Origin of the sequence: Sphingomonas quercus (assembly GCF_018863195.1) — a bacterium.
In the GTDB taxonomy this organism is placed as follows: domain Bacteria; phylum Pseudomonadota; class Alphaproteobacteria; order Sphingomonadales; family Sphingomonadaceae; genus Solisphingomonas; species Solisphingomonas quercus.
Window position 1 is genome coordinate 169548 of record NZ_JAHKRT010000007.1, and the last position, 56961, is coordinate 226508.

General features: G+C 67.9%; 52 protein-coding genes, 3 tRNA genes and 1 pseudogene (2 of these 56 running past the window's edge). 31 read left to right on the plus strand and 25 right to left on the minus strand.

Annotated features, from left to right (window positions below; all coding sequences use genetic code 11):
• The 5 genes from KOF26_RS13830 to aroQ form a co-directional block, all read right to left on the minus strand.
• Positions 1-305, minus strand: partial view of a hypothetical protein gene (locus KOF26_RS13830; RefSeq protein ID WP_216326104.1) — the 5' end (the start) only. 475 nt of this gene lie to the left of the window's left edge; 305 of the gene's 780 nt are visible here — the first part of the coding sequence; its start codon is at positions 303-305; the stop codon falls past the left edge of the window.
• Positions 306-388: 83 nt separating this feature from the next.
• Positions 389-727 carry an arsenate reductase (glutaredoxin) gene (gene arsC / locus KOF26_RS13835; RefSeq protein WP_216326107.1) on the minus strand — a complete coding sequence of 113 codons (339 nt, stop codon included), beginning with the start codon at positions 725-727 and terminating at the stop codon, positions 389-391.
• Positions 724-2079, minus strand: a complete 1356-nt coding sequence (accC, locus tag KOF26_RS13840) for an acetyl-CoA carboxylase biotin carboxylase subunit (protein WP_216326110.1) — start codon at positions 2077-2079, stop codon at positions 724-726. Before accC ends, arsC begins: the two co-directional genes overlap by 4 nt.
• 9 nt (positions 2080-2088) lie before the next feature.
• The gene (gene accB / locus KOF26_RS13845; protein WP_216326112.1) at positions 2089-2568 is read right to left on the minus strand and encodes an acetyl-CoA carboxylase biotin carboxyl carrier protein; all 480 of its coding nucleotides are present in this window, start codon (positions 2566-2568) and stop codon (positions 2089-2091) included.
• Positions 2569-2606: 38 nt separating this feature from the next.
• Entirely contained in the window at positions 2607-3041 is a 435-nt protein-coding gene (gene aroQ / locus KOF26_RS13850; RefSeq protein ID WP_216326115.1) for a type II 3-dehydroquinate dehydratase, read from the minus strand.
• Positions 3042-3096: 55 nt separating this feature from the next.
• Here aroQ and thiS point away from each other — a divergent pair, with 55 nt between their 5' ends.
• The 15 genes from thiS to KOF26_RS13925 all read left to right on the plus strand — a co-directional run bounded on the left by thiS (position 3097) and on the right by KOF26_RS13925 (position 14776).
• A complete protein-coding gene (thiS, locus tag KOF26_RS13855; RefSeq protein WP_216326118.1) occupies positions 3097-4101 on the plus strand; it encodes a sulfur carrier protein ThiS in 1005 nt (334 codons plus the stop codon).
• 90 nt (positions 4102-4191) lie between these two features.
• Entirely contained in the window at positions 4192-4383 is a 192-nt protein-coding gene (locus KOF26_RS13860; protein ID WP_216326122.1) for a CsbD family protein, read from the plus strand.
• Positions 4384-4530: 147 nt separating this feature from the next.
• On the plus strand, positions 4531-5238 hold the full coding sequence (locus tag KOF26_RS13865) for a CoA transferase subunit A (RefSeq protein WP_216326125.1): 708 nt from the start codon (positions 4531-4533) through the stop codon (positions 5236-5238).
• Positions 5238-5879 carry a 3-oxoacid CoA-transferase subunit B gene (locus tag KOF26_RS13870; RefSeq protein WP_216326128.1) on the plus strand — a complete coding sequence of 214 codons (642 nt, stop codon included), beginning with the start codon at positions 5238-5240 and terminating at the stop codon, positions 5877-5879. The genes KOF26_RS13865 and KOF26_RS13870 overlap by 1 nt, the downstream gene beginning before the upstream one ends.
• A gap of 283 nt (positions 5880-6162) precedes the next feature.
• On the plus strand, positions 6163-7437 hold the full coding sequence (locus tag KOF26_RS13875; RefSeq protein WP_216326131.1) for a serine hydrolase domain-containing protein: 1275 nt from the start codon (positions 6163-6165) through the stop codon (positions 7435-7437).
• 57 nt (positions 7438-7494) lie between these two features.
• Positions 7495-8925, plus strand: a complete 1431-nt coding sequence (leuC, locus tag KOF26_RS13880; RefSeq protein WP_216326134.1) for a 3-isopropylmalate dehydratase large subunit — start codon at positions 7495-7497, stop codon at positions 8923-8925.
• Positions 8925-9536 carry a 3-isopropylmalate dehydratase small subunit gene (gene leuD, locus KOF26_RS13885; RefSeq protein WP_216326137.1) on the plus strand — a complete coding sequence of 204 codons (612 nt, stop codon included), beginning with the start codon at positions 8925-8927 and terminating at the stop codon, positions 9534-9536. The genes leuC and leuD overlap by 1 nt, the downstream gene beginning before the upstream one ends.
• A gap of 72 nt (positions 9537-9608) precedes the next feature.
• A complete protein-coding gene (locus KOF26_RS13890) occupies positions 9609-9932 on the plus strand; it encodes a DUF1476 domain-containing protein (RefSeq protein WP_216326140.1) in 324 nt (107 codons plus the stop codon).
• Between the two features lie 5 nt (positions 9933-9937).
• Entirely contained in the window at positions 9938-10171 is a 234-nt protein-coding gene (locus KOF26_RS13895; RefSeq protein ID WP_216326143.1) for a BolA/IbaG family iron-sulfur metabolism protein, read from the plus strand.
• A gap of 12 nt (positions 10172-10183) precedes the next feature.
• Complete coding sequence (grxD, locus tag KOF26_RS13900) at positions 10184-10516, plus strand: Grx4 family monothiol glutaredoxin (RefSeq protein WP_216326146.1); 333 nt, start codon at positions 10184-10186, stop codon at positions 10514-10516.
• A gap of 65 nt (positions 10517-10581) precedes the next feature.
• Positions 10582-11448, plus strand: coding sequence for an MBL fold metallo-hydrolase (locus tag KOF26_RS13905; RefSeq protein ID WP_363182260.1), 867 nt, complete (start codon positions 10582-10584; stop codon positions 11446-11448).
• A complete protein-coding gene (locus tag KOF26_RS13910) occupies positions 11445-12125 on the plus strand; it encodes a DUF4230 domain-containing protein (protein ID WP_216326152.1) in 681 nt (226 codons plus the stop codon). Before KOF26_RS13905 ends, KOF26_RS13910 begins: the two co-directional genes overlap by 4 nt.
• 93 nt (positions 12126-12218) lie before the next feature.
• Positions 12219-13217 carry a quinolinate synthase NadA gene (gene nadA, locus KOF26_RS13915; RefSeq protein WP_216326155.1) on the plus strand — a complete coding sequence of 333 codons (999 nt, stop codon included), beginning with the start codon at positions 12219-12221 and terminating at the stop codon, positions 13215-13217.
• Positions 13214-14050 carry a carboxylating nicotinate-nucleotide diphosphorylase gene (nadC, locus tag KOF26_RS13920; protein ID WP_216326157.1) on the plus strand — a complete coding sequence of 279 codons (837 nt, stop codon included), beginning with the start codon at positions 13214-13216 and terminating at the stop codon, positions 14048-14050. The genes nadA and nadC overlap by 4 nt, the downstream gene beginning before the upstream one ends.
• A gap of 12 nt (positions 14051-14062) precedes the next feature.
• On the plus strand, positions 14063-14776 hold the full coding sequence (locus tag KOF26_RS13925) for a ribonuclease T2 family protein (protein WP_216326160.1): 714 nt from the start codon (positions 14063-14065) through the stop codon (positions 14774-14776).
• Here KOF26_RS13925 and KOF26_RS13930 read toward each other — a convergent pair.
• The 9 genes from KOF26_RS13930 to aroA form a co-directional block, all read right to left on the minus strand.
• Entirely contained in the window at positions 14751-15140 is a 390-nt protein-coding gene (locus KOF26_RS13930; RefSeq protein ID WP_216326163.1) for a DUF4112 domain-containing protein, read from the minus strand. The genes KOF26_RS13925 and KOF26_RS13930 overlap by 26 nt on opposite strands.
• Before the next feature lie 5 nt (positions 15141-15145).
• Positions 15146-16600, minus strand: a complete 1455-nt coding sequence (locus KOF26_RS13935) for an ABC transporter substrate-binding protein (RefSeq protein ID WP_253201441.1) — start codon at positions 16598-16600, stop codon at positions 15146-15148.
• A 70-nt stretch (positions 16601-16670) separates the two neighbouring features.
• Positions 16671-16754, minus strand: a tRNA-Leu gene (locus KOF26_RS13940).
• 60 nt (positions 16755-16814) lie between these two features.
• Positions 16815-17093, minus strand: coding sequence for an integration host factor subunit beta (locus KOF26_RS13945; protein ID WP_216326166.1), 279 nt, complete (start codon positions 17091-17093; stop codon positions 16815-16817).
• Between the two features lie 248 nt (positions 17094-17341).
• Positions 17342-19048 carry a 30S ribosomal protein S1 gene (gene rpsA, locus KOF26_RS13950; RefSeq protein WP_216326169.1) on the minus strand — a complete coding sequence of 569 codons (1707 nt, stop codon included), beginning with the start codon at positions 19046-19048 and terminating at the stop codon, positions 17342-17344.
• A gap of 263 nt (positions 19049-19311) precedes the next feature.
• On the minus strand, positions 19312-19950 hold the full coding sequence (locus tag KOF26_RS17205) for a PEPxxWA-CTERM sorting domain-containing protein (RefSeq protein WP_253201442.1): 639 nt from the start codon (positions 19948-19950) through the stop codon (positions 19312-19314).
• A 173-nt stretch (positions 19951-20123) separates the two neighbouring features.
• Complete coding sequence (gene cmk / locus KOF26_RS13960; RefSeq protein WP_216326172.1) at positions 20124-20753, minus strand: (d)CMP kinase; 630 nt, start codon at positions 20751-20753, stop codon at positions 20124-20126.
• Positions 20750-21748 (minus strand): alpha/beta fold hydrolase, encoded by a 999-nt coding sequence (locus KOF26_RS13965; RefSeq protein ID WP_216326175.1) that lies wholly within the window; start codon positions 21746-21748, stop codon positions 20750-20752. Before KOF26_RS13965 ends, cmk begins: the two co-directional genes overlap by 4 nt.
• Positions 21748-23085: a 3-phosphoshikimate 1-carboxyvinyltransferase gene (gene aroA / locus KOF26_RS13970; protein ID WP_216326177.1), complete on the minus strand. Its 1338-nt coding sequence runs from the start codon at positions 23083-23085 to the stop codon at positions 21748-21750. The genes KOF26_RS13965 and aroA overlap by 1 nt, the downstream gene beginning before the upstream one ends.
• A 103-nt stretch (positions 23086-23188) precedes the next feature.
• Here aroA and KOF26_RS13975 point away from each other — a divergent pair, with 103 nt between their 5' ends.
• The 4 genes from KOF26_RS13975 (at position 23189) to dgcA (ending at position 27197) form a co-directional block, all read left to right on the plus strand.
• Positions 23189-23500, plus strand: coding sequence for a TIGR02300 family protein (locus KOF26_RS13975; RefSeq protein WP_216326178.1), 312 nt, complete (start codon positions 23189-23191; stop codon positions 23498-23500).
• An 81-nt stretch (positions 23501-23581) separates the two neighbouring features.
• A tRNA-Ala gene (locus tag KOF26_RS13980) sits at positions 23582-23657 on the plus strand.
• Positions 23658-23789: 132 nt separating this feature from the next.
• Positions 23790-26207 carry an outer membrane protein assembly factor BamB family protein gene (locus tag KOF26_RS13985; protein ID WP_216326182.1) on the plus strand — a complete coding sequence of 806 codons (2418 nt, stop codon included), beginning with the start codon at positions 23790-23792 and terminating at the stop codon, positions 26205-26207.
• A gap of 9 nt (positions 26208-26216) precedes the next feature.
• A complete protein-coding gene (dgcA, locus tag KOF26_RS13990) occupies positions 26217-27197 on the plus strand; it encodes an N-acetyl-D-Glu racemase DgcA (protein ID WP_216326183.1) in 981 nt (326 codons plus the stop codon).
• Here dgcA and KOF26_RS13995 read toward each other — a convergent pair.
• Both KOF26_RS13995 and KOF26_RS14000 read right to left on the minus strand, forming a co-directional pair.
• Positions 27194-29065: a HAMP domain-containing methyl-accepting chemotaxis protein gene (locus KOF26_RS13995; RefSeq protein WP_363182257.1), complete on the minus strand. Its 1872-nt coding sequence runs from the start codon at positions 29063-29065 to the stop codon at positions 27194-27196. The genes dgcA and KOF26_RS13995 overlap by 4 nt on opposite strands.
• A 4-nt stretch (positions 29066-29069) precedes the next feature.
• Entirely contained in the window at positions 29070-30839 is a 1770-nt protein-coding gene (locus KOF26_RS14000; protein ID WP_216326187.1) for a methyl-accepting chemotaxis protein, read from the minus strand.
• A gap of 333 nt (positions 30840-31172) precedes the next feature.
• Here KOF26_RS14000 and KOF26_RS14005 point away from each other — a divergent pair, with 333 nt between their 5' ends.
• Complete coding sequence (locus KOF26_RS14005) at positions 31173-34112, plus strand: M14 family zinc carboxypeptidase (protein WP_216326189.1); 2940 nt, start codon at positions 31173-31175, stop codon at positions 34110-34112.
• A 66-nt stretch (positions 34113-34178) separates the two neighbouring features.
• Here KOF26_RS14005 and KOF26_RS14010 read toward each other — a convergent pair whose 3' ends face one another.
• From KOF26_RS14010 to KOF26_RS14020, 3 genes are all read right to left on the minus strand, one after another.
• Complete coding sequence (locus tag KOF26_RS14010) at positions 34179-35099, minus strand: winged helix DNA-binding protein (RefSeq protein ID WP_216326192.1); 921 nt, start codon at positions 35097-35099, stop codon at positions 34179-34181.
• A gap of 419 nt (positions 35100-35518) precedes the next feature.
• The gene (locus tag KOF26_RS14015; RefSeq protein WP_216326195.1) at positions 35519-35938 is read right to left on the minus strand and encodes a hypothetical protein; all 420 of its coding nucleotides are present in this window, start codon (positions 35936-35938) and stop codon (positions 35519-35521) included.
• A gap of 316 nt (positions 35939-36254) precedes the next feature.
• A tRNA-Val gene (locus KOF26_RS14020) sits at positions 36255-36330 on the minus strand.
• 161 nt (positions 36331-36491) lie between these two features.
• Between KOF26_RS14020 and KOF26_RS14025 the strand changes: the two genes are divergently transcribed.
• The 4 genes and pseudogenes from KOF26_RS14025 to KOF26_RS17435 form a co-directional block, all read left to right on the plus strand.
• A complete protein-coding gene (locus KOF26_RS14025; protein WP_216326197.1) occupies positions 36492-37070 on the plus strand; it encodes an SRPBCC family protein in 579 nt (192 codons plus the stop codon).
• Positions 37070-38254, plus strand: coding sequence for a zinc-dependent alcohol dehydrogenase (locus KOF26_RS14030; RefSeq protein ID WP_216326200.1), 1185 nt, complete (start codon positions 37070-37072; stop codon positions 38252-38254). The genes KOF26_RS14025 and KOF26_RS14030 overlap by 1 nt, the downstream gene beginning before the upstream one ends.
• 13 nt (positions 38255-38267) lie before the next feature.
• Complete coding sequence (locus KOF26_RS14035; RefSeq protein ID WP_216326202.1) at positions 38268-39047, plus strand: SDR family NAD(P)-dependent oxidoreductase; 780 nt, start codon at positions 38268-38270, stop codon at positions 39045-39047.
• Positions 39048-39097: 50 nt separating this feature from the next.
• Positions 39098-39247 (plus strand): annotated as a pseudogene (locus KOF26_RS17435) (PAS domain-containing protein); the annotation flags it as partial.
• 54 nt (positions 39248-39301) lie between these two features.
• Here the strand turns inward: KOF26_RS17435 and KOF26_RS14045 are convergent.
• Positions 39302-39715 carry a low affinity iron permease family protein gene (locus KOF26_RS14045; protein WP_216326204.1) on the minus strand — a complete coding sequence of 138 codons (414 nt, stop codon included), beginning with the start codon at positions 39713-39715 and terminating at the stop codon, positions 39302-39304.
• A 125-nt stretch (positions 39716-39840) separates the two neighbouring features.
• On the opposite strand from KOF26_RS14045, the gene KOF26_RS14050 reads away from it, so the two are divergent.
• The 7 genes from KOF26_RS14050 to KOF26_RS14080 all read left to right on the plus strand — a co-directional run bounded on the left by KOF26_RS14050 (position 39841) and on the right by KOF26_RS14080 (position 47038).
• A complete protein-coding gene (locus KOF26_RS14050; protein ID WP_216326206.1) occupies positions 39841-40584 on the plus strand; it encodes a TspO-related membrane protein in 744 nt (247 codons plus the stop codon).
• A gap of 73 nt (positions 40585-40657) precedes the next feature.
• On the plus strand, positions 40658-42040 hold the full coding sequence (locus KOF26_RS14055) for an alkaline phosphatase family protein (protein ID WP_216326209.1): 1383 nt from the start codon (positions 40658-40660) through the stop codon (positions 42038-42040).
• 10 nt (positions 42041-42050) lie between these two features.
• Positions 42051-43265 (plus strand): 3-dehydroquinate synthase, encoded by a 1215-nt coding sequence (locus tag KOF26_RS14060; RefSeq protein WP_216326212.1) that lies wholly within the window; start codon positions 42051-42053, stop codon positions 43263-43265.
• Positions 43262-44464, plus strand: a complete 1203-nt coding sequence (gene eboE, locus KOF26_RS14065) for a metabolite traffic protein EboE (protein WP_216326215.1) — start codon at positions 43262-43264, stop codon at positions 44462-44464. Before KOF26_RS14060 ends, eboE begins: the two co-directional genes overlap by 4 nt.
• Positions 44455-45315 (plus strand): UbiA family prenyltransferase, encoded by an 861-nt coding sequence (locus tag KOF26_RS14070; protein WP_216326218.1) that lies wholly within the window; start codon positions 44455-44457, stop codon positions 45313-45315. The genes eboE and KOF26_RS14070 overlap by 10 nt, the downstream gene beginning before the upstream one ends.
• 1 nt (position 45316) lies before the next feature.
• Positions 45317-45994, plus strand: a complete 678-nt coding sequence (locus tag KOF26_RS14075; protein ID WP_216326223.1) for an EboA domain-containing protein — start codon at positions 45317-45319, stop codon at positions 45992-45994.
• A gap of 9 nt (positions 45995-46003) precedes the next feature.
• Positions 46004-47038 (plus strand): TatD family hydrolase, encoded by a 1035-nt coding sequence (locus KOF26_RS14080; RefSeq protein WP_216326228.1) that lies wholly within the window; start codon positions 46004-46006, stop codon positions 47036-47038.
• Between the two features lie 10 nt (positions 47039-47048).
• On the opposite strand, the gene KOF26_RS14085 is transcribed toward KOF26_RS14080, so the two are convergent.
• The 5 genes in view from KOF26_RS14085 to KOF26_RS14105 are tightly spaced (at most 19 nt apart) and all read right to left on the minus strand, a layout consistent with a single transcriptional unit that may run on beyond the window.
• The gene (locus KOF26_RS14085; protein ID WP_216326231.1) at positions 47049-47348 is read right to left on the minus strand and encodes a hypothetical protein; all 300 of its coding nucleotides are present in this window, start codon (positions 47346-47348) and stop codon (positions 47049-47051) included.
• Between the two features lie 11 nt (positions 47349-47359).
• Positions 47360-50596: a DUF6519 domain-containing protein gene (locus KOF26_RS14090; protein ID WP_216326234.1), complete on the minus strand. Its 3237-nt coding sequence runs from the start codon at positions 50594-50596 to the stop codon at positions 47360-47362.
• A gap of 19 nt (positions 50597-50615) precedes the next feature.
• Positions 50616-52886 carry a hypothetical protein gene (locus KOF26_RS14095; RefSeq protein ID WP_216326237.1) on the minus strand — a complete coding sequence of 757 codons (2271 nt, stop codon included), beginning with the start codon at positions 52884-52886 and terminating at the stop codon, positions 50616-50618.
• Complete coding sequence (locus KOF26_RS14100; RefSeq protein ID WP_216326241.1) at positions 52886-56368, minus strand: DUF8189 domain-containing protein; 3483 nt, start codon at positions 56366-56368, stop codon at positions 52886-52888. Before KOF26_RS14100 ends, KOF26_RS14095 begins: the two co-directional genes overlap by 1 nt.
• Positions 56369-56370: 2 nt before the next feature.
• On the minus strand, positions 56371-56961 hold the end of the coding sequence (locus KOF26_RS14105; protein ID WP_216326243.1) for a putative baseplate assembly protein. It continues 1965 nt past the right edge of the window; 591 of the gene's 2556 nt are visible here — the last part of the coding sequence; its start codon lies beyond the right edge, outside the window; the stop codon is at positions 56371-56373.

Sequence of the window (56961 nt, forward strand, 5' to 3'; positions counted from 1 at the left end):
CCGGCCCGCGCCGCCGCGTCGCTCAGCGCGCGGTCGGGCAGGGCCCTGAGCATCTTTTCCAGACCGCCGGTGGTTTGCGCGGCGGCGATGTCGATGCCGGTCAGCCGGGCCAACGCCTTCTGCGCCTCGGGCGAAAGATTGACGATCGCTGCCGGGCCGAAGCCGTTGGCGCCCGCGCTCGCCCCGGCATTGGCGCCATAGCCGTAGCTCGTCGTGCCGGACTGGGCGCTGGCGGGAGGAACAGGCTGGACGGTGCCCGAGGCCGCGCCCGTGCCGCCTGTCGGCGTGATCGCTGGAATCGCCATGAAACCCGTCCTTGCTGAGCCCTCCATCCCCCACGGGAAAGACGACAGCCATAGACGGGCGCGGGTTTACGATTTGCTAATCCCTAAAGGATCGCACCGATTCGCTCCGGCGGGCGGCCCAGCGCCACGCCTTTTTCGGTCTCGACCAGCGGACGCTCGATGAGGATCGGGTTGGCCGCCATCGCCGCCAGCACGGCCGCGTCGTCGGCGCCGGCCAGCGCCTTCGCGCCGTCCTCGCCTTTGCGCAGCCCGTCGCGCGGGCTCATGCCGGCGCGGGCATAGAGCCGCTCCAGCTCGGCCGCGCTCGGCGGGGTCTTGAGATAATCGACGATTTCGATTTCGACTCCGGGCGCCGCCTCAAGCAGCGCCAGCGCCTCGCGCGACTTGGAGCAGCGCGGATTGTGAAAGATGCGCGCCTTCACGATTTCGGCTCCTGCCGCGCGAGCCACGCCTCCAGCCACTTGATGGTATAGTCTCCGGCCTGGAATTCCGGATCGTCGAGCAGCGCCTGGTGGAGTGGGATGGTCGTCTTCACCCCGTCGATCACGAACTCCTCCAGTGCCCGGCGCAGCCGGCGCAGCGCACCCTCGCGGCTGTGGCCCCACACGATCAGCTTCGCGATCATCGAGTCGTAGTAAGGCGGGATGCGGTAGCCGGCATAGAGCCCGGAATCGACGCGCACGTTCATCCCTCCCGGCGCGTGATACTGCTTCACCAGCCCGGGCGACGGCGCGAAGCTGCGCGGATCCTCGGCGTTGATGCGCACCTCGATGGCATGGCCGCGGAACTCGACATCCTCCTGGCGCAGGGTCAGCGGATGGCCCTCGGCGATGCGGATCTGCTCGCGCACAAGATCGAGCCCGGTGATCGCTTCGGTCACCGGATGCTCCACTTGCAGGCGGGTGTTCATCTCGATGAAGTAGAAGCGCCCGTCCTCGTAAAGGAACTCGATGGTGCCCGCGCCGCGATAGCCCATCTCGGCCATCGCCCTGGCGACGACGCCGCCCATTTCGGCGCGCTGCTCCGCCGAGATCACCGGCGAGGGGGCCTCCTCGAGCACCTTCTGGTGGCGGCGCTGCAGTGAGCAATCGCGCTCGCCGAGATGGATGGCGTGGCCCTGGCCGTCACCGAAGATCTGGAATTCGATATGGCGCGGATCGCCGAGATATTTCTCCATGTAGACGGTGGCGTCGCCGAACGCCGCCTTCGCCTCGGAGCCGGCCTGTGCCATCAGCGACTCGAGCTCGCTCTCCTCGGGCACCACTTTCATGCCGCGCCCGCCGCCGCCAGAGGCGGCCTTGATCAGCACCGGATAGCCGATCTCCGCAGCGACGCGCTTGGCCTCGCCGAGATCGGTAAGCGGCCCGTCCGAGCCCGGCACCAGCGGCAGGCCGAGGCGGGCGGCGGTGGCCTTCGCCTCGATCTTGTCGCCCATGGTGCGGATATGCTCGGGCTTGGGGCCGATCCAGATCAGGCCGTGGCTCTCCACGATCTCGGCAAAGCGGGCATTCTCGGAGAGGAAGCCATAGCCGGGGTGGATGGCATCGGCGCCGCTGATCTCCGCGGCGGCGATGATATTGGGCACGTTGAGATAGGATTCGCCCGCCGGCGGCGGCCCGATGCACACCGCCTGATCCGCGAGGCGGACATGCATCGCGTCCGAATCCGCGGTGGAATGCACCGCCACCGTCTGCAGCCCCATCTCATGGGCGGCACGATGGATGCGAAGCGCGATCTCGCCGCGATTGGCGATGAGGATCTTCTGGATGGCCATGGCCCGGCCTTACTCGACGATCACGAGCGGCTGGTCGAACTCGACGGGCTGGCCATTGTCGACGAGTATCTGGCGCACCGTGCCGGCATGGGTGGCGACGATCGGGTTCATCACCTTCATCGCCTCGACGATGAGCAGGGTCTGGCCGGCCGACACCTGCGCGCCCGCGGTGACGAAGGGCGCGGCCTCGGGATTGGGCGACAGATAGACGGTACCGACCATCGGCGAGCGAACCGTGCCGGGATGATCAGCCGGCGCGGTGGCCGTCGTCGGGGCAGCGGCGGGGGCCGCAGCGGCGACCGGGGCGGGCGCGGCCGCCATCGGGGCGGGGGCCGCGATCACCGGGGCCGCCGGCTCGCGCGCGACGCGGATGCGCCGCTCGCCGTCCTGCACCTCGATCTCGGTAAGCCGGGTCTCGTCGAGCAGCTCGGCGAGCTGCCGGACCAGAGTGGGATCAATCTGCATGATGGAGCTTTCCTGCTCGGCCATTCACTGACCCTTTTTTCCGTTCATGCGCGCGGGCTTTGTCAGAGCTTGGCCGCCGCGTCCAGCGCGAGCGCATAGGACAGCGCGCCAAAACCCGCGATAGTTCCCTTCGCCGCCTGCCCGACGAGGCTGACATGGCGGAAGGATTCGCGCTTGTGCGGGTTCGACAGATGCACCTCGATCACCGGCACGGCGATCGCCTTGATCGCGTCGTGGATTGCGACGGAGGTATGGGTGAAGGCGGCGGCGTTGAGGATCACCGCCCTGGCGCCCACCGCGTTCGCCTCCTGCAGCCAGTCGACGATATGCCCTTCATGGTTGGACTGGCGCATGTCGATGGCGATGCCCAGCGCCTGCGCCTGATCCTCCAGCCGGCTGGCGATGTCGTCCAGCGTGTCGTGGCCGTAGATGTCCGGCTCGCGCAGGCCGAGCATGTTGATGTTCGGGCCGTTGAGGACGAAGACGGTGTCGGTCACATGGGCTCTCCATCGCGTGTTGCGGGCGGGTGCGCCCCCTCCCTATATGCGAGCCATGCACACAGACGGAACCATCTCCATCCGCGTCAATGGCGAACACCGGCGCGTCACCGACGGGCTCAGCCTTGCCGAGCTTGCCTCCGAACTCGGCTTCGTGCCCGAAAAGATCGCGGTCGAGCGCAATCTGGCGGTGGTCCCGCGCTCGACGCTGGCCGAGGTGAAGGTCGAGGATGGCGACGAGCTGGAGATTGTCCACTTCGTCGGCGGCGGCGATCACGCCGGCCCGGTCGACGAGGATCGCTGGACGGTGGCGGGACGCAGCTTCCGCTCGCGCCTGATCGTCGGCACCGGCAAGTACCGGACGCTGGAGGAGAATGCCGCGGCGGTGGTCGCCGCCGGCGCCGAGATCGTCACCGTCGCGGTGCGCCGGGTCAACATCTCCGACCCCAAGGCGCCGATGCTGACCGATTATATCGATCCGAAGCTTTACACCTATCTGCCCAACACCGCCGGCTGCTTCACCGCCGACGAGGCGATCCGCACGTTGCGGCTCGCCCGCGAGGCCGGCGGCTGGGACCTCGTCAAGCTGGAGGTGCTGGGCGAGGCGCGTACCCTTTATCCCGACATGGTCGAGACGCTGCGCGCCACCGAGATACTGGCGAAGGAGGGCTTCCTTCCGATGGTCTATTGCGTGGACGATCCGATCGCCGCCAAACGGCTGGAGGATGCCGGCGCGGTGGCGGTGATGCCGCTCGGCGCGCCGATCGGCTCCGGGCTTGGCATCCAGAATCAGGTGACGATTCGCCTTATCAAGGAAGGCGCTGGCGTGCCGGTGATCGTCGATGCCGGCGTCGGCACCGCCTCCGATGCCGCGGTGGCGATGGAGCTGGGCTGCGACGGCGTGCTGATGAACACCGCCATCGCCGAGGCGCGCGAGCCGATGCTGATGGCTGCCGCGATGAAGGCGGCGGTCGAGGCCGGCCGGCTCGCCTACCGCGCCGGCCGCATGGGCAAGCGCCGCTACGCCGACCCCTCCAGCCCGCTCGCCGGTCTGATCTGAACCCTTCCCGGGCGGGCCTCCGGGGGGTGACAGGAACCTCCCGCCCTCTCGCGCGCTTCATGACGCGAGAGACAGCGAATGGAGGCTTCTATGGGTGAGTTGAAGGATCGGGTCGAAGGCGCCGCCAATGAGGCGATCGGCAAGGCCAAGCGCGCCATCGGCGACGCCACCGATCGGCCGGACATTCGTGCCGAGGGTGACGCACAGGAGGCCAGGGGCGACGTCCAGTCCGCCATCGGCCGCGCCAAGGGCGGCGTGAAGAACGCCGTCGACAGGATCTGAATTCGACCGTTGCCGCGAGAGCGGACGCGACCAGGGCGTCGCCCCACATGGGGCGGCGCCCTTTTCATGTTGCGCTGCATCGCATTGCGCTCGCCCGGGGCCGGGCCTAAGACCGCGGCAACGGCGCGGGGGAGCAGGAAAGGCGAGATGGGAAAAGTCTATCCGAACGCAACGGCGGCGCTTGAAGGCCTGCTGCATGACGGCATGATGATCTGCGCGGGCGGCTTTGGCCTGTGCGGCATTCCGGAGCGATTGATCGACGCTGTGCAGGCGTCCGGCGTGAAGGGGCTGGTGATCGCCTCGAACAATGCCGGCATCGACAATGTCGGTCTCGGCAAGCTGCTCCGCACCCGCCAGGTCGCCAAGATGATCTCCTCCTATGTCGGTGAGAACAAGGAGTTCGAGCGGCAATATCTGGCCGGGGAGCTGGCCGTGGAATTCTGCCCGCAGGGCACGCTGGCCGAGCGCATCCGCGCCGGGGGCGCGGGCATTCCGGGCTTCTACACCAAGACCGGCGTCGGCACGATCGTCGCCGACGGCAAGGAGACCAGGGAGTTCGACGGGGAGACCTACGTCCTCGAACGCGGCATCCGCGCCGACCTGTCGATCATCAAGGGCTGGAAGGCGGACGAGGCGGGCAACCTCATCTTCCGCAAGACGGCGCGCAACTTCAATCAGCCGATGGCCACCGCCAGCCACATGACGGTGGCCGAGGTGGAGGAGATCGTGCCGGTGGGCTCGCTCGATCCGGACGCGATCCACGTGCCCGGCATTTTCATCAAGCGGCTCGTCCTCGGCGCGCCCTATGAGAAGCAGATCGAATTCCGAACCACCCGCGCGAGGGAGGCCGCCTGATGTCCTGGACCCGCGACGACATGGCGGCGCGCGCCGCCCGTGAACTGCGTGACGGCTTCTACGTCAACCTCGGCATCGGCATCCCGACCCTGGTGGCGAACCATATCCCGGCCGGCCTCGAGGTGACGCTCCAGTCCGAGAACGGCATGCTCGGCATCGGGCCCTTTCCCTATGAGGACGAGGTCGACCCGGATCTGATCAACGCCGGCAAGCAGACGATCAGCGAACTGCCGTCATCCAGCTATTTCTCCTCGGCGGACAGCTTCGCGATGATCCGCGGCGGCCATATCGACCTGACCGTGCTTGGCGCGATGGAAGTGTCGGAAGGCGGCGACATCGCCAACTGGATGATCCCCGGCAAGATGGTGAAGGGCATGGGCGGGGCGATGGACCTCGTCGCCGGCGTCAAGAAGATCATCGTCGTCATGGAGCATAATGCCAAGTCGGGCGATGCCAAGTTCATCCCGGAATGCACGCTGCCGCTCACCGGCAAGAACGTCGTCGACATGATCATCACCGACATCGCCGTATTCCAGCGCCCCGACCATCAGAGCCCGTTCGCGCTGATCGAGCTGGCGCCGGGCGTCACGGCGGAGGAGGTCAAGGCCCGCACCACGGCGCATTATATCGAGCGGGTGTAGCAGTTCGCGGGGCGTCTCTCGCGCGCCGGCGTGCCGCATTCGTCGTTTGGCATCCGCCGCGCGACGGGCTCCGGAGAGTCAGTTGCGCGGACCGACGCACGTTCAGGCTGACGGAATCCTCTTCCCGAGGCTTTGTTATCCACAACAAACCTCTTCGGTTCATCCCGGCTCGGCGGCGCTCTGCCGCCGGGACGGCTTGTGGTAGAGAGGGGCAGGGCTAGAAGATTGCCCTTCCGCGCAGATCATTTGCGCCCCCTGCTTCCCGAGGCCCATGAAACAGGTCGTGATCCGTCCCCCGAAGCGCCCGCGCCGCGCGCGTCCCGGCTTCGTGGCGATCCTCGTCGCGGCTGGTGTGATCGCCCTGCTGGCGGCCGCCATGTCGATGGACCTGTTCACCCGCCGCATCGGCCCGACGAAGCTCGCCCCGGCGCTGACGGCCGATGCCAGCGGCGCCATCGTCGAGGCGCCGCCGGTGGGCAGCCGCATCGATTACCGGCGGCTGGATCAGCGGCTGACCCGGCTCGCCGGGATGAAGGGCGTGGTCGGCTTCGCCGTCGCCGTGGTCGAGCAGGGGCGCATCCGCTTCCTCAAGGGCTATGGCGTGCGCGCGCCGGGCTCCACCGATCCGGTCGATCTCAAGACCCGCTTCGCCTGGGCCTCGCTGTCCAAGACGGTGGCGGCGACGCTGATGGAGCGGCTGGCGCAGGAAGGCCGCGTGCGGCTCGATCGGCCGGTCGCCGATTACGGCACGTCGCTGCGCCTGCCCAATGGCGGCGAGCAGGTGGTGACGGTGGAGGACGTGCTGTCGCACCGCACCGGGCTGGTGAAGAACGCCTGGGACGACCGGCTGGAAGATGGCCAGGATCCGGCGGTGATCCGGGGCGACTATGCCAAGCTTTCCAATCTCTGCCGTCCGGGCACCTGCTTCGCCTACCAGAATATCGCCTATGACACCGCGCACGAGATCGTCGAGAAGGTGACCGGCACACCCTATGCGCAGGCGGTTCGTCAGCTGATCTTCGGCCCGCTCGGCATGACCGGCGCCTCGATCGGGCAGGAGGGGCTGGAGGCGGATGATGATTGGGCGCGCCCGTCCAACGGCCTGCGCGCCTATCCGGTGCAGCAAAATTATTATCATGTGCCGGCCGCCGGCGGGGTCAATTCGACGATCGTCGATCTTGGCATCTGGCTGCGCGCGCAGATGGGCGGCGTGCCCGCCATCCTGCCGCCGGCGCTGCTCGACGATCTCCACCGCGCCCGCGTCGATACCTGGTCGGAGCATCGCACCGAATATGACGTGCCGATGCGCGATACCAGCTACGCGCTCGGCTTCCGCAACGCCTGGTATGACGGACGGCGGCTGATCGGCCATCGCGGCGCCGTGCGTGGCTATCGCTCGCTCATCTCCTTTGATCCGGAGGCGGGGGTCGGCGTCGCCGTGCTGTGGAATTCGGAAAGCACGCGGCCCGTCGGCATCCCGATGGAAATCTGGGACATGCTCGCCGGGCGACCGGCAAAGGACTGGCTGAGGCTCGACGATCGCAAGAAAGCATCCTGAAACCGTCTTCCTGCGATCTTTCCTTTCGCCGCAATTGCGTTTAGAGCAGCTTCCATCATGACCAAGCCCCGCACGCTCTACGAGAAAATCTGGGACGCCCATGTCGTCGAACGACGCCCCGATGGCACCTGCCTGATCTATATCGACCGCCATCTCGTCCATGAGGTGACGAGCCCGCAGGCGTTCGAGGGGCTTCGCGCGACGGGCCGTGGCGTGCGGCGGCCCGATCTCACCCTCGCGGTGCCCGATCACAATCTGCCGACGACGCCGCGCCGCAACCCGGACGGCTCGCGCATCCCGATCGCAGACGCGGAATCGGCCAACCAGCTCGCCACGCTGGAGCGCAACGCGCCGGCCTTCGGCATACGCTATATCGGCGATGCCGATCCGGAGCAGGGCATCGTCCATGTCGTCGGGCCGGAACAGGGCTTCTCGCTGCCGGGCACGACCATCGTCTGCGGAGACAGCCATACCTCGGCGCATGGCGGGATCGGCGCGCTGGCCTTCGGTATCGGCACGTCCGAGGTCGAGCATGTGCTGGCGACCCAGACATTGCTGCTCCAGCAGTCGAGGACGATGGAGGTCCGCGTCGATGGCGCGCTCGGCTTCGGGGTCAGCCCGAAGGACGTGGTGCTGGCGATCATCGGACGCATCGGGGCAGCGGGCGGCACCGGCCACGTCATCGAATATACCGGCTCCGTATTCCGCGAGATGTCGGTGGAAGGGCGGATCACCGTCTGCAACATGTCGATCGAAGGCGGCGCCCGCGCCGGCCTGGTCGCGCCGGACGACACCGTGTTCGACTATCTCAAGGGTCGTCCGATGGCCCCTGCGGGCGCGGACTGGGAGGCCGCCGTCGCCTGGTGGCGCACGCTGCCGAGCGACCCGGGAGCGACCTACGACAAGGTCGTGGTGCTCGATGCCGCGGCCATCGCGCCCGGCGTCACCTGGGGCACCAGCCCGGAGGACGTGGTGCCGATCACCGGCGCCGTTCCGGATCCGGAGAGCTTCGCCGACCCGTCCAAGCAGGCCGCCGCCGCCAAGTCGCTCGCCTATATGGGCCTGACCCCGGGTACGCGGATGGAGGATGTGGCGGTGGAGAATATCTTCATCGGCAGCTGCACCAACAGCCGCATCGAGGATCTGCGTGCGGCCGCCGCCGTGGCCCGCGGCCGCCGCCGCGCGGACGGCGTCAAGCGCGTGTGGGTGGTGCCCGGCTCCGGCCTGGTCAAGCGGCAGGCGGAAGCCGAGGGGCTGGACCGCGTCTTCATCGAGGCGGGGTTCGAATGGCGCGAGCCCGGCTGCTCGGCCTGCCTCGGCATGAACCCGGACAAGATCCCCGCCGGCGAGCGCTGCGCCTCCACCTCGAACCGCAATTTCGTCGGACGGCAGGGCCCGGGCTCACGCACCCATCTCGTCTCGCCGGCGATGGCCGCGGCCGCGGCGGTAACCGGCCGGCTGACCGACGTCCGGGAGCTGATCGGCTGATGCAGAATTTCACCCATGTCGAGGGGCGCGCCTATCCGTGGGGCGCCAAGAACATCGACACCGATGTCATCATCCCGGCCCATTACCTCAAGACGGTGAGCCGCGAGGGGCTTGGCAGGGGCGCGTTCGAGACGGTGCGCGCGACCGATGGGAACATCTTCGACGATCCCCGCTACGCCGGCGCGCCGGTGCTGATCGCGGGCGACAATTTCGGCTGCGGCTCCAGCCGCGAGCATGCCGCCTGGGCGCTGGGCGACATGGGCGTGCGCGCGGTAATCGCGCCGAGCTTCTCGGATATCTTCTCCGGCAATGCGGTGAAGAATGGCATCCTGCCCGTGGTCCTGCCGCAGGCGGCGGTCGACCGGCTGATCGAGGTCGCCCGCGATCACCCGATCACCGTCGATCTCGAGACCTGCACGGTCACCACCCCGTTCCAGGATCGCTTCCCGTTCGAGATCGACCCCTTCCGCCGGCAATGCCTGCTCGAGGGGCTGGACGAGATCGGCATCACGCTCGCCATGGCCCCAGCGATCACCGGATTCGAGGCCGAGATGGCGCGAGACCGGCCGTGGCTCGCCGGCCGCACCGGGGCGGCGCCGCACGCGGCCTGAACGCCCGGTTGCGCGCGGGCCGGCCTGTCCCTATCTCTCCGGCGAATTTCGCTAGGATAGCAAGGGGCGGCAATGACGACTTTCGACGATCGCGAGCGGGGATTCGAGACCAAGTTCGCCCATGATCAGGAAATGGCATTCCGCGTCACGGCGCGGCGCAATCGCCTGATCGGCCAATGGGCTGCCGGGCTGATGGGCCTTACCGCGGCCGAGACCGACGCCTATGCCAAGGCGGTCGTCCAGGCCGATTTCGAGGAGGCCGGCGACGAGGATGTGATCCGCAAGCTGCTCGGCGACCTCGTCAGCGCCAATGTCGACATGGACGAGGCGCGCATCCGCGCCCAGCTCGATGCGTCGACGATCGAGGCCCGCCGCCAGCTCATGGAGGCGAAGTAACCGAGATGCCGATGGCGGCGGACGAGATTGCGGCGATGATCCGGGAGAATATCCCGGATGCCGCCGTGGAGATCACCGATCTCGCCGGTGACGGCGATCATTATGCGGCGCGCGTCACCGCGGAAAGCTTCCGCGGCACCTCTCGCGTCGCCCAGCACCAGCGCGTCTACGCCGCGCTCGGCGGCCGGATGGGCGGCGTGCTCCATGCGCTCCAGCTTACCACCGCCATTCCCGACTGAGGATTTTGCGACATGTCGAATGAAGCCCAGGCCCGTATCGCCGAGACGGTGAACACCAATCCCGTCGTGCTGTTCATGAAGGGCACGCCGCTTTTCCCGCAGTGCGGCTTTTCCAGCCGTGCGGTGGCCATCCTCGACCATATCGGCGTCGAATATGCTTCGGTCGACGTGCTGCAGGATCAGGGCATCCGCCAGGGCATCAAGGAATATTCCGACTGGCCGACCATCCCCCAGCTTTATGTGAAGGGCGAATTTGTCGGCGGTTCGGATATCCTCATGGAGATGTACGAGGCCGGCGAGCTGGTGCAGCTGTTCGAGGAGCGGGGCATCGCGCACAAGGCGTGATGGCGCGCGCACCCCGTTCGGGTGGAAGGGCGACAAAGCGTGACCTTCTGCCCGAACGTCCCCATATCTCTTCCGTGACAGAGCAGGCGCCCGACCACGTCCAGCCCCTCTCGCCGCTCGTGCGGCGGGTGCTGGCTGCCAATCCGTCGCCCTTCACCTTCACCGGCACGCAGACCTATGTAGTGGGGAAGGGCGAGGTGGCGGTGATCGACCCCGGGCCCGATCTCTCGGCCCATATCGACGCCATCCTCGCCGCCACGGCGGGCGAGCGCGTCACCGCGATCCTCTGCACCCACACCCATCGCGATCACAGCCCCGGCGCCGCCCCGCTCAAGGCGGCGACCGGCGCCGAGGTGATCGGTTGCGCGCCGCTGTCGCTCGACGATGACGGGCCGCGCGCCGATGCCGCGTTCGACACCGGCTACGCCCCCGACCGGGTGCTCGCCGACGGCGAGCGCGTGTCCGGCCCCGGCTGGACCCTGGAGGCGGTCGCCACCCCCGGCCACACCTCCAACCACCTGTGCTTCGCGCTGGCGGAGGAGCGGGCGCTGTTCAGCGGCGATCATGTCATGGGCTGGTCGACTACCGTCGTCTCGCCCCCGGACGGCGACATGGCCGCCTATATGGCGAGCCTCGACCGGCTGATGGCGCGGGCCGATCATCTCTATTATCCCGCCCATGGCGAGCCGATCGCCGAGCCGCAGCGCTGGGTGCGCGGCCTCATCGGGCATCGGCGGCAGCGTGAGGGGCAGATATTGCGGCTGCTCGGCGAGGATGTCGGCCTGATCCCGGAGATGGTGGCGCGAATGTATTCCGGGATCGATCCGCGCCTGCATCCGGCGGCCGGCCGCTCCGTGCTCGCCCATCTCATCGACCTTGAGGCGCGCGCCCGCGTCGCCCGCGACAATGACCGGTGGAGGCTGGCTGCGTGAAGCGCACGATCGTCATCCTGCTCGCCGCCGCCCTGATCGGACTGGGCGCGTGGTTGGGCCTTTCCAACCTCGGGCGCTGGTCGACGACCCCGCCCGATCCCGAGACAGTGGCCTCGGCCAGCCTGCAGGGTCTGCGCGAGCAGAATCGGCTGACGCCGTTCGCGGCCCGCTTCGTGGCGGTGGTCACCTCCAGCCAGTCCCGCTTCGGCCTGTCCGCGCGCAAGACGATGATCATGCCGGGCACGGTGCGTTACGAGCTTGACCTTGCCCGTCTTCAGCAGCGCGACCTTGCGTGGAATCCGACGACGCGGACGCTGACGATCACCCTGCCGCCGGTCGAGGTATCCGGCCCGGAAGTCGATATGGCCGGCATCAAGGAATATGATTCGGGCGGCGTGCTGATGGCGCTCACCCATGCCGAACAGGCGCTCGATCAGGCAAACCGCGCCGCCGCCCAGCGCCAGCTGGTGGCACAGGCGCGGGAGGCAGCGCCGCTCCGCCTTGCCCGGGACGCCGCGCGCAGTGCCGTCGAGCGCAGCTTCGCGATGCCGTTGCGCGCCGCCGGCATCGACGCGACGGTCAAGGCCCGCTTCGCCGACGAGCCCGATCCCGCCGCCGCGCCGGAATATGTCGACCATTCCACCTCGCTGAACGAGGTCTACGCCTCTCCCCGATAGGTCGGCCGACATCCCCTGCTTCGTCAACTTCGCCTCAACTCTGGCGGGGCGGGCGGGTCTCGCCTATCTGGGCGGCGAAGAGGAGTTTCGACCATGAACGCCGTCACCGAGAGCCTCAAGGGCGTCGACATCCGCGCCGAGATCGATCGGCTTCGCAAGGAGCGCAATGCCGTCATCCTGGCCCATTATTATCAGGATCCGGTGATCCAGGATCTCGCCGATTTCGTCGGTGACAGCCTCGACCTGTCGCGCAAGGCGGCCGACACCGATGCCGAGGTGATCGCCTTTTGCGGCGTGCGCTTCATGGCCGAGGTCGCCAAGATCCTGTCGCCCGAGAAGACGGTGATCCTGCCGGACATGGCCGCCGGCTGCTCGCTGGAGGACAGCTGCCCGCCGCAGGAGTTCGCAGCCTTCCGCGCTGCCCATCCCGATCACATCGCGCTCACCTACATCAACTGCTCCGCGGCGGTGAAGGCGCATTCAGACATCATCGTCACCTCCTCCTCGGCGGAGAAGATCCTTGCCCAGCTGCCGCTGGATCAGAAGATCATCTTCGCCCCCGACAAGAATCTCGGCGCCTATTTCAATCGCAAGACCGGGCGGGACATGCTGCTCTGGCCGGGCGCCTGCATCGTTCACGAGGCGTTTTCGGAGACGGAGCTGCTGAAGCTCAAGGCGCTGCATCCCGGCGCGCCGGTCGCCGCCCACCCGGAATGCCCGGCCTATATCCTCGATCATGCCGATCAGGTCGGGTCGACGCGCGCCATCCTCGAATTCGCGCTGGCGACGCAAGCGGACACGATCATCGTCGCCACCGAGCCGCACATCATCCACCAGATGGAGAAGGCAGCGCCGCACAAGACCTTCATCGGCGCGCCCGGCGCCGACGGCAACTGCAACTGTAACATGTGCCCCTATATGGCGCTGAACACGCTGGAGAAGCTTTACGTCGCGCTGCGCGACATGCAGCCCCGCATCGAGCTGGACGAGGCGACCCGCCTAGCCGCCAAGGCGCCGCTCGATCGCATGCTGGCCATGGCCGCCGGCACGGTCGGCCTCGGCGATCTCGGCCTGCGCCAGGTGAAGGGGTGATCGCGGGCTTCGACGTCGCCGCGTTCGTCGCCGCGACTCTGGCCGAGGATCTGGGCGACGGCGGCGACATCACGTCGGCGGCCGTCATTCCCGAGCAGGCCCGCTTCACCGGCGTCATGGACAGTCGCGACGCGATCACCGTCGCCGGCCTGCCCCTCGCCGAGGCGTTTTTCCGCACGCTCGATCCGGATGTCCGCATCGAGCGGCTGGTCGAGGATGGCGATCGCGTGTCGCGCGGCACCGATCTGATGCGGATCGAGGGCAGGGCGCGCGCGCTGCTCACCGCCGAGCGCTCGGCGCTCAACACCCTTCAGCATCTCTCGGGGGTCGCGACGCTGACGCGCACCTATGTCGACGCCATCGCGGGCACCGGCGCAGTGCTGCTCGACACGCGCAAGACCATTCCCGGGCTGCGCCTGCTCGAGAAATACGCCACCCGCATGGGTGGAGCGACCAATCACCGCATGGGCCTGTGGGATGCGGCGATGATCAAGGATAATCACGTCGCCGTCGCCGGCGGCGTCGCCGAGGCCGCGGCGCGCGCCAGGGCAGCGGGTATCGCCCGCATCATCGTCGAGGTCGATCGCGTCGACCAGATCGAGCCGGCGCTGGCCGCCGGCGCCACCCATTTGCTGCTCGACAATATGCCGCCGGCAATCCTGCGCGGCGCCGTCACGCTGGTCGGCGGGCGCGTGCCGACCGAGGCATCGGGCGGCGTCACGCTGGAGACGATCCGGGCGATCGCGGAAACCGGCGTCACCTATATTTCGGTCGGCCGCTTGACCCAGTCGGCGCCGGCGGCAGACATCGGTCTCGACCTCGCCACTGCCTGACCCGGAGCCTTGATGCGCGCCCTGATCCTCGCTTTGCCGGCCCTGCTTGCCGCGCCCACGATGCTCTCCGCCCAGACGCCGGCGAGCTGCCCGTTGCCGGGCGCGCTGATCACCCCGCACGATGCGCTGCCGAACGAGAACGAGCCGCGCCGCGTCGTGCCGATCGGCGGCTATACCCTGGCGATCAGCTGGTCGCCGGAATTTTGTCGCGGCAAGCCGGCGAGCTACAGCTTCCAGTGCAGCGGGCGTGCCCGGTTCGGCTTCGTGCTCCACGGGCTGTGGCCGGACGGGAAGGGGAAGGATTGGCCCCAATATTGCGCGCCGACCGGGATCGTCTCCCCGCGCACGATCCGCGGCATGATGTGCGCAACGCCCTCCGAACAGCTCATCCAGCATGAATGGGCCAAGCACGGCACCTGCATGCCCGGCGAGACGCCCGAAAGCTATTTCGCGCGCTCCTCGGCGATGTACCGCCAGCTCCGCTTCCCGGACATGGACCGTCTGTCGCGTGATCGGTCGCTGACGGTGGGCGGCTTCCAGCGCGCCTTCGCCGCCGTCAATCCTGGCCTGCGTGCGGACATGATGCGCGTCACGGTGACGCGGGCCGGCTGGCTCGATGAACTATGGCTGTGTCGCGACACGCGGCTCCGGCCGGTGCGCTGCCCGGCGCATCAGGGCGGCGCGGCGCCGCAGCGTCCGCTCAGGATCCAGCGCGGTCGAGCGTGACGATCGCCTGACCCGGGTGATGCCGGTCGAGGTGGCGGCGAACGATGCGCAGGTTGCGGCTGTTGGAGCGCCAGGCGAAATCGAATATGTCGCCGACCACCGGGATCGCGCCGAGCAGCGTGTCGATGCCGATGTTCGCCGCCATCCGCGTCATCTGCCATTTCGACATGCCGAGGTTGCGCGCTTCCCAGATCAGGTAGGCGCCGAGCATCGCCCCCATGACGTCGCCGACCACCGGCACCAGCCCCATCACCGCGTCGAGGCCGATCGGGCGGTTGATGATCGGCAGCGTCATGCTCCGCTCCAGCATCAGCTCCATCCGCTCGACGCGGCGGCGGACGGTGAGCGGGTCGGGGCGTGGCATGGCGATCAGCGGCGGTCGCGGTCGGCGCGGAGATGGCGGGCCGGGTGGAAGGCGCGGGGGCTTTCCCGCCAACCGGTCATCCGCCGCCCGACCAGCGACCAGCGCAGCGGCCGGGCGAGCGCGATATAGGGCACGTTCTGGGTGATCAGCCGGTCCGCCTCGCGCAGCATCACCGTCCGCTCGGCAAGCGTCGGCGCGTTGCGCGCGGCGATCAGCGCGCGGTCGCTCTCGCTGGTGCAGGGCACCTTCATCGCGCAGGCAAATCGGCGCAGATACCAGCTGGCGATCTCGCCCGGGGCGACCTGATCGACCAGCCGCAGGTCGGCCGGCGCATCCGCCGCCACCCGCGTCACCGCGACGCCAAGCGCCCGCCAATCCTGCGCCAGCCGGGCGAACACCAGCCGGCTGCCCGGGCCGTCGGGCAGGGCGACGCGCAATGCCGGAGGTTCGCCGTGCGCGCTACGCCAGATCGCGATCGAAGCGGCGGCGTCGGTGCGCCGGGTGTCGAGCGGCTGGTCCGCCCAGTCCGGCTCGCTTGCCATCGGCAGGTCGGCGACGTCTCCGCCGATCAGCCGCGTCTCGGGTTGCCAGCCGGGCGCGTCGAAGGCGGCGACGAGGGCCTCGCGGTCGATCGCCATGGCGAGCGCGCGGCGCACTGTCGGCGTACCAATGAACGAATCGGACGGCGCCTCGGCAAACGTCAGGCCGAACAGACCCGTCGCCGGATCGAAGCGCAGCGCCCCCGGCGGCAATTCGCTCGCGGCATGGGCGATGGGCAGGTCTACGAAGCGGCCGCCGAGCACGCCGTCCGAGCGGCCCATGGCGAAGCGGACCACCGCCGCCGCCACCCGCTCGCCGCGGAGCCGGATGGTGTCGGCGTCGGTCTGTAGCGGCGCGCCGGGATCGGCTTCCGGGTCCTGCATCACCCGCGGGCGCAGCACGATCGCGCCGTCCTTCGCTACCGAGGCGAGATAGGGCCCGGAGCCCTCGTCATCCTGCATCACCGCGAACTCGGGCTGGGCGAACAGCTGAAGCAGATTCGGGCGCGGCGAGGACAGGCGCACGTCCACCACCTGCGGCGTGACCGCGACGATATCGGTGATCGCGCCGGTGATCGGCAGATAGGGGTTGCGGCTGCGCTGGGCGATGGCAAGCTTCAGCCGCCTGGCGACGTCTGCCGCCTCCACCGGCCGCCCGTCCGCCCAGTCGACGTCCGACAGGCGGAAGATGATGCTGAGGCCGTTGTTCGAAACCGTCCAGCGTTCGGCAAGCGCCGGTTCGGTCTGGCCGGATGCATCGAAGGCGACGAGCCCTTGCGCGGTGGCATCGGTGAGGAGGGCGGCCGGCGCCTCCAGCGGATGGCGTGCGCGATCGGCGAGCTTCGGTGCTGGCCCGATCACGCTCACCACGATCGGCTTGTCGTCCCCGCCGAGACCGCAGCCGGCGAGGAGCAGGGGCATGAGGAGACGGACGCATTGCTTCATCGGCGCAACCATAGACCGACGAAGGGCCGCTCGTCCAAGAGAGGAATGGTGCGGACGGCGGGACTCGAACCCGCACTCCATAGGAAGCCGATTTTAAGTCGGCTGCGTCTACCGGTTTCGCCACGTCCGCGCCGCCCCCAGAAGGCGCGCGGAGGGACATCCGTCAAGCGGGAAGCCGAATGCGAACGCCTCAGACGTTGAGGCGCGCGCGCATTTCCTTGCCCGGCTTGAAATAGGGCACGCGCTTGGCCTGCACATCGACGGCATCGCCGGTGCGCGGGTTGCGGCCCGTGCGCGCTTCACGCCCCCGAGTGGAAAAGGCGCCGAAGCCGCGCAGTTCGACGCGGCCGCCGCTGGCGAGGTGAACGGTGATCGTGTCGAAGAAGGTCGTCACGATGCGCTCGACATCCTTGATCGGAAGATCAGGATGGTCCCTGGACAGCAGCTGGATCAGCTCGGAACGGATCATTGCACCCCCTTGCGCTGACTTGACCGCCCCTCGTCACCGCATGTGCGCACCACAAACAGCATCGGATCAGGCTCGGTGTCGCCACTGCCCCCCGCAGTAAGCCGTGGCGGGAGCGGATGGCATAAAAACAGATCAATGTCACCTGTTGCGTCATTGCCGTGCGGCGGGTCGCTATCTGCCGACGCCGAAACGAAAAACGGCCGGCGCAAAGGCCGGCCGCTTCCGTTTTTTGAGGGAATCACCCCGGCTTACTGATTCTCCTGACGGGCCTTCAGCGCCTCGCCAAGGATATCGCCGAGCGACGCGCCCGAATCGGAGGAGCCATACTGGGCCACCGCCTGCTTCTCTTCCGCCATCTGCATCGCCTTGACGGAGAAGTTCGGCTTCTTCGAGCGATCGAAGCCGATCACCATCGCGTCGAACTTCTGGCCGACCTGGAAGCGCTCCGGACGCTGCTCGTCGCGGTCGCGGCCGAGATCGGCGCGACGGATGAACCCGGTGACGCCATCGTCGCCGACCTGCACCTCGAGGCCGCCGTCGCGAACCTCGAGCACGGTGACGGTGACGACCTCGTTCTTGGACACGCCGCCGGCCGAAGTGCCGCCGGTGGCGACGCCGCCACGCTCAAGCTGCTTCATGCCGAGCGAGATGCGCTCCTTCTCCGGATCGATGTCGAGCACGACGGCGGTCACCGTCTCGCCCTTGTGATGGAGGTTCAGCGCTTCCTCGCCGGACACGCCCCAGGCGATGTCGGACATGTGGACCATGCCGTCCACATCGCCGTCCAGGCCGATGAACAGGCCGAATTCGGTGGCGTTCTTCACTTCGCCCTCGACGGTCGAGCCGACCGGGTGCTTCTCGGCGAAGGCCTCCCACGGATTGGCCTGGGCCTGCTTCAGGCCGAGGCTGATGCGACGCTTCTCGGCGTCGACCTCGAGGATGACGACCTCGACCTCCTGGGAGGTGGAGACGATCTTGCCCGGATGGACGTTCTTCTTGGTCCAGCTCATCTCCGAGACGTGGACCAGGCCCTCGATGCCCGGCTCCAGCTCGACGAAGGCGCCATATTCGGTGATGTTGGTGACGCGGCCGGTGAACTTGCCGCCGATCGGGTACTTCGCGGCGGCGCCTTCCCACGGATCGCTCTCGAGCTGCTTCATGCCGAGCGAGATGCGCTGCGTGTCCTTGTTGATGCGGATGATCTGGACGCGCACGGTGTCGCCGATATTGATCATCTCGGACGGATGGCCGACGCGCTTGTAGCTGAGGTCGGTGACGTGCAGCAGGCCGTCAATGCCGCCGAGGTCGACGAAGGCGCCGTAATCGGTGATGTTCTTCACCACGCCGTCGATCACCTGGCCTTCATGCAGCGACTGGATCAGGCCCGAACGCTGCTCGGCGCGGGTCTCTTCCAGCACGGCGCGGCGGGAGACGACGATGTTGCCGCGGCGGCGATCCATCTTCAGGATCTGGAAGGGCTGCGGCAGGTCCATCAGCGGGGTGACGTCGCGCACCGGGCGGATGTCCACCTGGCTGCCCGGCAGGAAGGCGACGGCGCCGTTGAGGTCGACCGTGAAGCCGCCCTTGACGCGGCCGAAGATCACGCCTTCGACGCGCGCGGTCTTGGCGAACTCGGCCTCGAGCTTGTCCCATGCGGCTTCGCGACGGGCGCGGTCGCGCGACAGCATCGCCTCGCCATGAACATTCTCGACGCGGTCGACATAGACTTCGACTTCGTCGCCGATCTTCAGATCCGCCTTCTGGCCCGGGGCGGCGAATTCGCGCAGCGCGACGCGGCCTTCCGACTTCAGGCCGACGTCGATCACGGCCATGTCATTCTCGATGCCGGTGACGGTGCCCTTGACGACGCGGCCCTCGAAGCCGTCCGCCTGTCCGAGGGTCTGATCGAGAAGCGCCGCGAAATCGTCGCGCGTGGGGTTCGCCTGAGAGGCCATAAGCGTTGTCTATCCTTAATTCGTTGCGGGCCGACCGGTTGTGTCCGGTGGTCTCATGTCCATGAGAATGCAAAAGGGCGCGACGGAAATCCGCCGCGCCTGCCCGGATCAGGCGCCGGCTATCCGGTCGGCTGCATCCGATTCCTGCCTCCTCGGGCACAATTACCCTTTGGACAGGCCGCGCCATACTCGAAAAGCAAAGGCGGAGCAAGCCTTACGGCCTGCCCCGCCTTCCCCCACACCCGACGGATCGGGTTAATTGCTCAGGCGAGCACGGCGCGCACCGCCGTGCGGCGGCGCAGGCCCGCGCCGACCAGGCCGAAGCCCGCCAGCATCATCGCCCAGGTCGCGGGCTCAGGCACCGCGGCGGCCGGGGCGTCGGGAACGTTGTCGAGATGGATCGTCACGGTGGCGAGGGCATTGCCGCCGAAGGTGACGCCGATGAGGTTCGAGAAGGTGACGGTGAACAGCTCACCATTGTCGCCGCTGAACTGCTGCACCGGGTTGTCCCAGATCAGCGAGCCGCCGACCAGCCGGCCAAAGACGCCATAGGTGGCGGTGCCGCCGGTGCTGGCATTGCCGATCAGCGGGCTGTTGAAGGCGAGGATCGCTTCGACGCGCGCGTCGCTGTCGCCGCCGAGGCCGCGAGAGACGTTGAAGTTGGCAAAGTTGAAGGACTGCGACGTGCCCTCTTCGATCGAGAAATCGCTGAACGGCGTGGTCAGCGAGGCACTCAGCTTGCAGCCGGAAAAGGGCAGGCACTGGCGGCTGTTCTCGGTGACCTTGATGCTCGACGCGGCAGCATCGAACGAGAACAGCACGGCCGTCGCATTGGCCGCACCCGGCAGCGCCGCGGCGATGGCGATCAGGCTGGCGAGACCGAACTTCTTCAGATTGCGCATTTTCTTGTTACCCCTTGGCTCAAGGGTGCGTTCCATCGTCCCCGGGGACGCCGCATCCTTGTCGATCAAGGAGAAAGCAAGGGCCGTGCCAACCCCGTAAAATCAGCGTTTCGGCTGCGCAACCTTATGGTAAATGTAAGGGATTTCGACAGCTTAGCGCCAATCATGGTTAATCAGCGGCGCGCCTCGACGATGGCGATGGCGGCCTTTACGGCGGCGTCCACGCCCATCGCGCTCGTATCGAGCAGCACGGCGTCCTCGGCGCGCACCAGCGGCGCGGCGGCGCGGCCGGAATCGCGCTCGTCACGGGCGAGGATGTCGGCCAGCACATGGTCCTCGGTGACGTGCAGGCCGAGGCGGGCCAGCTCCTCGAAGCGGCGGCGGGCGCGCACATCGCTGGCGGCGGTGACGAACAGCTTGGCCGTGGCGGCAGGCGCGATCACCGTGCCAATGTCGCGCCCGTCAAGCACGGCGCCGCCCGGCTGGGCGGCGAAGGCGCGCTGGCGGGCGAGCAGGGCTGCGCGCACCGCCGGGTGCGCCGAGACGATGGAGGCGGCGCGGCCGGCCGCCTCGCTCTTGAGCCCGGGGTCGGCCATCACGCCCTCGGAGAAGTCGCACGCCCGGAGCGCGTCTGCCGCCTGCGACGGATCGCCGCCGGCGCGCAGCACGCCGATGCCGACCGCGCGATAGAGGAGGCCGGTGTCGAGGTGCGGCAGCCCGTAATGGCGGGCAAGCGCGCGGGCGATCGTGCCCTTGCCGGAGGCAGCGGGTCCGTCGACGGCGATCACGAGAGGCCCGCTCACGCCAGCCGATCCTGCGCGGCGAGCCACGGGCGCAGAGCGGCCAGTGTTTCGGTGGGCCGATCGCTGAAAATGCCGTGCCCGGCGCCGGGGATCTCGGCGAAGGAGGCGCCGACGCGGCGTGCGAAGCCGCTCACCGTGTGCGGCCGCGCCTCGTCAAATTGGCCGCACATGAACCGCGTGCGACGCCCGTCGAGCCGGGTGAGCAGCGGCTCGCCATCGTAATTCCGCAGCGTGCCGGTGGAGACGAACTCGGTCTTGCCCCACATCGTCTCGTAGAGCCGTTCGGCGAGCGAGACGCCCGCGCCCTGCATGCGCGGCTGTTTACGATAGGCGACCGCCCCGTCGCTTGCCGGTTCGCGGCGATTATAGAGGCTGTAGAAGGTGCGCGTGGCTGCACTGCACGTTTCGGGGGCGGGCGGCGCCGGGGTTTCGCAGGCGACCAGGGTGTTGCGGGCGTCGGCCGGCATCTCGCCGCGCAGGATGGCCGCGTCGGCAAGCCAGCTTCTGGTCGAGACCAGCGGGCTGGCAAGCACCAGCCCGGCCAGCGCCGCCGGGCGCCGCGCGCCATATTCGAGCGCGATGGTGCCGCCCCAGCTATGGCCCAGCACGTGCCAGCGGCGGACGCCGAGGCCGGTGCGCACCGCCTCCAGCTCATCGACGAAGCGCGGCACCACCCAGTTGGCGACGTCGCCGGGCTTGTCCGACCAGCCCGAATCGAGCTGATCGTAAAGGATGATCGCGCGCTCGTCGGCCATGGCCAGCGCGTCGAGGAAGGCAGCATGATTGCCGCCCGGGCCGCCATGGACCATCACCAGCGGCGGGCGCGGGCCATCGAGCCTGCCATTGACGCGGACGTAGACCCGCCCGCCCGGGACCGGCAGCATCGCCTCCCGATCCGGGGCGGGATAGCTGGCCGGGCCGCGCGCCAGGGCGGCGGCGGGTGCGAGCGCCGCGGCGCCGGCAAATGTCAGGAAACTGCGCCGGGCAAGCTGCATCACCGCACCTCGGCGCCGAGGCCGGTCATCAGCTCGACGAAGCCTGGAAAGCTGGTCGCGACCGGGGCCATGTCGTCGATCGTCACCGCTGCGCGGGAGACGAGACCGGCGACCGCGAAGCTCATTGCGATACGATGATCGAGGTGCGCGGCGACGGTAGCGCCGCCGGCGAGGGGCGCGCCGCCGGTGCCGTCGACGATCAGGCCGTCCTCCAGCTCCTCGACGCGCGCGCCGATCGCGCGCAGCCCCTCGGCCATGACTGCGATGCGATCGCTTTCCTTGACGCGCAGCTCGTCGAGGCCGCGCATCACGGTGCGGCCGGAGGCGAGGGCTGCCGCCACGAACAGCACCGGAAATTCGTCGACCATCGAAGGCACCACCTCGCTTGGGACCTCGATGCCGGTGAGGCCGGAATGGCGCACGCGCAAGTCGGCGACGGGCTCGCCGCCGACGACGCGCTCGTCCTCCAGAGTGATGTCGGCGCCCATCATGCGCAGCACCGTATAAAGGCCGGCGCGGGTCGGGTTGAGGCCGACATTGCCGACCACCACGTCCGACCCCGGCACAAGCAGCGCCGCCACCACCGGGAAGGCCGCAGACGAAGGGTCGCCCGGCACGACGATATGCTGCGGCTTGAGCTCCGCTTCGCCCGTGATTTCGATGATGCGCGTGCCGTCGGGAAGTTCCTCGACATCGAGGGTGGCGCCGAAGCCGCGCAGCATGCGCTCGCTATGGTCGCGGGTCGGCACCGGTTCGATGACGCGGGTGATGCCGGGGGTATTGAGACCGGCGAGCAGGATCGCCGACTTCACCTGCGCCGAGGCGACCGGCAGCCGATATTCGATCGGCACGGCCGGCACGATGCCGCGCACCATCAGGGGCAGCCGCCCGCCGGGGCTGGGCGTGAATTCCGCGCCCATCGCCGACAAGGGCTCGATGACGCGGTTCATCGGTCGCTTCGAGAGAGAGGCGTCGCCGGTGAAGGTGGCGGTGATGGCGTGGCTGGCGACGAGGCCGAGCAGCAACCGGGTCGATGTGCCGGAATTGCCCATCTCCAGGGCGCGATCGGGCTGGAGAAGACCGCCGACGCCAACGCCGTCGACCGTCCAGGCGTCGCCGTCGCGGCCGATGGTGGCGCCCATCGCGCGCATCGCGGCGGCGGTGGCGTGCACGTCCTCGCCTTCCAGCAGCCCCTCGATGCGGCTGGTGCCGACGGCGAGCGCCGACAGCATCAGCGAGCGATGCGAGATGGATTTGTCCCCCGGCACCGTGACCGCACCGGACAGCGGGCGGGCGGCGGCGAAGGCGAGGGGGGCTGGCGGAGCTGCTTGTGACATGGGCGGCGGCTTTGACAGCGGGTGGAGCGTGTGGCAAGGCGCCGGCCGCATTGGCCCTCTGACCCGGGGCCTCATCCGACATTGAAGAAGAGCAGGGAAACAGATGGTAAAGCCTGAATGGGGCGCCAAGCGGAGCTGCCCGAAATGCGGCACCCGTTTCTACGATCTGGGCAAGGAAGATCCCGTCACCTGCATCGCCTGCGGGACTCAGTGGGAGCCGGAGCCCGTTCTGAAGTCCAAGCAGCCGCTGCCGTTCGACGCGCCCAAGAAGGAATCCGAGAAGGACGAGGATTCCGACCTGAACGAGGATCTGAGCATCGACGAGGACGAGGAAATCTCGCCCGACGACGAGACGGATCTCGGCGGCGACGATGATCTCGGCGTCGCGACCGACGATGGTGACGACGAACATTAATTTAGGTGTTGCGTTGGGAAGCGGCCCGCCCTAGAGGGCCGCTTCCCCGCCGGTTTCCAGCCCGGCGGAACGAAATGGTGCGGGGCCGTAGCTCAGCTGGGAGAGCGTCGCAATGGCATTGCGAAGGTCAGGGGTTCGATCCCCCTCGGCTCCACCATCCCTTCCGACATTCCCCGGATTCCCTCGCGAAGCGCATGTTTTTGCAGCAGGATCGCGATAAACGATGTTGTTCCGCCCGCCGGTGTGACAAAGGAATGCCCGCCCACTGGAGAGGGCGGGGAGGACATTCATGAAATTCTTGGGCTTCGACGGTGGTCTGCGCGGCAAGGCCCTTGCCACCTCTGCCGTCATCGCGCTGTCCACGCTGGCCACCGGGCTCATGGTCAATGCGCAGCCGGCCGCGAACGATCTCAGCGCGAACCCCTTTGCAAACGATTCCACCGCGCCCGCCCAGGGCCGCGCCATCTTCGACAGCACATGCAGCGCGTGCCACGGCACCGGCGCCGGCGGTTCCGAGCGCGCGCCCGCGCTGAACAGTGGCATCTTCCAGCATGGCGGCAGCGACAACGACATCTTCCAGACGATCCGCTCCGGCGTGCCGAACACGATGATGCCGTCCTTCTCCGCGCTGCCGACCGACGATGTCTGGAAGCTCGTCACCTATATCAAGAGCTTGTCAGGGCAGGCCGGCCCGCGCGGCGTCGCCACGGGCAATGTCGCGTCAGGCGAGCAGATTTTCTTCGGCGCCGGCGGCTGCACCAGCTGCCACGAGGTCAACGGGCGCGGCACCGATTTCGCCAGCGACCTGTCGGCGGTGGGCACCAAGCCGGTCGCCGCGATTCGCGCCGGCGTGCTGCACCAGCCGGCCGCCGGCGGCCGGCGCGGGCCGCCGGCGGCGCGCCCGGTCGACATCGTCACCAAGGACGGCAAGACGATCCACGGCGTGCTGCGCGGCGAGGACAGTTTCTACGTCCTGATCCAGGATGCGTCGGGCAAATGGACCACCTATGAACGATCGAAGCTGAAGACCGTCGCCAACGCCGGGAGCGCGACGCCGACCGACATCGCCACGCGCTTCTCCCCGAGCCAGATCGACGATCTCGTCGCCTATCTGGCGAGCAATCGCGAGCGCAATCTGGCGGAGACGGCCAAGGCCAATCCACGTCCGGTGATCAGCTATGCCCAGATCGCCAAGCCCGATCCAAAGGACTGGCCGACCTATTGGGGCAATTACTCTGCCCATCATTTCAGCGACCTGGCGCAGATCACGCCGGCCAATGTGAAGAATCTGCAACTGCGCTGGAGCGGCAACATCGCCAGCCCCAATGGCAGCAGCGAATCGTCGCCGATCGTCGTCGACGGCGTGATGTATTTCACGACGCCCGGCGAGGTGGTGGCCTATGACGTCGCTTCCGGCATCCAGAAATGGGCCTTTCACCGCAAGCAGGACTTCCGCAACCCGGCCCAGAACAATGCCAACAACAAGGGCGTCGCCGTGCTTGACGGGCGGGTGTTCGTCGGCACGCTGGATTGCCTGCTGATCGCCATCGACGCCAATACCGGCCGCCAGCTGTGGGAGACCCGCACCGACGACACCATGGAGGGCTTCCAGCTCGGCGGTGCGCCGCTGGTGCTGGACGGCAAGATCATCATGGGCATGTCGGGCGGCGAGTTCGGCACGCGCGGCTATCTCGACGCCTATGATCCGGCGACCGGCAAGCGGCTGTGGCGCACCTACACCATCCCCGGCCCCGGCGAGCCCGGCCACGAGACCTGGGGCGGCGGCGATGCATGGAAATATGGTGGCGCGCCGACCTGGCTGACCGGCAGTTACGATCCCGAGACCCACACGCTTTACTGGGCGGTCGGCAACCCCGGCCCAGACTATAATGCGGAAACGCGGCCGGGCGATAATCTCTATACGGATTCGGTGCTGGCGATCGACCCGGAAACGGGCAAGATCAAGTGGCATTACCAGTTCACCCCGAACGACGATCATGATTGGGATGCCACGGAAGCGCTGGTGCTCACCGAGCTGAACATTGGCGGCACGATGCGCAAGGTGATCCTGCACGCCGATCGCAACGGCGTCTATTATGTGCTGGATCGCACCAACGGCCAGTTCATCACCGCGACGCCGTTCGTGCGCACCAACTGGTTCACCGGCTTCGACAAGAATGGCCGGCCGGATGTCGTGCCGAGCACCAAGGCGACCTATACCGGCAACGTCGTGTTCCCGGCCACGGGCGGCACCAATTTCCAGGCGCCGTCCTATGATCGCCGCAAGGGCGTGTTCTACCTCCAATATGTCGACAGCCAGGGCTTCGCGATCAGCGCGCCGGTGCCGCCGAAGGAGAAGGGCAAGCTCTATCTGGCGCGGGGCACCGGCGCGCCTCCGCCAGGCCCGGAGCCGCGCATGGGCGTGAAGGCGCTGGATGCGAAGACCGGGCGGACGTTGTGGAACTACCCGATGGCGCGGGTATCGCTGTCGGCCGGCGTGCTCGGCACGGCGGGCAATGTGCTGTTCGTGGCCGCCGCCGAAGGCCAGCTGATCGCGCTCGACCAGAAGAGTGGCAAGCCGTTATGGCACGCCAAGCTTCCGGGCACGGTGAGCATGTCGCCGATCAGCTATGCGGTGAACGGCAAGCAGCATGTCGCGATCATCGCTGCGAACACTGTCTATAATTTCGCGCTTCCCGACAAATGAGCTGAGCACGTGCCACGGCAGATCACCACCCGGGTCGAACAATGGCCGCTGGCGACGCCGTTTCGCATCTCGCGAGGGGTGAAGACGGTCGCGGAGGTCGTCACGGTGGCGGTGACCGAGGACGGAGTCACCGGTCGCGGCGAATCGGTGCCCTATCCGCGCTATGGGGAGAGCGGGGCGGGGGTGGCGGCGCAGGTCGCCGCGATCGAGCGCGCCATCGCCGACGGGGCGGGGCGCGCGGAGTTGACGGCATTGCTGCCCGCCGGGGCCGCGCGCAACGCGGTCGACTGCGCGCTGTGGGACCTGGAGGCGCGGCGCGGCGGGCCGTCGGTGAGCGCGGTAGCCGGGGCGCCATTGCCGGCGCTGGTCACCGCGCTGACGGTCGGCCTCGATAGCCCGGAGGCGATGGCCGCCGCCGCCGCGAAGCTCGCCGACATGCCGCTGATCAAGGTCAAGGTCGATGCCGGCGATCCCGAGACCTGCCTTCGCGCGGTACGGGCGGCGGCGCCGCGCCCGCGCATGATCGTCGATCCCAACGAGAGCTGGGACTTCGCGCTGCTGCAAAGGCTGCAACCGGCGCTCGCCGAACTCCGCACCGAATTTGTCGAGCAGCCGCTGCCGGCCGAGGCGGACGCCGCGCTGGAAGGTTTCGCGCCGCTGGTGCCGGTATGCGCCGACGAATCCTGCCACACCGTCGCCGACCTCGATCGGCTCGCCCCGCGCTACGGCATGATCAACATCAAGCTGGACAAGGCGGGCGGCCTCACCGGCGCGCTGGCGCTGTATGAGGCCGGGCGGGCGCGGGGGATGGGGATCATGGTCGGCTGCATGATCTGCACGTCTCTGTCGATCGCGCCCGCGCTGCATTTAGCGGCGCGCGCCGACTTCGCCGATCTCGACGGGCCGCTATGGCTGAAGCAGGATCGCCCGGGAGGCGTTGCCGCCGAGGGCGGGCGGCTGATCGCGCCGGCCCCCGGCTTCTGGGGCTAGAACTCCGACCAGTCCTCCTCGATCGCCAGCGCCGTGTTGCCGACGAGGCGTGGTGCCGCGGGGGCGGCGCGTCTGGCCGGCGCCTTGGCCAGCGGAGGGGCGCCCGGCTGCGTACCGAGCTGGAAACGGGCGATCTGGGCGGCGAGCTGATCCGCCTCGGTGGCGAGGTTGCGGGCGGCGGCGGTGGTCTCCTCGACCATGCCTGCATTCTGCTGCGTCACCCTGTCGATCTCCGACATGGCGATGTTGATCTGCTGCAAGCCGGTGGCCTGACGATCGGCGGATTCGGTGATCGAGGAGACGATGTTGCTGATCTCGCTCACCCGCGCGCTGATCCGCTCCAGCGCGCGACCCGTTTCGCCGACCAGCTCGACGCCGGCCGCGACCTGATCGGACGAGGCGGTGATGCGGCTTTTGACGTCCTTGGCCGCCTCGGCCGATCGCTGGGCCAGCGCGCGGACCTCCGAGGCGACGACCGCGAAGCCGCGCCCGGCGTCGCCGGCTCGCGCAGCCTCCACGCCGGCGTTGAGGGCGAGGAGGTTGGTCTGGAAGGCGATGCCGTCGATCACCGAGATGATCTCGGAGATTTCGGCGGAGGAGCGCTCGATCCCGCCCATCGCGCCGACTGCCCGCGTCACGATCTCGCCGGACCGGTGCGCCTCGACCTGGGCCTCGCCGACGGCGCCGTTGGCGCGGCCGGCATCCTCCGCGGTCTGGCGGACCATGGCGGTGATCTCGTTCATCGTCGCTGCCGTCTGCTGCAGGCCGGCGGCCTGCTGCTCGGTGCGCTGCGAGAGATTGTCGGCGGCGTCGCTGATCAGCGCGGAGCCGGAGCGGATCTCGCCGGAGGTCTGCGAGACCTGGCCGAGCGTGGTCTCAAGGGCGGCGACGGCCTTGTTGAAATCACTCTTGAGCTTGACGAACTCGCCCTCCAGCTCCGCCTCGATGCGGCCGGCGAGGTCGCCTTCCGCCAGCCGCTCCAGCGCGCGATCCATGCTCGCGATCGCCTGGGTGGTGCGCTCGTCGCGCGCCTTGTCGGCGAGCAGGCGCTCGCGGAAGCTCGCCATGGTGCGGACGAGCTGGCCGATTTCGTTATTGGTGTCGGCGGCCGGAATGGCGACCGAATATTCGCCGCCGGTGAGCTTTGCGAGAATGCCGGTCATGCCCGACAGCTTGCGGACATCGCCCGTCGCCCACCAATAGACGCCGCCGCCAATGCCCATCGCCACCAGGCAGAAGCTGAGGATGAGCCAGGTGAAGCCCTGGGTGCGGGAGCGGGTGTCGGTCGCGATCTCCTTGTTGCGGGCCTCCTCGAAATCAATGAACTGGTTGATGACGCGCAGCCACTCGTCGAATTGCGGCCGCGCCTCGGCGAGCACCGCGCCGGCGGCGGCGACATCTCCGGACTGGCGGTGCATGATCATCGCCTTGACCATCGGGTTGGTCTTTTGCTCGACCGCCTTGATGCTCGCAAGGATGCTGGTCTCTTCCGGCGCCGGCGCCCGATCGGGCGCGACCATCGTGTCGAGAGGGCCGGCGGAGGCGGCATATTTCGCCTCGCGGTCGGCGATGGTGTCGAGCGCCGTCTTAAGCTCCCGCGCATCCTTGGCGAGCACGACGTCGCGCACGGCGATGGCGCGATCATGGACACTGCCACGGAAGTTGATCGCGTAGCGCTGCTTGACGCTGTTCAGATCGTTCATCGTCACGAGGTTGCCGTTGACGACCTCGACGCGGTTGGCGGCGATGACGCTGATGATCGGGATCAACAACAGCACCGCGCAGAAGCCGATAGCGATACGCACGGTCATTTTCATATCACGCACGGAGGCACCTGTTCGCTGGAGGGAGTGTCGGTCGCCCGACATGTGATCAGAACCGTTGTCCGGCCGCGGCCGCGCGGGCCTGCAACCGGTGGACAGGCGAACCCGGGCCCGCGCCCTCGGTGGTGCGGAAGCGGGCGATCTGTCGCGCCATGCCCTCGGCTTCGCTCGCCAGGCTGCGCGCGGCGGCGGTCGCCTGCTCGACCATGGCGGCGTTCTGCTGGGTGACGCCGTCCATCTCGCCGATGGCGATGTTGACCTGCTTGAGGCCGGCGGCCTGATGCTCGGCGGAGCTGGCGATTTCGGCGACCAGCGCGTTGACCTCGGAGACGCGGGCGATGATGCGGTCGAGCGCCTTGCCGGTCTTGCCGACCAGCTCGACGCCGCTGGCGACCTGCTGCGACGACGCCGTGATGCGCGCCTTGACGTCCTTGGCCGCCTCGGCCGAGCGCTGGGCAAGCCCGCGCACTTCCGACGCCACCACGGCGAAGCCGCGACCGGCGTCGCCCGCCCGCGCGGCCTCCACCCCGGCATTCAGCGCGAGAAGATTGGTCTGGAAAGCGATGCCGTCGATCACCGAGATGATCTCGGAAATCTCCTTCGAGGTGCGCTCGATGCCGCTCATCGCCTCAACCGCGTCCGCGACCACCCGGCCGGACTGTTCGGCCTCCTCGCGCGCGCTCTCCACCGCGGCATGGGCGCTTTCGGCGCGGTCGGCGGTGGCCTGCACGGTGTCGGTGATCTCGCTCATCGCGGCGGCGGTCTCTTCCAGGCTGGCCGCCTGCTGCTCGGTGCGGTGCGAGAGATCGTCCGAGGCGAGGCGGATCTCGCCGGCGCCGCCGTCGATGGCGCGCGCCGCCTCGGCAACCTGGGCGAGGGCGGACTGGAGTGCGTCGGCAGCGCTGTTGAAGTCGGTCTTGAGCCGGGCGTAGGAACCGGTGAGGTCGGCATCGACCCGTGTCGCCAGATCGCCGTCGGCAAGCCGGCCGAGCGCGTCGCCGATGCTGTCGACGATCAGCGCCGTCTGTTCGGCCTTGGCCTGCTCGGCGGCGGCGAGCTGATCGCGCAGCTGCTTCATCGCCGTGGCGAGCGCGCCCACCTCGTCGGCGCGCTCGTCAACCGGCACCGGGACGTCCATGCGTCCGCTGGCGAGTTCGCTGATCGCGCGGGTGATGCTGGCCACCGGCCTGGCAATCTGCTTGACGAGCAGCACCAGCATTCCGGCGAGGCCGGCATACATCACCGCCGCAACGACGAGCAGCAGCAGCCGCCCGCGGGTGTGGAGATCGTCGCCCTCTGCCTCGTCACTTTTGAGGAGGCTGGTCTGAGCGGCGATGAGTTCCGCCGTCGCTTTCGACAGGGAATCATGGGCTTGCCGGGCGTGGCGATGCGTCAACGCTGCGGCTTCTGCGCTGCGTTGCTGCCGGGCGAGATCGGCGACTGCGTCGCTCTCCTTGAAGCGCGCATCCATCGCGACCTTGAACCGGTCGAGGATCATCCGGATATCGGGACGATACCGCATCGCGTCGAGCTGCTGATATCCGCGCGCTATCGTTGCCTGGGCGTGCCCCAGGTCGGTCTGTGCCTCTTTCATCAAGACCGGGTCGGCCGCCTCCAGTTCGGCGGCGTGAAGCTGGGTGATGGCGGTGTCGATTTCCTTCATCACCATGATGCGCGGTACGTGCTCGCTCAGCCCGAGCTTCGCCAGATCGTGCATCGCCCCCAACCGCGAAACCGCCGACCACGCCAGGATCAGCAGCAGCAACCCCATGCCCCCGAAGGACAGCATGAGCTTGTTGGCGATACGCAGATTCTTCACAGACCGGCTCCACAACAATGCAAACAAATGGCAGAATCAATTGAGATCATCTATAGAATGAATCATTAAACATTGGTTTGTGGAGAAATGTCGCGAAACCACGGGGCCAGGCGGCTGCGACTCCACGCTCTGTCGACCGGAACTACTCGCCTGGACTAGTTCGAATGCGCCAAGGAGCCCGCTGATACGGGCGATTCCGCGCTAAGCGATGGGGCGAGTCACTGCCATCTTTGGCGAGATTGTCGCGGAAAAACCTGTATTCTGAGGTCCAAGCGGCTTGTGCCTTACGTCCGGAGGCGTATCGGGAGGTCGCACGTCAAAAGGGGGAATCGCATGCAGAAACTCGTCCCGGCCACCTGTCTCGCTGCACTGGCCATCGCGATGCTCTCGACGGCGACGGCGACGCTCGCCGCGCAGGACGTCGCCACCTCCAGCCAGCCGATGGACGCCGAATATGGCAAGCTGATCGCCCAGCATCTCGTCGACAAGCGCTTCAGCACCGAGCTCGTCGATCACATGCCGGCGTCGGATACCGTGCCGTCCCCGCTCAAATTCTTCGGCCGTATCCCCGGTACGCCCGGCGAGCTGACCTATGCCAAGGATATCGAGCGCTATTATCAGGAGCTCGCGCGCACCTCGAAGCGGGTCAAGCTGTGGACGGTGGGCAAGACCGAGGAGGGCCGCGACATTGTCGTGCTGGCCATCGGCGACGAGGCAACGATCGCCAATCTCGACCAGAACAAGGCGGCGCTGGCCGCGCTCGGCGACCCGCGCAAGACCAGCGAGGCGCAGGCCCGCCAGCTGATCAAGACGGCCAAGCCTCTCTACTGGATCACCAGCGGAATCCATTCGCCGGAAACGGGCGGACCCGAGATGCTGATCGAGCTCGCCTATCGCCTGGCAGTGGAGGAATCGCCCTTCATCCAGAAGATCCGCAACAATATGGTGACGTTCATCACCCCCGTCCTCGAAGTCGACGGGCGCGAGAAGATGGTCGATACCTATTATTACGGCAAGAAGACGGGCAAGCCGCGTCCGCCGATGGTCTATTGGGGCAAGTATGTCGCACATGACAATAATCGCGACGGGATGGGCCAGTATCTGAAGCTCACCCAGGCGATCACGGAGAACGTGCTGGAATGGCACCCGACCGTGCTGCATGACCTGCACGAGGCGCAGTCCTACCTCTACGTCTCGACCGGCACCGGCCCCTACAATCCTTCGCTCGACCCGATCTCCTCGAACGAATGGTGGCTGCTGGCCGAGACCGAGGTCATGGAAATGGCCAAGCGCAACGTTCCCGGCGTGTTCACCTATGGCTTCTATGACGGCTGGGTGCCCAATTATCTGTTCTGGATCGCCCAGACCCACAACAGCTTCGGCCGCTTCTACGAAGTACAGAGCTATGGCCCGGACGTGCAGAAGGGCCTGAAGCTGGCGCCGACGGTGACGAGCCGCGAATGGTATCGCGCCAATCCGCCGCTGCCCTCGATCGACTGGGGTCCCCGTAACAACACCAATATCCAGGAATCGGCGCTGCTCTTCGCGCTGAACCGGGTCGCCAATGACCGCGAAATCTATCTCGAAAACTATTGGCTGAAGAACAAGCGCGCCATCGACGCCGGCCGTACCGGCGACGTCAACGCCTGGGTGATCCCGGCCGCGCAGAACGCGAAGCTCAACATCGCCGACATGATCAACGAGCTGCGCCATCAGGGCCTGGAGGTGAGCACCGCCAACTCCGCCTTCACCGCCGGGGGCGTGAGTGTGGCTGCTGGCGATTTCGTCATCCGCGGCGACCAGCCCTATCGCACGCTCGCCGACATGTATCTCAGCGTGCAGAATTATCCGGCCGCCAATCCGCGTCCCTATGACGATACCGGCTGGACGATGCAGTACATGCGCAACGTCGATCTGAAGACGGTGAAGGATCCGACGATCCTCACCCAGCCGATGACGCTGCTCACCGCCGATGTCGCGCCGAAGGGCGTGATCACCGGCACCGGCTCGACGATCCTGTTCAACCACACCGGCGACAACGAGCTGGTGGCGCTGCGCTTCCGCCTCAAGGGCGCGAAGATGGCGGCGGCCGAGCAGCCGTTCGAGGCGGGCGGCAAGCGCTATGCCGCCGGCACCTTCATCGTCCAGAACGCCAATCGCGCCGAACTCGACAAGGTCGTTGCCGATCTCGGCATTTCCGGCGAGGCGGTGGCGGCGTTGCCGGCGGTGCCCAGCCACGCGCTGACCGCGCCGCGCATCGGCTACCTCCATTCCTGGCTGCGCACGCAGGACGAAGGCTGGTGGCGCGCCGCGCTCGATCGTTATGGCGTACCCTACACCTATTTCGCGGACATCAAGGTGCGCGACGGCGGGCTGCGCCAGAAATATGACGTGATCATCTACCCGACGGTCGGCTCCAGCGCGCGCGATCAGGTGGTCGGTGTGGCGATGAACGGGCCGGATGCGATCCCGTACAAGAAGTCGGCGATCACCCCGAACCTCGGTACGCCGGATTCAGCGGACGATATCCGCGGCGGCCTCGGCCAGGATGGCCTCGCCGAGCTGAAGAAGTTCGTGCAGGCCGGCGGCGTGCTGATCGGCGACGGCTCGACCGTCGAGATGCTGGCAGATTACGGGGTTGCCCAGGGCGTCGCAGTGTCGGAGCCGTCGCAGCTGTTCACCAAGGGCGCACTGATGCGCGGCGTCATCACCGATCAGTCGAGCCCGCTCGTCTACGGCTATCAGAACAAGGAGATGCCGATCTACTTCTCGGCAAATCCGGTGCTCTCGGTGAGCGCGGGCGGCAGGGGCATGGGCTATTTCGACCCCAATGCCCCGGGCGCGCGGCTCAGCCAGAACGTCACGCCGAACGCGGTGATGGAAAAGATCGCGCCGTTCAATGCGACACCGGCGGCACCGGCGGCGCCGGCCGGCATCGCCGAAAACGGTTCGCCCTTCGGCTCCGCGTTGCCGACCAGCCGCACCGGCGGCGCCGCGCCGACGCAGCTCCCGCGCACCGTGATGCAGTTCCCGGCCAAGGCGGACAACATCCTGCTGAGCGGCCTGCTGGTCGGCGGCGAGACGCTGACCAACAAGGCGCTGATCGTCGATGTGCCGGACGGCAAGGGGCATATGGTGCTTTACGCGATGCGCCCCTTCTGGCGCTGGCAATCGCAGGGCAGCTATTTCCTCGGCTTCAACGCCATCCTCAATTGGGATCATCTCGACGCCGGCAAGCCGGCGGCCCCGGCCGCGGCGCGTAGCGGCGACTGATCGCGGGCACGACAAAAAGGGGCCGGCGGGTTCGCGCCCGCCGGCCCCTTTTCATGACCCGAATGGTCAGATCGTCTTTAGCGTGCGGATGATCGTGGCCAGGCAGGCGTCGACGCCGGCCGCCGCCCGCTCGGTGAGCGCGATGAACACGCGGCGTCCGTCCGTCGGATCGGCGCGGCGCACCAGCAGCCCCTCGTCGCCAAGGCTCTTGATCCAGCGCAGCGCCGTGGTCGGCGGGACGGCGGCGGCGATACACAGGCTGGATACCGAAACGCCGCGCCCTTCCTTCCGCGCGGCGGCGAGGTCGAGCAGAATGTCCCATGCCGGATCGGCGAAGAAATCCCCGCGGAAGAACTGATCGCGCACCCGCCGCGCGCGGATGAAGGCGCGGATCGTTGTCGCGTCGACATCCTCCCCGGCGGCGACATCGAGCGTCGTCGTCGCCTCCTGCGCCGGCGGGTTATCCTGGTGCGTAGTCAGCGCGGCGAGCTGTTTGGCGAGACGGCCGACCTCCTGGGTCAGTTCGACCAGTCGCAGCGTGCCGCCGTCATTGCCGCGGTCGTGAAGCCGCTGCCGGCCGGAATTGCGGGCACAGGCGATCGCGATCGCCGCCGCGCTTTCGATCGGCTCCGGATCGGCGAGCAGCGTCACGTCGCCATGGTTCAACCGCGCTGCCGCCACGTCGATCAGCGATGCGGGCACGATCACCACGCCGCGATAGCGCCCTTCGCGTGCCGCCAGGTCGATGCGATCGAGCAGCCGGTCGGCGAGGGCGCCTTCGTCGTTGCGCAGGATCAGGATGACCGTGTCGACATCGACCTGCTGATCAAGCCGGGCCTCCGCCATGTCGAGCGACACACAATCGACGACACGGGTCCCCACTGCGCGCGCGGCGTCCGCCGTCGCGCTACTTCGATCATCACCCAGAATGAGAACAGTGGGGGCCTCATCATAGTCCACGTCGTTCAGATTTCCCACGGCCAGCATGATTTCCTCAGTTCCGGTTCCGTTCGCAAGGAATGCCATCGTTTTGGAGGAAAGTCAGTCTGTTTCCTAGACCGGGACGGAGAGATTGATCCGTACTGAAGGAAATATTCGGGTTCGTTTCGGCGGAGTATCATTTCTGCAAGATAATGATACCGGAGCCGGAATAATTCTTACCTAAGTCGTAGTGATCTCGTGCTTCTTATGCACCTTAAGTAAAATGAACTTTGGACGGTCGATGCTTCCCGAAGAACGGAGCCCGTAATATTGATAAGGTAGATGGAGGCGCCTGCCGTGATGACATCGGTGGCGAACGGCGTGGAATGCTTGGCGCGACAGCCGGCTGCTGAACGAGTTGATCGCCAGAGGCGTCAGGCTCGGCCGCGGCAGGCTCGCGCGCTCCCGGGCCGGCTAAACCGATATTATCCCGCGACGATCTCGCAGCCGGTCAGTGTCCAGGCGACGGACGGGTTATCCGTCTGATAGCCCTTCATCAGCAGCCATCCCCGGTCGACCTCATAGCCAGTGACCGTGATGCTGGTACGCTGACGATCATTCCGCGTCACCACATCGCCGACCTCGGGAGGCGGAGTGTCGCCGCTCCAGAGAGGCAGCCCGCCGAGGTTGCTGGGGTGGGCGCTCGACGGGGCTTCATATTCGGCCGGCTCGTAGCGTGGGACGCAGCCAGTCGCGAGGACAAGCTCCGCATCGCCGATGATCCGCGCTTCCGGCACGACGCGCTGCGCCGATCGGGCGTCGCGGCCGTGCACCCCGCCGACGAAACGACTGAAACCTGCCCGGAAAGCGGATCTGTTATCGCGACCTGTTGAAAAGTTCCGCATTTCGTCCCCCGGACTGCACGTTCCATCGAAACGTACGCCCGCCTTCGTGTCAACTGGCGGTGTGCCGTTGGTCCCGTGATGAGACATTTTCGGCACGGATTTCCTGTGACGCGACACCCGTCGCGACGACGACGGGCCTCAACAATCATGACCCCTCAGCGCCCTAGTAAATGGCGATCGCTAATTTATCGTTTACTCGCGGGACGATTGATCGGCGCAACGCGGGCGGGAGACGGCCGCGGCGAGCCGTCCCCGAAATTTGATCGTGCATTGCGGCGATGGCCTTCGAGGCCATTGAGCATGTTCGGGTTCTGACTGGTGGGCGGTGACGGGCTCGAACCGCCGACCCTCTCGGTGTAAACGAGATGCTCTACCAACTGAGCTAACCGCCCGCGCGGACCTTTGTCGGCGCCGTTCGTCTGACGGCGCGATAGAGCGGATCGCGATCGAGGTAAACAGGCTCTCGCCCCGCTTTGTGAGAACGCCTCTGCAACGGTTGGAACGGCGGCTCGTCATGGCCGGTTCTTGGCTCTCCCGCGTAATGGAGATGCTCGTGGCAGACCAGCAGACCGATGACGCCCCACTCACCGCATCGAAGCGAAGCGAGGCCGTCGACGAAGCAACCGAGGCATTGATTGAGCCCAAGGGCGACGCGCTGGTCGGTCGCGCCGTGACGATCAACCGGCCGCGCAGCGAACTCTATGCCTATTGGCGCGATTTTTCGAACCTCGCCACCGTCATGGAGAATGTCGAGCGTATCGACATTCTCGACGAGCGGCGCTCCCACTGGGTGGTGAAGGCGCCGGGCGGGCGCACGGTGGAATGGACCGCCGCGATCACCGAGGAGCAGGAGGGCCGCATGATCGCCTGGGCGTCGGAGGAGGGCGCGGAGGTGCCGAACAGCGGCCGCGTCGATTTCCGCGACGCGGGCGCGCGTGGCACCGTCGTCACCGCGACGATTCTCTATGATCCGCCGGCCGGCACGATCGGCAAGCTGATCGCCAAGCTGTTCCAGCGCGAGCCCGGCATCCAGGCGCGCCGCGACCTGCGGCGCTTCAAGCAACTCATGGAAACCGGCGAGATCGCCACCGGCGCGCGCAACCGCGCCGAACTTGAGAAGGAACAGAATTGATGCGCGCGCTCACCTGGCACGGCAAGCATGACGTCCGCGTCGAAACCGTCGACGATCCGGAGATCGTCAATCCGCGCGATGCGATCATCAAGGTGACGGCGACGGCGATCTGCGGATCCGACCTCCACCTTTATGACGGCTACATCCCGACCATGCAGGCCGGCGACATCCTCGGGCACGAGTTCATGGGCGAGGTCGTCGATGTGGGCCCGCGCTCGACGCTGAAAAAAGGGCAGAAGGTGGTGGTGCCGTTCACCATCGCCTGCGGCGCCTGCTACCATTGCGGCAAGCATCAATATTCCGCCTGCGACAACGGTCTGCCCGCCGACAATCAGGATATCGCCCAGGCCGCCTATGGCCAGCCGATGTCCGGACTGTTCGGCTACAGCCATATGACCGGGGGCTATGCCGGCGGGCAGGCGGAATATGTGCGCGTGCCCTTCTCCGACGTCGGCCCGATCGTCGTCCCCGACGATATCGATGACGAAAAAGTGCTGTTCCTGTCCGACATCCTGCCGACCGGCTGGCAGGCGGCGGAATATGCCGAGATCGAGCCGGGCGACACCGTCGCGGTGTGGGGCTGCGGCCCTGTCGGCCTGTTCGCGGTGCAGTCCGCCTTCCTGATGGGTGCCGAGCGGGTCATCGCCATCGATCATTTCCCGCACCGGCTGGAACTGGCCCGACGGTTCGGCGCGGAGACGATCAATTTCGAGGAAAGCGCGACCTACGAGGCGCTGATGGAAATGACCGGCGGCATCGGCCCGGATGCCGTGATCGACGCCGTCGGGCTGGAGGCGCACGGCCTGTTCGTCGACAATGTCATCGACCAGATCAAGGCGTCGACCTTCCTCGGCACGGATCGCATCCATTCGATCCGTCAGGCGATCATCGCCTGTCGGAAGGGCGGGCGGGTGTCGATGCCGGCGGTTTATGGCGGCTTCGTCGACAAATTCCCGCTCGGCGCGTTCATGGAGAAGGGCCTGACGATGAAGACCGGCCAGACCCATGTGCAGCATTACATGCCCGCGCTGCTCGCGGCAGTGCTGGAAGGGAAGATCGACACCACCTTCCTGATCTCCCACCGCATGCCGCTCGAGGATGCGGCCAAGGGCTACAAGATATTCCACGACAAGCAGAATGAGGTGACGAAGATCGTTCTCAAGCCCGATCTCGCCATCGCCTGACAGGAGAGACCCAATGGCTAACAAATTCGGGATCATCACCGGCGCCTCGACCGGCATCGGGCTGGAGCTGGCCAGGCTGGCGCTGGCCGATGGCTATGATCTGCTGGTCGCTGCCGACACGCCCTTCGTCGATATCGGCGCGGGGCTGGGCGGGCTCGGCGGGTCCGTGGAGACGCTGGAGGTCGATCTGTCGACGATCGACGGTGTCGACCAGCTGCTCGAGGCGGCGGGCAACCGGCCGATCGACCTGCTCTGCGCGAATGCGGGACATGGGCTCGGCCACGCTTTCCTTGACCAGCAGGTCAGCGAGTGGCGGCACGTCATCGAGACCAATATCACCGGCACGCTGTACCTGCTTCAGCGGGTGTTGAAGCCGATGGTTGCGCGCAATGACGGCAAGGTGCTGGTGACGGGATCGATCGCCGGTTTCATGCCCGGCACGTTCCAGGCGGTTTATAACGGCAGCAAGGCGTTCGTGGACAGTTTCGTCGATGCGATCCGCAACGAACTCAAGGACAGTGACGGCATCACCATCACCACGCTGATGCCCGGTCCGACGGAGACCGAGTTCTTCCATCGCGCCGGCATGGACGACACCAAGGTCGGCCAGCAGGCCAAGGACGATCCTGCCGATGTCGCCAGGACCGGGTGGGATGCGCTGATGTCCGGCAAGGCGGATATCGTCCACGGCCTGAAGAACAAGTTGCAGGTCGCGGCCAGTCGCGTCCTTCCGGAGAAGGTCACGGCGCAGATGCATCGTAACCTCGCCGAGCCCGGCAGCGGGGAGAACTGACGCCGGTTTGGCCTCACCCCGTTCGGTCGCCATAGAGCGGCCGGATGGGGATGGCGGATCCCGAGCGGAGTCCTCAGACGTTGCTCGAGGCGGTCGTGATGATCGACGGCACGGGCATCGTCGTCGGCTGGAGCCCGAGGGCTGGCAGATGTTCGGGACAGTCGGCAGCCGACGCATGCGGGCGTTCGACGAGCGGGTTGATCGTGCCCGCGCGCTATCGCGTTCCCGGTGGAACTGGCGATCGCGCCGCCGGCTCAATAACGCTTGAGCAGCCGCTCGACGGTCCGGCAGGTGGTCTTCTCCTTGCCTTCGGAGAGACCGCGAATGTCCTGCTCCAGGGCATCGCGGATGGCCGCGATCTGGGCGTCGGTGAGATGCTCGATGCCGACAAACTCCTCACGGGCCTTGTCCAGCGCGCGCAGAATCTCGTCGAGCTTTGCCTGCATCGCGGCGCCATCGCGGTTCTGGCTGTTCTGGATAAGGAACACGGCGAGGAAGGTGAGCACCGTCGTTGCCGTGTTTACGATCAGCTGCCACGTATCCGAATAATGCAGGAACGGGCCGCTGAGCGCCCAGATGACGATCAACAAGGTCGAGACGATGAACGCCATCGGCTGTCCCATCATCTGGGCGGACTTGGTGGCAATGTTCGTGAAAAACCTGTCCATCGTCTTCTCCTGGCGCACGGGGTGAAAACTCGGCAGCACCGGGATAGGTTCAATGGCGAAACGATGGGGGGTCGGGCGCCGTCGAACACCCGGCAACCGATCGCGGGCAGGGAGGTTGAGGGGCCATGGCCTCCCCCTTGTCACGCCTCGCCCCCCTGATCCTGGCGCTGTTCCAGATCGTCGCGCCGCTCCTGCCGCGGCTCGGCATCGGCTTGCCGATCGGCGACCAGTCCGACGCGGTACGCAACCTGATCACGCCGGCCGGGTGGGCATTCGCAATCTGGGGGCCGCTCTATGCCGGCACCATCGTCTTCGCCGTCTATCAGGCGCTCCCCGGCCAGCGCGACAATGCGCTGGTGGCGGCGATCCGCTGGCCGGCGGCGGCGGCATTTCTGGGCAACGGGCTGTGGGCGGCCTATACCCAGCTGCACGGCCTCGGCGCGATCTCCAGCGGGATCATCGTCGGCACGCTGGCGTGCCTGCTCGTCATCAATCGCCTCTTTGCCCGCTGGCCTGAGCGACTTCACGCTGCGGAGCGCTGGTGCGTCTTCCTGCCGTTAAGCGCTCTCGCCGGCTGGATCACAGCGGCAACTATCGCCAACTTCGCCGCCACCTTGCGTTTCTATGAGGTGGCGGTGACCCCGCCGCTCGCTGCGACGATGCTGATCGCCGGCGCGGTCGGCGCCGCTGTCCTGCTCGTGCAATGGCGCGGCAATCCACCCTACGGGCTGCTATTCCTGTGGGCGCTGGCGGCGATCTTCGCGGCGGGCGGGCAGGCAAGCGCGATCGTGGCCGCCGCCGCGGCGATCGCCGCCATTCTGGTGCTGGCGGCGATGGCGATCGGCCGGCGCAGCGCGGTGGCGCCTTGACAAGCACCGCCCCGGCGTCCAGCCCGCCGGGTAGTTTTGGTATACAGCTCGTCACCGGCGACAGGGATCTGGAATGCGTCGCACCATCGTCATCAATGTCGTCGGGCTGAGCCCGCGCATGCTGGGGCCGGAGACGCCCAACCTCAGCAAGCTCGCCGCCGAAGGCGCCCATCGCCCGCTGACCAGCATCATGCCCGCCGTCACCTGTTCCGCTCAGGCCACCTTCCTGACCGGGGCCCTGCCTACAGAGCATGGCATCGTCGGCAATGGCTGGTATTTCCGCGACCTCTCCGAAATCTGGTTCTGGCGGCAGTCGGCGGCGCTGGTCGGCGGTGACAAGCTGTGGGACGTCGCGCGCGCCCGCGACCCGGGTTTCACCTGCGCCAACATGTTCTGGTGGTACAATATGTACTCCGGTGCCGATATCGGGGTCACCCCGCGGCCGATCTATCTCGCCGATGGCCGCAAGCTGCCCGATTGCTATTCCGCACCGGCCGAGCTGCGCGACGAGCTTACAGGGCGGCTCGGCACATTCCCGCTGTTCAGCTTCTGGGGTCCGGCGACGACCATCGCGTCAAGCGAATGGATCGCCCGCGCCTCCATCCATGTCCGCCAGACGCGCGACCCGACGCTGACGCTGATCTACCTCCCGCATCTCGATTACGGCCTCCAGCGGGTCGGCCCGCATCATCCGTCGATCGCAGACGATCTGCGCCAGGTCGACGCGGTGTGCGGCGAGATCATCGCCGATGCGGCCCGCGACGGGGCGCAGGTGGTCGTGCTGTCGGAATATGGCATCACCCCGGTCAACCGGCCGGTGCACATCAATCGGGCGCTTCGCCGGGCCGGCCTGCTGGCGGTACGCGATGAGCTGGGCCACGAGCAGCTGGATGCCGGCGCCTCGCACGCCTTCGCGGTTTCGGACCATCAGGTCGCCCACGTCTATGTGCGCGATCCTGCCCGCGTCGGCGAGGTGAAGGCCCTGCTTGCCGCATTGCCGGGCGTCGAGCGCGTGCTGGACGCGGACGGCAAGGGCGATTTCGGGCTCGATCATCCACGTTCCGGCGAACTGGTGGCGATCGCCGCGGCGGACAGCTGGTTCACCTATTATCACTGGCTGGACGATGCCCGGGCGCCCGATTTCGCGCGTACCGTCGAGATCCATCGCAAGCCGGGCTATGACCCGGTCGAGTTGTTCTTCGATCCGAAGCTCGGCAATCCCAAGCTTGCCGCCGGCTGGCGGCTGGCCAAGCGCAAGCTCGGCTTCCGCGCGTTGATGGACGTCATTCCGCTGACCGCCGAACTGGTCAAGGGATCGCACGGGCGGATGGTGGACGATGCGGCGGACGGCCCTATCTTCATCTCGTCCAATCCCGATCTGGTGCCCGACGGCCAAGTGGCGGCGACCCAGGTTCGGGATCTCATCCTCGCCCATGTCTTTGACGGGGCCGCCTGAAGATAGATTGATGTCGCTCGACCACGATTCAGACCAGGTCCATCCGACCGACGAAATGGGCGCCCCGCCGGCCGAGGCCGCCACGGACATCTATGTCCAGCGCTTCACGGTGGCCTACGACTATCCGGTCGCGTTCACCCGCGACCTCTTCGCCGCCACCAATCCGGTGTTCGTTCGCGCCGTGACCCGTCAGGACCCGGATAAACTGGCGAGGATCATGGTCCTCGTCGATGAAGGGGTGGCGGCCGCCCTGCCGGGGCTGACCGAGGCTGTCGCCGCCTATGTCGCCGCGCATGCGGACCGGCTGGAACTGGTCGCCGCGCCCGAGGTGATCCCCGGCGGCGAGGGGTGCAAGAATGATCCGGCGCTCGTCGAGCGGTTGCAGCGGCGCGTCGTCGCGCTGGGCGTCGATCGCCATAGCGTGATCGTCGCCATCGGCGGCGGTGCCGTGCTCGATCTGGTCGGCTATGTCGCTGCGACGGTCCATCGCGGCATCCGCCATGTCCGGGTGCCCACCACCGTGCTCGGTCAGAACGATTCCGGCGTCGGCGTGAAGAATGGTGTCAACGCCTTCGGCCAGAAGAACCTCCTCGGCAGTTTCGCGCCGCCTTTCGCGGTGCTGAACGACGCGGCCTTCCTCGATCGGCTCGACCCGCGCGAGAAGACCGCGGGCATGGCCGAGGCAGTCAAGGTCGCGTTGATCCGTGACGGCGCGTTCTTCGCGTGGCTGGAGGCCGAGGCGGCGGCGCTTCGCGCGCATCGGCGGGCGGCGCTAGACCGGTTGGTGCGCCGCTGCGCCGAGTTGCACATGATCCAGATCGCCGGTGGCGGCGATCCGTTCGAGCGCGGCAGCGCCCGTCCGCTCGATTATGGGCATTGGTCCGCGCACAAGCTGGAGCTGCTCACCGATCATGGCCTGCGCCATGGCGAGGCGGTGGCGATCGGCCTTGCCCTCGATGCGCGCTATTCGGTGCTGGCCGGCCATCTCGCCGCCGGCGGGGAGGAGCGGGTGCATGCCCTGCTCACCGCGCTGGGCCTGCCGGTGTGGCATCCCATGCTCGAAGCGCCCGAGTTGTTGCGCGGTCTCGGCGAGTTCCGCGAGCATCTTGGCGGTGAGCTCACGATTACCCTGCTCGCCGGCATCGGCCGCGGCATCGAAGTGCATGAGATGGACGAAACGCTGATCCGGGACGCCATCGCGTGGCTGAAGGCGCGCGCGGCATGAAGCTTCCCGGCGCTCTTGGCCACCTGACCTATTGCACCAATGTCCATCCGGGCGAGACATGGCCGGCGGTGGATGCGGTGCTGAGGTCGGACGTGCTGGCGGTACGCGACGCGATGGATGCCGGCGGCCCGTTCGCGATCGGCCTCAGGCTCTCGGCGCGGGCGCTGGCAGACGCGGCCCGGCCCGAGGCGCTGGCGGCGATGAAGGCGCATCTCGCCGCCGAGCGGCTCTACGTCTTCACGCTCAACGCCTTTCCCTACGGCCCTTTTCACGGGACGCCGGTAAAGGCCGACGTTTATCTGCCCGACTGGCGGGCGGAGGAACGGCTCGCCTACACCAACGCCGCCGCCGATTATCTCGCCGCCTTGCTGCCGCCCGGAATGGAAGGCAGCGTCAGCACCGCGCCCGGCGCCTTCCGCGCCAATGTCGGTTCGTCGCAGACCCTGGAGGCGATCGCAGACGCGATGTTGCGCCACGCCGCCCACCTCGTCGCCATCGAGCGGCGGACGGGGGCGGTGATCGCCCTCGCCATCGAGCCGGAGCCGGCCTGTCTGCTGGAGACCACGGCGGAGGCGGTGGCGTTTTTCGAGGCGCATCTTTTCTCGCCCGCCGCCGTCGCCCGGCTGGCGGCGTTGACCGGTCTGTCGCCGGGGGACGCCGAGGCGGCGCTGCGCCGCCATCTCGGCCTGTGCTTCGATCTGTGCCACGCGGCGGTCGAGTTCGAGGATGCCGGCGAGGCGGTGGCGCTGCTGCGCTCGGCCGGCGTGAAGGTCGCGAAGATGCAGGTCAGTTCCGGCCTGCGCTTGCCCGAGGTGGGGAGGGATGCGGCGACCCTGCTCGGGCCGTTCGACGACGAGGTCTATCTGCATCAGGTGGTCGAGCGGACCGGTGACGGCCTGCTCAACCGCTATGACGATCTGCGCGACGCGTTTGCGGCGCTCGCCACGGCCGGGCCGGATGCCGGGCGGGAATGGCGCGTCCATTATCATGTGCCGCTGTTCCTCGAGGCGCTGGGCGCATTCGCCTCAACCCAGCCCTTCGTGCGCGAGGCGCTGGAGCTGCATCGCCGCCAGCCCATCTCCCAGCATCTCGAGGTCGAGACCTATACCTGGGGGGTGCTGCCCGATGCGTGGCGCGCCGCCAGCCTGCCGGAAGCGATCGCCCGCGAGCTGACATGGGTGCGCGACCAATGGCATTGACCCTGTCGGTCGCCTTCCGCCTCGGTCGGGTGTCGAACCTGCCGACGGTGTGGACCAATGTGCTGGCCGGTGTGATGCTGTCCGGTGCGGCGTTCACCGGCGGGGCCGTGGCGTTGCTGATCGCGGCGCTGTCCCTGTTCTACGTCGCCGGCATGTATTTCAACGATGCCTTCGACGCCGGCTATGACGCCAGAACCCGGCCGGGCCGCCCGATCCCGTCGGGCGTGGTCACGGCGCGCGCGGTATTCATGCTGGGTGGGGCGATGATGCTGGTCGCGCTCCTGCTGCTGGCGTCGCTGCCGGCGCGTTCGGGCGGCCTGCTCGCCGCGCTCGGCCTCGTAATCGCGATCATCGTCTATGATGCCTGGCACAAGGCCAATCCGTTCGGCCCGGTGGTGATGGGCCTGTGCCGGCTGCTCGTCTACGTCATCGCCGCGCTCAGCCTCACCGACGCGCCCGATCCCGCCGTCTATGTCGCGGCGCTGGTGGCGCTCTCCTACCTGATCGGGCTGACCTACGCAGCCAAGCAGGAGGACCTGACCAGGATGGGCAGCCTGTGGCCGCTGCTGTTTCTGGCCGCGCCGCTGCTCTACGGTGTGCGGACCGCGGCGGAGGGGGGCGTGGGCCTCGCCGCCTATCTCGCGCTGGCGGCCGTGATCCTGTGGTCGGTGTGGCTGATGATGCGGCCGGGGCCGAAGGCGATCGGCAAGGTGGTGGCGCTGCTCATCGCCGGCATCTGCCTGCTCGACGCGCTGTTTGTCGCCGGCGCGGGCCAGCCGGGGTGGGCAGTGCTGGCGATGCTCGGCTTCGTCGTCACGCTCGCCGCGCAACGCATCATTCCAGGAACATGAGATGACACCGCTCGATCTTCTGACCGTCTGGCTGGAGCGGCAGGCCGACCCGCAGGCCGTAGCGTGGCTTGCCGAGCGCCGCGCCGCCGTCCGCGCCGAGCCCGACGCCCGCACGCTGACGATCGCGCTCGGCCTCGTCCCGCGCAAGATCGGCAAGGCCGCCCTCGATCTCACGGCGGAGGATGTCTCCGCGGCTGACCGCGCCCGCCGCGGCTGGCGTCCGCAGGGCCTCACCGCCGATCAGACGGCGCGCATCATGCTGCTGCTGGAAGCCGGGGGCGCCGATGATTTCCCCGCCCTGATCAAGCGCGTGCTGACCACCTCGGACCTTGCCGAGCAGATCGCTGTCTATCGCGGGTTGCCCCTCTACCCGGGGCAGGCGGCGCTGGCGCCGGTCGCCGCCGAAGGGGTGCGCAGCGCCGTGCGTGCGGTGTTCGAGGCGGTGGCGCACGGCAATCCGTTTCCGGCCGAGCAGTTCACCGAGGCCGCCTGGAACCAGATGGTGCTGAAGGCCCTGTTCGTCGAATCGACGTTGGCGCCGATCATCGGCCTGGACGATCGCTGGAACCCGGAGCTCGCCCGGATGCTGCGCGACTATGCCGCCGAGCGCACTGCCGCCGGTCGGCCGGTCAGCCCGGAATTGTGGCGGGGCGTCGCGCAATCGGATGGCATCGCGTAGGAGAGGAACATGACCGAGATCGCCTGTCCCTGCTGCGGCGGCGCGCTGACCGAAGCGCAGCTCGCCGATCTCCGCGCCCAGCTCGCCGCCGAGCCGCAGTCGCCGCTTGCCAGCCTGCCGGCCGGCGCGATGTTCATTGATCCGCACTGTCACATGATCTCACGCACCACCGACGATTACATGGCCATGGCCGCCGCCGGCATCGTTGCGGTGGTTGAGCCGGCGTTCTGGCTCGGCCAGCCCCGCACCAATGTCGGCTCCTATATTGATTACCTGTCGCACATCATCGGCTTCGAGCGCTTTCGCGCCGGTCAGTTCGGCATCCGCCATTATTGCACCGTCGGTCTCAATTCGAAGGAGGCCAATGACGAGGCGCTGGCCGAGGCGGTGATGGACATCCTGCCAGCCTTCGCCGCCAAGGAGGGCGTGCTGGCGATCGGCGAGATCGGCTATGACGACCAGACGGCGCTGGAGGACCGCTATTTTCGCGCCCAGATCGAGCTTGCCAAGGAGCTTGATCTGCCGATCATGATCCACACCCCCCATCGTGACAAGAAACGCGGCACCAGCCGGACGATGGATGTGCTGATCGAGCATGGCTTCGATCCGGCGCGCTGCGTGATCGATCACAATAACGAGGAAACGGTGCGCGAGGTGCTGGATCGCGGCTTCTGGGCGGGCTTCTCCATCTATCCGGGCACCAAGATGGGCAATGCCCGCATGACCGAGCTGGTCATGCACTATGGCGCTGAGGGGATCATCCTCGATTCAGCCTGCGACTGGGGCAATTCCGATGCGCTCGCCGTGCCCAAGACGGCGCTGATGATGGCCGCGCGCGGCATCGCGGCTGAGACGATCCGCAAGGTCACCTACGACAACGCCCTCGCTGTTTACGGCCTCAACGGGGAGATGAAGCCCGCTGACTGGCTGGAGGCGGGCGAGATCGACCATGGCGCGCTGTTCTCCGGCAACAGCGTGCTGCGCGCCGGCGAGATTCCACGGCTGCCCCGGCGCGGGGCCGGCGGCGGGCTGGAGATCGTCTGACCGTTCGCGGCTATCGGCCACGCCGGTCAGGCTTGGCGGGCTTCGTCGTCTCCTGCGCCGCATCGAGCGTGCGCGTGCGCTGATCGAGCTCGCCCTTGAGCTCCGCGATCTCCGCGTCGATGCGCGCGGCCGCGGCGATCTTCTCCTCTTCCAAGGCCTTGATGCGCTCGGCTACCCGATCGATCTGCTGTCGCTGCAGCTCGGCCGGCTTGCCAAGCGCGGCCACTGCATCCGTCTTGCCGCCCTTGAGCGCCTCGGTCAGCTGCGCGCTGAGCCTGGCCTCGTGATCCGCGAACTGGCCGATGTCCATGCGATCCTCCCTCAGAACGGGTTGGTGTTGAAGGCGGCCTCCGGGTTGGGCATCTGGGCTGCCCGGCGCGAATTGCCCGATTGCGAGGCATTGCCGATGAACGGCCCCTCCATGTCGTTGAGAGACCATGACGGGAAGGGCGTCGTCGCCTTCACGTGATTACCCATGATGCTGCAATGTCGGCCGGTGAGCGTGACCGTGGCGCCCGCCGCCGCCGCGCCGATCGGCGGCGAGAAATGGCCGTGGTGGTTGCCGCTGTAGAGGACGCGCTCGAAACGACCGAAGATCAGATCGTTGATCTGGGTCTGCCATATCTCGACGAGGGCGCGCGCGCCGGTCCCAATGAAGCGGTTGTTGGCGATCTGGATCGCGAAGCCGAATACGGCGCGCGTATCGCCCAGCATGGTGACGATCTCCATCAGCCCGCGCATGCGCAGCGCCCGGTCATCGCCGGTCACCGGGCGGTCGGTGAGGCTGGAATAGGTGACCTGATTGCCTTCGATGCGCGCCTCGAGGATGTTTTCGCCGTTGATCTGGTAGGCCAGCGGGGCGGTTGCCGCCCCGGCCGCCCGGGGCAGGCCGGTATCCATCACCTCATTGGTGTCGAGATGAAGCTCCCCCGCCACCGTCATGGCGTTGATGCCGGTGGCGATCGGCGCGGCCGCGCCGCAGCGTATCACCCGGTTCGCGATTACCGCACAGCGCTGGCTGACGTCCGAGATGCGGATGCCGCCCTGCGCGGCGCCGGTGATGCGATTGTCGCTGATCGTCGGCGCTTCCTCGGTGGCGACGACGATGCCGAGCTGGCCGCCGTCGATACGATTGCCGCCGACATGGTTGCGCGCCCCCTGCAGCGCGTAGATGCCGGCGAAGGGCTGGGCGAGGATATTGCCGTCGACGATCGCATCGGTCACCCGCAGCATCGCCACGCCGAAGCCGGTTATATCCGCGGCACGGCCGAAGCTGTTGCCGGAAACCCGTGGCCGTGCCACGCCGAGCAGCAAGGCGCCGTGCTGGCTGCCTTCGCAGACATTGTCGGTGACGGCGATGCGCTCAAGCGGGAGCAGCTTGTTGCCCGCCATTTCACCCGCTGAGACGGCGAGGGTGAACGCCGGGGTGCCGGCGGCGCTGGCGATGGTGTTGCCACGCGCCGCGGAGCCGCTGCCGCACAATCGCACGCCGGTGAGCATGTCGCCGCGCATCTGGATGTAGTTTTCGCTGACGACGCTGCCGGCGGCGGCGGTATCGATGGCATAGGTCCGCGCCTGCGCACCCCGGACGGCGAGGCCGATGCGGTTGCGGGCGATACGCGATCCGATCGCACGCGAGGCCGGCGCGTCGCCGCCGGGCGCGTCGTTGACGATGATGCCGTTGGCGGTGCCGACGATCAGATTGTCCTCGGCGATGAGCGGGCCGCGCATCGCGCTCGCCAGGATCGCGGCGGCGGTGGCCACCGCCTCGACCTGCAACGACAACGAGAATTGGCAGCCGCTGACGGTGACGTTGCGGCAGCCGCCGCTGAGCCACACCCCGATCGCCGGGCTCTGGAAGCGGCAGCCGGAGATGACGAGGCCGTCGGCACTCGCCGCCAGAAAGCCGACGCCGTCGCCGCGCTCAGGCTGGTCGAGCACGCAATCGTCGAAGCGGCTGTCCTCGCCGCCCTTCATCATCACCAGCGGCGCGGACGACGCCTCGATATGACGCATGACGAGGGTGTGAACGCGCGTCGCCACCGGATTGCCGAGCGCGAGGATGCCGGTGCCCCGGCGGTTGACGATGATCGCGCCCATGCTCTCGCCGTGGAGCGTGACATTGTCCCGCTGGATGATGATCGGCCTGTCGATGGCGTGCGTGCCGGCCTTCACGCAGACGCAGCCGCCCACGTCGGGCAGCGCATCCACCGCGGCCTGGATGCTCTCGCCGGGGACGACGACGATCGTGCAGCAGCCGGGCCGGCGGTCGCCGCCGCCGGTCTTGGGGGGTGGGGGGCGGCAGTCGGTGATCGCGGGGGTCGGGCCGCCAAGGCCGGTGATCGCGGCGATCTGGACATAATGGCGGGTGATGCCCCGCGGGGGCGCTGCGTTCAGTATCTCGATCTGCGCGGTCGCGGTGCGCGCCCAGAACACCCAATGGTCGCCGAGGTTGAACTCGCCGCCGGGCGACAGCGTGGAAAAGGCGATCTGGATTCCTGCCTCGAGATCGATCGGGCCAGTGGCGGTGGCGATCAGGCCGTCGGCATCGATGGCGTTGGTCGAGGCCGTCTGATCCCAGCGGTGGATGCGCGTATGGCGCGCGGCGAGGTCGGCGGCGGTGGCGCCGAAGGGCCGGCCGGTCGGCAGCGCGCGGTCGAGGATGATCTGGCGCTGATCCTCGACGATGTCGACGACCAGCGCCATCTCTCCGGCCTCGCCCATCAACTCGCGCTGGTCGTCGGTGACGGTCACCCAGTCGCCGATGCGGAAGCGCATCACCCCATCACGGCCGATGCGGTTGACGGTGAGTGTCGTCTGCGTGCCGGAAATGGCGATGCCGGTGATCGCCGAGACGATCGTCGCATTGTCGCGCGACCATTTGAAGCGCGCGGTACCGAGCGGCCCCGCCGTCTGCACCTCGACCCGATAAAGCCGGTTCTCCAGCCCGCGATAGCCGGCGACGGGCGGAAGGATGCAGGGATCGTCGGGCGTCGGCGGAGCGATTGCCTGCGTCGTCAGGCGGCCTTGCGAGGCAGGCTTGCCGACCGGCATGCCGCAGGCCGCGCCCTGCGCGGCATCGACGCGCAGCTGCCACACGGTCTGCAGCCTCGTGGTGGTGTCCACCCCGCCCAGCGCCGCGTCGAGCAACGCCGGATCCTCGATATAGGTGACTTCGCGCTCCCAGATTTCCAGATAGGCGAGGGCGTCGCCGCCCGGCAGCGGCGGCGGATCGGGATAGAAGGGCTGGCTGAGATAGGTGGCCTTGTCCTCGACAAAGGCTTCGGCGAGCAGCCCGTCCACATAGAGGCGCCCGGGTTCGATCGAGAGATTGTCCGGCGGGCCGGCGATCAGCCCGAGCAGGAAGGCGTCCGGCGTGGTCAGATAAGGCACGCCGACCGCGCCGAACGTATCGAGCGAGAGCAAGCCTATCCGCCGGCGGAGGATGTCGATCTCCTCGTTCCAGTCCGCGTCCAGCTGCACCCGGCCCTGCTGCATCAGTACGCCGGCATAGCGTTTCAGCGGATCGAAGCTGAACCTCGTATAGTCGCCCGTCATGGCGCCTCTCCCACCTGGATCACGTCGCGTAGACCAGCCCGTAATCGAGCCCGAACGGCAGATATTCGCTGAGCCGCATGCGCAGATTCGCCTCGCGCTGTGGCTGTTTCAGATGACAATAGACGCCCATTTCCGAGCCATCCTCTGCGCCGGTGGCGATCTCCGTCGGCCCATTCAGGGCGAGCTGGAGGAAGGCCGGCGCGCCATAATCCTCCGCGCTGTATTCCGGCTTCACGCGCTGGCGGACGCGGACACGAACCGCGTCGCGACCGGCCGGCGTGAGCGGGCCGGACAGCGCCTCGGCATCGTCGATGGCGCGGCGCTCGGCGAGGTCCGGCTGGCAGCGATAGCGACGCGGCGTGCGCGATCCCGGCGGCACGTAGCAGAAGCGGACGCAGCCGGTCTGGACACGCTCGGCGGTAACCGGCCCGTCGAAGATCGCTTCGGTGGCAAGGTCTAGCTGCTTGACACCGACGCCGCCGCGCAAGGTGGAACGTTCGATACGCGCGGGTGGTCCGGGGCCGCCGGCGGTCCCGGCATCCGCGACAGCGTCGGTCCCGGCGCCGTCGACGATGCTGTCGAGGATGACGAGCTGTTCGGCATGGCGCGGCAGCCGGATCGCGCCGGTGATCGAGAAGGCGATCTCGACGCGCAGCTCCTCATTGGCGAGCGCGCCCGTGGCGAGCGTCGCCACCGCGGTCAGCGACGGCGCGGCCGGGGCTGGCGCCGGCGGCGGATCAAGCTCGGCGACCGACAGGCCGGGTAGCAGAGTGCAATGGAGGATGCGCAGCACCCGCAGCGCACCCTCGAGCCGGACCTGTCCTTCGACAAGGAGGCCGCCCAATGTCAGCACGAAATCGTCGCGGTCGCCGGCGATGGTGAGGGGGCCGCCGAGGAGGAGGTGAGGGCGGCTGCCGTCCGCCGCCTCGATCGCCAGCACATGGCCGCTCGCCGGGCCGACATCTATGGCGATCGCCTCGGCATGGGTTGCGTTGCCGTGGACGCGGATCACCGTGTCGGGGCCACCCGAGGCTGCCCATTGGCCGAGCGCGGCGGCGATCGTCGGCAGCGATCCGGGTAGCGTGCCGCTGGCGTCGACATCGAGGACCGAGAGGCCGGGGCCGATCCGGGTCAACCATGCACGGCGGCGATAGGGGCCGCCGCCGAGATCGGCGGGAAAACCGTAGAAATAATCGACAGTGACGCTGCCGGCGGGGACCAGCGCCGGCCCCAGCACGAGCCGCCCGCGTTCGACATCAACGCCGACCTCGGCACCGGCGGTTTGCAGCCAGCTCGAAAGATTGCGGTCGCGGATCTGGTCGACAGGAACGGGCGCGCCGTCAACGAACACCATCAGGCTCGGCGCGGGCGCGACGTTGAAGCCGGGAAAGGCATCGAACAGGCCGTAGAAATCGCTGAAGCCGGGCGGCGGCGCGAGGGCCGGATAGCCGGCGATGTCGGCATGGAAGCGCGCAGGGCGGATCGGCTGGGGGATGTGAAGCTCGCCGGCGAGACCGGCTTCGTCGCCCTCCGGCCGCTGGCGGCTGAACAAGGGAGCGGAATTGCCGAGCGGGCTGAAATGATAGCGATAGTCGCCCGCGCCGCCGACCCGCCGCGCCGCCACGTTGCGCAGCGGATAGGCACGCAGCCGCCACAGGAAGAAACCGATATTGCGGATATTATACCAGCCTTCGGCCTGCGCGGGCGGGCGCACGTCGATGCTATGGGCGATCTCGTCAAAGGCGCGGTTCAGCCGGTCCATGCGCTCGACGGAGCGGATGTCGGCGGTGCGCAGGCATTGCATGCGCAGGTGATTGCGCACCCATTGCGTCCATTCCAGCAGCTCGAAGAACTCGACCGCGTGCGCCGCCCAGCCGGTGACGTCGCGGGCCAGCTCCTCGAGCATCGGCAGCGTGCCCTTGCGGCGGCGATAATAGATCGTCTTGGCGACATCGGCGCGGCTGCGCAGCGCCACCGGCGGGTGCAGATTCGGGCCGGTCAGATCGCGGAACAGCTCCGCGGCGGTATCGCCGTCACGCACCCGGCTATCGTCGAACAGCGGCGTGGTGCCAACGAGATCGCCGATATAGGGCACCGCCCAGGGTTCGGCGGTCTCGACGAACGCATCCTCGTAAAGCTGGCGGATATCGCCCTCGACGATATCGGCCTGCGCCTCGATCAAGGCGAGCAGGGCGCGCAGCGGCTCGCCCTGCTCGATGTCGCGCGTGCGCAGATAGGCGGGCAGCAGGTCGTACAGCTTGTTGCGCGACTGGTGCGAATAGGCCGGCATCACAGCGCCTCCACGATCGTCAGGCCGATGTCGAGCGCGGGATCGGCGATATAGGCCTGTTCGGCGGCCAGTACCGGCGGCGGCGACGGCCCGTCGAACCCGGCGCGGGCATAGCGGTCGATCTCGCCCGGGGGCGGTGTCGGGCGCGCCGGGAAGATGCGGATGTGCGGCTGGAGCGGATCGGTGGTGACGGAGCGGATCGCGCGCTCGACCGCCGTCAAATCCTGATAGCCCTTGAGCTGGAAGACATCGACGTCGGCGGCGATCACCCCTTTCGCGTTCTGGAGCGCCGCATAGACAGCCGAGGCATGGGCGGCATGGCCGAGGGGCATGGTCTCGAACGCGAAGTGCCGGACCAGCGCATCCAGCGCCCGGGCCTTCACCTCGTCCGCATCGAAGGCCGGGTCGGCGACGATCTTCCCCTTCACCACCAGCGGCACGCGAACGAGATTGGCGATCGACAGCGGCCGGTTCGGGTCGCTCGCCGCGCGCAATCCGGCGTGGAGGGTGGCGAGCGCGGCCGCCGACAACCGCTCCCCGCCCGGCGCGGCGACGGTAAGGTGGGCGGCGCGCTCCATGTCGCGCCATACCCAGGTCGCATAGGCGCGCGCGACCATGCCGGAGCTCGTCGCCAGCCACTCGAAGTCCAGCAGCGACACGGCGCGGCCGAACACGCGCACCGTGCCCGGGGCGGCGGCGCGGGCGTCGGCCAGCACCTCCGGATCGGCGGCGCCGTCGGCGACGACCGGATTGGTTACGGCGCGCAGGCCGGGCGGGCGCTCCAGCGGCGTCGACAGCTGCCCGGCCCTCATCCGCCCGCCAAGCCCGATGCCCTTGCGATAGCGCGCGACGACGTTGAGCGCGCCGGACGGCAGCCGCGCGCCCGTCACCCCGTCGCCGAAGGTCACGATCGTCTCGCCCGCGTCCGATTGACGGGCGGTGTAGACCCGCTCGCTGGCCCTGCGGGCGAAGAAGCTCGGCGAAGGGCTCCACCGCTCGCCATTGACGAGAATCTGGAGCGCCGCGTCGCCGGCGATATTGGTGGCGGACGGGATGAACGTGACCGGCGAGCGCTGGAGCGTAAAGCTCTGGAAGGGCTTGCCGCCATCGCCATGGCCGAGCGGCTCGTCGGGCTGGGTCTCGCCATGGCTCGCCGCGGCGACATTGCCGAGCACCACGGCATCGACCAGCGGCGCGGGCGGCGGCGGGCTGAAATCGACAATGAGGTGATCGGGCAGCCCGCCCGGCACCGAGGCGGCCGGGCGCGTGGAAACGATCTTCGCGGGCAGCAGCCCTGCCGGCGAGCTGATCAGGATCTTGCGGTTCCTGGTCAGTCGATCGAACCCGGGCGAGCCTTCGCCGGCGCGGCGGAGGGCGAGGCTGCCGGTCGCGATCGAGGGCGGATAGGCGTAGGGCGCGAAGATCACGTCCTGCGGATCAAGCTCGTAGATGCGCGTTGCGCGGCGATCGGCGATCGCGCCGAGCCCGTCGCCATGGGCCAGCCACGGTCCCCAGATGCCGGCGGCGAGCGTGCGCTGGACGATGGCGCCGTCCGGCCCCTCGGCATAGACATGGAGGCCGGCGGTGTCGCGCACGGCAGCGGGATCGCCGCCGACCGGGCCGAGCGCGGTCCAGCCGCTCCAATTGGCGCCGTCGCGGGCGATGGTCTGAAGCTCGGCCTTGCCGCGCACGAAGATGTCCACCCGGTCGCCGCCGCCGGCGAGGATTGCCGGCTCGCCGCGGCAGTCGCCGCCGAGCGAGCGCCACGCGCTCCACTGCGCGCCGTCGAAGCCGCGGTGGATCAGGTCACCGGCATCGTCCCGCGCCACCACGTCGATGCGGCCCGATCCGGTGGAGGCGGCCGCCGGACCGCTTGCCAGCTGGCCGCCCAGCGGCGTCCAGTCGCTCCACACGCTGCCGTCCCAGCGGCGATACCACAGGCCCCGGTCATAGCCGCGCACGAACACCACGACGCTCGTCGCGTCGGGCGAGACCGGGGCCGGGGGCGATGCGGTAAGTCCCCCGAGCGGGAGCCACATGCCAGGGACACCCGCCGTCGCGTCGATGAACCAGCAACCGGCGTCCGCCCCTTGCGCGAACACGGTGAGCGTCGAGCCGCGCAGCAGTGGCACCGGCGCGCTCGTCAGCACGCCCCCATGCTCGATCCACGGACCCCAGCTGCCAAAGAAGCGCCGCTGGCGAAGAGAGCGGCCGGCCGCACGCACGAAGAAATCGAGGCGCAGCGATGCGGTGGCGGTGGTGGCGACATCGGCGGTGAATTCGGCATCGTCGAGCATGTGCCAGCGGCGGGGCGACACGCCGGGGAAATCGAGAAACTGTGCCGCGCCCGTCCCCGAACGGGCGACGAGAAGGTGGCCGCCGATCGGCGTCGCCGCGATCGAGGGGCGGCCGGCGATGGTCTGGCGCAGCGTGGCGTAGGTGACGCTGTCCTCGATCGGGCCGAGTTGCGTGTGGCGCGTGTCGACGGCGGCGACCGTGGCGGTGCGCAGCCGCGGATGCTGTCCCGGTCCGGCATCGACGAGGAGCCGTGCGCCGGGCTGGAGATCGTCGATCCGCCCGTCGAGCGGGTAATCGCTGGTGAGCGCGCCGAACGCGCCGTCGATCGTGCTCGTCACCCATTTCGGCCATTGCACGGCAGGCGGACTGGCAGGGACGAACAGATTCTGGGCCAGCGGCGCATTATGGCCGAAGAAGCGCAGCCGCCGGAGCGTCCGGGCGGCACGGGCGGCGCCCGGCCAGAGGAAGGGGGTCTGGATGCCCGGCGCGAAGGTGATCCGCTCGCCCTCCGGCGCGTTGGTAAGGGCGGTGACCTTCTTCTCCTCGATCGCGCCGCGCCCGAACACGACCAGCCGATCATCGACGGCGAGCGCGGGGCGTGCGGTGATCAGGCCGGTGGTGGCGCCCTGCTGGAACGCTTCGAAATAGGCGGGCGGGGCGAAGGCCGGCACGGCGTTGAGGTCGCCATGGGCGACGAGCTGTTCCAGCGTCTCGAAGGTTTGCGGATCCTCGTCCTGGCCGGGGACGCTCATCACCTTGAAGCCGGCGCGGATGCGCGCCTCCGCGCCGTCGTCGAGCGCAAAGGACAGCAACGTCGTCGCGGCAAGGCCAGGGCGGAGATGATAACCGATCAGCCGCACCTGCCGCAGCACCGAATCCCGCTCGCGCGCGGTGCGCAGGAACAGCTCGTTGGCGATGCGCTCATTGTAGAAGGTGAGCACGTCGCCGACCGCGGCGAACAGCTCCATGAACGTCACCGCATATTCGTCGTCGGCGCGCGAGGTGAGCCCGGCGAGGCGCGGATCGGAGACGATGTTTTCGAGCAGGGCCCGGCGGAAGGTGGCGAAGCTGCCGACGCGGAAGGAAATGGCGGCGAGCCCGGGGCGGTTCAGCGTGTCCGCCTGGGGGCGCAATGCCTGGGTCGCGCAGCAGCCGCAGAAGGCGAGGGATGGGGCGCCCGCCATCGCTACAGGCCGCCCACGGCGATCAGGCGAAGGACGCCGTTTTCGGGAAGGCTCGCATCATTGTCGAGGCGGGCGATCTCGAACGGCGCCATTTCGATCACGCCGCGCGCCAGCTCGTCGCGCGGCGCATCCCAATAGCGCTTGAACATTCTCGCCGTGGCGGAATCGACGCCGTCGATCGCCTCGATGGCGGCATAGAGCCGCGACAGATAGACCGGCTCGCCGAACCTGTAATCATCGAGGTCGAACAGGCCGCCGGCCCGGTTCGACAGACGTGCCGCGACGGCGGCGAGCACGTCGCCCCGGAAATAGCCGGGCGCGACGCAGATCATGACCTCGATCTCCAGCGGCACATAGACGGCGGCGCGCACTGCGAGGTCATAGCCGGCGAGCTTGAAGCGCATGAGGTGGGCGCGCATCATCGCGGCGAAATCGGGCGCGAGTTCGGCGCCACCACCGGGCAGACGCCTGAGCTTCGCCTCGTCATGCGGGTGGATCGCCACGAAGATGGTGTGCCAACTCCCCGTCCAGCGGAAGGTGGCGCGCGCGGCGGCGACATCGGGATGGCGCAGCGCCACCTCCTCCCAGTCGGC

Excerpts from the sequence above, each read along its gene's own strand:
- KOF26_RS14100 (WP_216326241.1), bottom strand. The coding sequence starts at position 56,368 with ATGGCGGGCGCCCCATCCCTCGCCTTCTGCGGCTGCTGCGCGACCCAG.
- grxD (WP_216326146.1), top strand. The coding sequence starts at position 10,184 with ATGTCGAATGAAGCCCAGGCCCGTATCGCCGAGACGGTGAACACCAAT.
- KOF26_RS13865 (WP_216326125.1), top strand. The coding sequence starts at position 4,531 with ATGGGAAAAGTCTATCCGAACGCAACGGCGGCGCTTGAAGGCCTGCTG.
- KOF26_RS14075 (WP_216326223.1), top strand. The coding sequence starts at position 45,317 with ATGACACCGCTCGATCTTCTGACCGTCTGGCTGGAGCGGCAGGCCGAC.
- aroA (WP_216326177.1), bottom strand. The coding sequence starts at position 23,085 with ATGTCACAAGCAGCTCCGCCAGCCCCCCTCGCCTTCGCCGCCGCCCGC.
- nadA (WP_216326155.1), top strand. The coding sequence starts at position 12,219 with ATGAACGCCGTCACCGAGAGCCTCAAGGGCGTCGACATCCGCGCCGAG.
- KOF26_RS13975 (WP_216326178.1), top strand. The coding sequence starts at position 23,189 with ATGGTAAAGCCTGAATGGGGCGCCAAGCGGAGCTGCCCGAAATGCGGC.
- KOF26_RS14030 (WP_216326200.1), top strand. The coding sequence starts at position 37,070 with ATGCGCGCGCTCACCTGGCACGGCAAGCATGACGTCCGCGTCGAAACC.
- eboE (WP_216326215.1), top strand. The coding sequence starts at position 43,262 with ATGAAGCTTCCCGGCGCTCTTGGCCACCTGACCTATTGCACCAATGTC.
- KOF26_RS14045 (WP_216326204.1), bottom strand. The coding sequence starts at position 39,715 with ATGGACAGGTTTTTCACGAACATTGCCACCAAGTCCGCCCAGATGATG.
- KOF26_RS17205 (WP_253201442.1), bottom strand. The coding sequence starts at position 19,950 with ATGCGCAATCTGAAGAAGTTCGGTCTCGCCAGCCTGATCGCCATCGCC.
- rpsA (WP_216326169.1), bottom strand. The coding sequence starts at position 19,048 with ATGGCCTCTCAGGCGAACCCCACGCGCGACGATTTCGCGGCGCTTCTC.
- accC (WP_216326110.1), bottom strand. The coding sequence starts at position 2,079 with ATGGCCATCCAGAAGATCCTCATCGCCAATCGCGGCGAGATCGCGCTT.
- KOF26_RS13930 (WP_216326163.1), bottom strand. The coding sequence starts at position 15,140 with ATGCCACGCCCCGACCCGCTCACCGTCCGCCGCCGCGTCGAGCGGATG.
- KOF26_RS14005 (WP_216326189.1), top strand. The coding sequence starts at position 31,173 with ATGCAGAAACTCGTCCCGGCCACCTGTCTCGCTGCACTGGCCATCGCG.
- KOF26_RS13860 (WP_216326122.1), top strand. The coding sequence starts at position 4,192 with ATGGGTGAGTTGAAGGATCGGGTCGAAGGCGCCGCCAATGAGGCGATC.
- KOF26_RS14070 (WP_216326218.1), top strand. The coding sequence starts at position 44,455 with ATGGCATTGACCCTGTCGGTCGCCTTCCGCCTCGGTCGGGTGTCGAAC.
- leuC (WP_216326134.1), top strand. The coding sequence starts at position 7,495 with ATGACCAAGCCCCGCACGCTCTACGAGAAAATCTGGGACGCCCATGTC.
- KOF26_RS13935 (WP_253201441.1), bottom strand. The coding sequence starts at position 16,600 with ATGCCCCTGCTCCTCGCCGGCTGCGGTCTCGGCGGGGACGACAAGCCG.
- KOF26_RS14060 (WP_216326212.1), top strand. The coding sequence starts at position 42,051 with ATGTCGCTCGACCACGATTCAGACCAGGTCCATCCGACCGACGAAATG.
- KOF26_RS14095 (WP_216326237.1), bottom strand. The coding sequence starts at position 52,886 with ATGCCGGCCTATTCGCACCAGTCGCGCAACAAGCTGTACGACCTGCTG.
- KOF26_RS13985 (WP_216326182.1), top strand. The coding sequence starts at position 23,790 with ATGAAATTCTTGGGCTTCGACGGTGGTCTGCGCGGCAAGGCCCTTGCC.
- KOF26_RS13945 (WP_216326166.1), bottom strand. The coding sequence starts at position 17,093 with ATGATCCGTTCCGAGCTGATCCAGCTGCTGTCCAGGGACCATCCTGAT.
- KOF26_RS14090 (WP_216326234.1), bottom strand. The coding sequence starts at position 50,596 with ATGACGGGCGACTATACGAGGTTCAGCTTCGATCCGCTGAAACGCTAT.
- KOF26_RS13870 (WP_216326128.1), top strand. The coding sequence starts at position 5,238 with ATGTCCTGGACCCGCGACGACATGGCGGCGCGCGCCGCCCGTGAACTG.
- KOF26_RS14015 (WP_216326195.1), bottom strand. The coding sequence starts at position 35,938 with ATGCGGAACTTTTCAACAGGTCGCGATAACAGATCCGCTTTCCGGGCA.
- KOF26_RS13890 (WP_216326140.1), top strand. The coding sequence starts at position 9,609 with ATGACGACTTTCGACGATCGCGAGCGGGGATTCGAGACCAAGTTCGCC.
- KOF26_RS14085 (WP_216326231.1), bottom strand. The coding sequence starts at position 47,348 with ATGGACATCGGCCAGTTCGCGGATCACGAGGCCAGGCTCAGCGCGCAG.
- KOF26_RS14010 (WP_216326192.1), bottom strand. The coding sequence starts at position 35,099 with ATGCTGGCCGTGGGAAATCTGAACGACGTGGACTATGATGAGGCCCCC.
- KOF26_RS13995 (WP_363182257.1), bottom strand. The coding sequence starts at position 29,065 with ATGTCGGGCGACCGACACTCCCTCCAGCGAACAGGTGCCTCCGTGCGT.
- KOF26_RS13925 (WP_216326160.1), top strand. The coding sequence starts at position 14,063 with ATGCGCGCCCTGATCCTCGCTTTGCCGGCCCTGCTTGCCGCGCCCACG.
- KOF26_RS14050 (WP_216326206.1), top strand. The coding sequence starts at position 39,841 with ATGGCCTCCCCCTTGTCACGCCTCGCCCCCCTGATCCTGGCGCTGTTC.
- KOF26_RS13895 (WP_216326143.1), top strand. The coding sequence starts at position 9,938 with ATGCCGATGGCGGCGGACGAGATTGCGGCGATGATCCGGGAGAATATC.
- leuD (WP_216326137.1), top strand. The coding sequence starts at position 8,925 with ATGCAGAATTTCACCCATGTCGAGGGGCGCGCCTATCCGTGGGGCGCC.
- KOF26_RS14080 (WP_216326228.1), top strand. The coding sequence starts at position 46,004 with ATGACCGAGATCGCCTGTCCCTGCTGCGGCGGCGCGCTGACCGAAGCG.
- KOF26_RS14035 (WP_216326202.1), top strand. The coding sequence starts at position 38,268 with ATGGCTAACAAATTCGGGATCATCACCGGCGCCTCGACCGGCATCGGG.
- accB (WP_216326112.1), bottom strand. The coding sequence starts at position 2,568 with ATGGCCGAGCAGGAAAGCTCCATCATGCAGATTGATCCCACTCTGGTC.
- KOF26_RS14055 (WP_216326209.1), top strand. The coding sequence starts at position 40,658 with ATGCGTCGCACCATCGTCATCAATGTCGTCGGGCTGAGCCCGCGCATG.
- KOF26_RS13965 (WP_216326175.1), bottom strand. The coding sequence starts at position 21,748 with ATGCAGCTTGCCCGGCGCAGTTTCCTGACATTTGCCGGCGCCGCGGCG.
- thiS (WP_216326118.1), top strand. The coding sequence starts at position 3,097 with ATGCACACAGACGGAACCATCTCCATCCGCGTCAATGGCGAACACCGG.